At 69.7% G+C, this 57,671-nt stretch carries 46 protein-coding genes and 2 pseudogenes (1 of these 48 running past the window's edge); 24 read left to right on the forward strand and 24 right to left on the reverse strand.

Going from position 1 to position 57,671, the window contains the following annotated elements:
* From ABD901_RS46420 to ABD901_RS46430, 3 genes are all read right to left on the reverse strand, one after another.
* A partial coding sequence (locus ABD901_RS46420) for a condensation domain-containing protein (protein ID WP_345138166.1) occupies window positions 1-2,224 on the reverse strand: 2,224 nt, incomplete at its 3' end.
* A complete protein-coding gene (locus tag ABD901_RS46425) occupies window positions 2,221-5,292 on the reverse strand; it encodes an AMP-binding protein (RefSeq protein WP_345138168.1) in 3,072 nt (1,023 codons plus the stop codon). The genes ABD901_RS46420 and ABD901_RS46425, both read right to left, overlap by 4 nt.
* Window positions 5,285-7,171 carry an ABC transporter ATP-binding protein gene (locus tag ABD901_RS46430; protein WP_345138170.1) on the reverse strand — a complete coding sequence of 629 codons (1,887 nt, stop codon included), beginning with the start codon at window positions 7,169-7,171 and terminating at the stop codon, window positions 5,285-5,287. Before ABD901_RS46430 ends, ABD901_RS46425 begins: the two co-directional genes overlap by 8 nt.
* Before the next feature lie 469 nt (window positions 7,172-7,640).
* On the opposite strand from ABD901_RS46430, the gene ABD901_RS46435 reads away from it, so the two are divergent.
* The 8 genes from ABD901_RS46435 (at window position 7,641) to ABD901_RS46470 (ending at window position 16,492) form a co-directional block, all read left to right on the forward strand.
* The gene (locus ABD901_RS46435; protein ID WP_345138172.1) at window positions 7,641-9,191 is read left to right on the forward strand and encodes an MBL fold metallo-hydrolase; all 1,551 of its coding nucleotides are present in this window, start codon (window positions 7,641-7,643) and stop codon (window positions 9,189-9,191) included.
* Window positions 9,192-9,236: 45 nt separating this feature from the next.
* A complete protein-coding gene (locus tag ABD901_RS46440) occupies window positions 9,237-9,467 on the forward strand; it encodes an MbtH family protein (RefSeq protein WP_345138173.1) in 231 nt (76 codons plus the stop codon).
* A gap of 5 nt (window positions 9,468-9,472) precedes the next feature.
* Window positions 9,473-10,279 carry an alpha/beta fold hydrolase gene (locus ABD901_RS46445; protein WP_345138174.1) on the forward strand — a complete coding sequence of 269 codons (807 nt, stop codon included), beginning with the start codon at window positions 9,473-9,475 and terminating at the stop codon, window positions 10,277-10,279.
* Window positions 10,280-10,313: 34 nt separating this feature from the next.
* Window positions 10,314-11,339: a 3-oxoacyl-ACP synthase III family protein gene (locus ABD901_RS46450; RefSeq protein ID WP_345138175.1), complete on the forward strand. Its 1,026-nt coding sequence runs from the start codon at window positions 10,314-10,316 to the stop codon at window positions 11,337-11,339.
* 494 nt (window positions 11,340-11,833) lie between these two features.
* Complete coding sequence (locus ABD901_RS46455; protein ID WP_345138176.1) at window positions 11,834-12,547, forward strand: AfsR/SARP family transcriptional regulator; 714 nt, start codon at window positions 11,834-11,836, stop codon at window positions 12,545-12,547.
* Between the two features lie 204 nt (window positions 12,548-12,751).
* Entirely contained in the window at window positions 12,752-14,626 is a 1,875-nt protein-coding gene (locus tag ABD901_RS46460; RefSeq protein WP_345138178.1) for an HAD-IIIC family phosphatase, read from the forward strand.
* Window positions 14,613-14,897: an acyl carrier protein gene (locus ABD901_RS46465; RefSeq protein WP_345138180.1), complete on the forward strand. Its 285-nt coding sequence runs from the start codon at window positions 14,613-14,615 to the stop codon at window positions 14,895-14,897. Before ABD901_RS46460 ends, ABD901_RS46465 begins: the two co-directional genes overlap by 14 nt.
* Window positions 14,894-16,492, forward strand: coding sequence for a tryptophan halogenase family protein (locus tag ABD901_RS46470; RefSeq protein ID WP_345138182.1), 1,599 nt, complete (start codon window positions 14,894-14,896; stop codon window positions 16,490-16,492). Before ABD901_RS46465 ends, ABD901_RS46470 begins: the two co-directional genes overlap by 4 nt.
* Before the next feature lie 39 nt (window positions 16,493-16,531).
* Here ABD901_RS46470 and ABD901_RS46475 read toward each other — a convergent pair whose 3' ends face one another.
* From ABD901_RS46475 to ABD901_RS46495, 5 genes are all read right to left on the reverse strand, one after another.
* Window positions 16,532-17,182 carry a nitroreductase family protein gene (locus ABD901_RS46475; RefSeq protein ID WP_345138185.1) on the reverse strand — a complete coding sequence of 217 codons (651 nt, stop codon included), beginning with the start codon at window positions 17,180-17,182 and terminating at the stop codon, window positions 16,532-16,534.
* Window positions 17,183-17,344: 162 nt separating this feature from the next.
* The gene (locus ABD901_RS46480) at window positions 17,345-18,151 is read right to left on the reverse strand and encodes a COG4705 family protein (RefSeq protein ID WP_345138187.1); all 807 of its coding nucleotides are present in this window, start codon (window positions 18,149-18,151) and stop codon (window positions 17,345-17,347) included.
* A 243-nt stretch (window positions 18,152-18,394) separates the two neighbouring features.
* Window positions 18,395-19,177: a sulfurtransferase gene (locus tag ABD901_RS46485; RefSeq protein ID WP_345138189.1), complete on the reverse strand. Its 783-nt coding sequence runs from the start codon at window positions 19,175-19,177 to the stop codon at window positions 18,395-18,397.
* A gap of 19 nt (window positions 19,178-19,196) precedes the next feature.
* Window positions 19,197-20,756, reverse strand: coding sequence for a nickel ABC transporter ATP-binding protein NikE (nikE, locus tag ABD901_RS46490; RefSeq protein WP_345138191.1), 1,560 nt, complete (start codon window positions 20,754-20,756; stop codon window positions 19,197-19,199).
* Complete coding sequence (locus tag ABD901_RS46495) at window positions 20,743-21,519, reverse strand: ABC transporter permease (RefSeq protein WP_345138193.1); 777 nt, start codon at window positions 21,517-21,519, stop codon at window positions 20,743-20,745. Before ABD901_RS46495 ends, nikE begins: the two co-directional genes overlap by 14 nt.
* On the opposite strand from ABD901_RS46495, the gene ABD901_RS46500 reads away from it, so the two are divergent.
* Window positions 21,509-21,742 (forward strand): FCD domain-containing protein, encoded by a 234-nt coding sequence (locus ABD901_RS46500; protein ID WP_345138194.1) that lies wholly within the window; start codon window positions 21,509-21,511, stop codon window positions 21,740-21,742. The genes ABD901_RS46495 and ABD901_RS46500 overlap by 11 nt on opposite strands.
* A 158-nt stretch (window positions 21,743-21,900) precedes the next feature.
* On the opposite strand, the gene ABD901_RS46505 is transcribed toward ABD901_RS46500, so the two are convergent.
* The 4 genes from ABD901_RS46505 to ABD901_RS46520 all read right to left on the reverse strand — a co-directional run bounded on the left by ABD901_RS46505 (window position 21,901) and on the right by ABD901_RS46520 (window position 27,354).
* Window positions 21,901-22,116: a hypothetical protein gene (locus tag ABD901_RS46505; RefSeq protein ID WP_345138196.1), complete on the reverse strand. Its 216-nt coding sequence runs from the start codon at window positions 22,114-22,116 to the stop codon at window positions 21,901-21,903.
* A gap of 23 nt (window positions 22,117-22,139) precedes the next feature.
* Complete coding sequence (locus ABD901_RS46510) at window positions 22,140-23,174, reverse strand: extracellular catalytic domain type 2 short-chain-length polyhydroxyalkanoate depolymerase (protein WP_345138198.1); 1,035 nt, start codon at window positions 23,172-23,174, stop codon at window positions 22,140-22,142.
* Between the two features lie 286 nt (window positions 23,175-23,460).
* A complete protein-coding gene (locus ABD901_RS46515) occupies window positions 23,461-25,305 on the reverse strand; it encodes a glycosyl hydrolase 53 family protein (protein ID WP_345138200.1) in 1,845 nt (614 codons plus the stop codon).
* A gap of 657 nt (window positions 25,306-25,962) precedes the next feature.
* Entirely contained in the window at window positions 25,963-27,354 is a 1,392-nt protein-coding gene (locus tag ABD901_RS46520; RefSeq protein WP_345138202.1) for a TY-Chap domain-containing protein, read from the reverse strand.
* 295 nt (window positions 27,355-27,649) lie between these two features.
* On the opposite strand from ABD901_RS46520, the gene ABD901_RS46525 reads away from it, so the two are divergent.
* Together ABD901_RS46525 and ABD901_RS46530 are read left to right on the forward strand one after the other, a co-directional pair.
* A complete protein-coding gene (locus tag ABD901_RS46525) occupies window positions 27,650-28,585 on the forward strand; it encodes a DUF2332 domain-containing protein (RefSeq protein WP_345138325.1) in 936 nt (311 codons plus the stop codon).
* Window positions 28,573-28,782 (forward strand): alcohol dehydrogenase catalytic domain-containing protein, encoded by a 210-nt coding sequence (locus ABD901_RS46530; RefSeq protein ID WP_345138204.1) that lies wholly within the window; start codon window positions 28,573-28,575, stop codon window positions 28,780-28,782. Before ABD901_RS46525 ends, ABD901_RS46530 begins: the two co-directional genes overlap by 13 nt.
* 12 nt (window positions 28,783-28,794) lie before the next feature.
* On the opposite strand, the gene ABD901_RS46535 is transcribed toward ABD901_RS46530, so the two are convergent.
* The 4 genes from ABD901_RS46535 to ABD901_RS46550 form a co-directional block, all read right to left on the reverse strand.
* Entirely contained in the window at window positions 28,795-29,556 is a 762-nt protein-coding gene (locus tag ABD901_RS46535; RefSeq protein WP_345138206.1) for an alpha/beta hydrolase family protein, read from the reverse strand.
* Window positions 29,557-30,015: 459 nt separating this feature from the next.
* Entirely contained in the window at window positions 30,016-30,906 is an 891-nt protein-coding gene (locus ABD901_RS46540) for a hypothetical protein (RefSeq protein WP_345138209.1), read from the reverse strand.
* A gap of 278 nt (window positions 30,907-31,184) precedes the next feature.
* Window positions 31,185-32,006: a hypothetical protein gene (locus tag ABD901_RS46545; RefSeq protein ID WP_345138211.1), complete on the reverse strand. Its 822-nt coding sequence runs from the start codon at window positions 32,004-32,006 to the stop codon at window positions 31,185-31,187.
* Between the two features lie 583 nt (window positions 32,007-32,589).
* Entirely contained in the window at window positions 32,590-33,462 is an 873-nt protein-coding gene (locus tag ABD901_RS46550; protein WP_345138213.1) for a lipocalin-like domain-containing protein, read from the reverse strand.
* A gap of 550 nt (window positions 33,463-34,012) precedes the next feature.
* Between ABD901_RS46550 and ABD901_RS46555 the strand changes: the two genes are divergently transcribed.
* From ABD901_RS46555 to ABD901_RS46585, 6 genes and pseudogenes are all read left to right on the forward strand, one after another.
* On the forward strand, window positions 34,013-35,887 hold the full coding sequence (locus ABD901_RS46555) for an IS481 family transposase (protein WP_345138215.1): 1,875 nt from the start codon (window positions 34,013-34,015) through the stop codon (window positions 35,885-35,887).
* Window positions 35,863-36,345 carry a WapI family immunity protein gene (locus ABD901_RS46560; protein WP_345138218.1) on the forward strand — a complete coding sequence of 161 codons (483 nt, stop codon included), beginning with the start codon at window positions 35,863-35,865 and terminating at the stop codon, window positions 36,343-36,345. Before ABD901_RS46555 ends, ABD901_RS46560 begins: the two co-directional genes overlap by 25 nt.
* 810 nt (window positions 36,346-37,155) lie before the next feature.
* A pseudogene (locus ABD901_RS46570) lies at window positions 37,156-37,458 on the forward strand (acyl-CoA desaturase); the annotation flags it as partial.
* A 280-nt stretch (window positions 37,459-37,738) separates the two neighbouring features.
* Window positions 37,739-38,737 carry an Acg family FMN-binding oxidoreductase gene (locus ABD901_RS46575; RefSeq protein ID WP_345138220.1) on the forward strand — a complete coding sequence of 333 codons (999 nt, stop codon included), beginning with the start codon at window positions 37,739-37,741 and terminating at the stop codon, window positions 38,735-38,737.
* Between the two features lie 415 nt (window positions 38,738-39,152).
* Window positions 39,153-39,317 carry a hypothetical protein gene (locus tag ABD901_RS46580; RefSeq protein ID WP_345138222.1) on the forward strand — a complete coding sequence of 55 codons (165 nt, stop codon included), beginning with the start codon at window positions 39,153-39,155 and terminating at the stop codon, window positions 39,315-39,317.
* A gap of 83 nt (window positions 39,318-39,400) precedes the next feature.
* Complete coding sequence (locus ABD901_RS46585; protein ID WP_345138224.1) at window positions 39,401-39,583, forward strand: hypothetical protein; 183 nt, start codon at window positions 39,401-39,403, stop codon at window positions 39,581-39,583.
* A 576-nt stretch (window positions 39,584-40,159) separates the two neighbouring features.
* On the opposite strand, the gene ABD901_RS46590 is transcribed toward ABD901_RS46585, so the two are convergent.
* Window positions 40,160-40,510 carry a glycoside hydrolase family 130 protein gene (locus ABD901_RS46590; protein WP_345138226.1) on the reverse strand — a complete coding sequence of 117 codons (351 nt, stop codon included), beginning with the start codon at window positions 40,508-40,510 and terminating at the stop codon, window positions 40,160-40,162.
* A gap of 461 nt (window positions 40,511-40,971) precedes the next feature.
* Here ABD901_RS46590 and ABD901_RS46595 point away from each other — a divergent pair, with 461 nt between their 5' ends.
* The 3 genes from ABD901_RS46595 to ABD901_RS59270 all read left to right on the forward strand — a co-directional run bounded on the left by ABD901_RS46595 (window position 40,972) and on the right by ABD901_RS59270 (window position 42,574).
* On the forward strand, window positions 40,972-41,628 hold the full coding sequence (locus ABD901_RS46595) for a thiamine pyrophosphate-dependent enzyme (protein ID WP_345138230.1): 657 nt from the start codon (window positions 40,972-40,974) through the stop codon (window positions 41,626-41,628).
* Window positions 41,629-41,863: 235 nt separating this feature from the next.
* Window positions 41,864-42,151 carry a DM13 domain-containing protein gene (locus ABD901_RS59265; RefSeq protein ID WP_380131898.1) on the forward strand — a complete coding sequence of 96 codons (288 nt, stop codon included), beginning with the start codon at window positions 41,864-41,866 and terminating at the stop codon, window positions 42,149-42,151.
* Window positions 42,152-42,172: 21 nt separating this feature from the next.
* A complete protein-coding gene (locus ABD901_RS59270; protein ID WP_380131899.1) occupies window positions 42,173-42,574 on the forward strand; it encodes an RNA polymerase sigma factor in 402 nt (133 codons plus the stop codon).
* On the opposite strand, the gene ABD901_RS46610 is transcribed toward ABD901_RS59270, so the two are convergent.
* From ABD901_RS46610 to ABD901_RS46625, 4 genes are all read right to left on the reverse strand, one after another.
* Window positions 42,516-42,857: a fibronectin type III domain-containing protein gene (locus tag ABD901_RS46610; protein ID WP_345138232.1), complete on the reverse strand. Its 342-nt coding sequence runs from the start codon at window positions 42,855-42,857 to the stop codon at window positions 42,516-42,518. The two genes, ABD901_RS59270 and ABD901_RS46610, sit on opposite strands and share 59 nt — an antisense overlap.
* 298 nt (window positions 42,858-43,155) lie before the next feature.
* Window positions 43,156-44,310: an AI-2E family transporter gene (locus ABD901_RS46615; protein WP_345138234.1), complete on the reverse strand. Its 1,155-nt coding sequence runs from the start codon at window positions 44,308-44,310 to the stop codon at window positions 43,156-43,158.
* A 359-nt stretch (window positions 44,311-44,669) separates the two neighbouring features.
* The gene (locus ABD901_RS46620; RefSeq protein ID WP_345138236.1) at window positions 44,670-48,614 is read right to left on the reverse strand and encodes a family 43 glycosylhydrolase; all 3,945 of its coding nucleotides are present in this window, start codon (window positions 48,612-48,614) and stop codon (window positions 44,670-44,672) included.
* 739 nt (window positions 48,615-49,353) lie between these two features.
* Window positions 49,354-50,283, reverse strand: a complete 930-nt coding sequence (locus tag ABD901_RS46625; RefSeq protein ID WP_345138239.1) for a quinone oxidoreductase family protein — start codon at window positions 50,281-50,283, stop codon at window positions 49,354-49,356.
* A 211-nt stretch (window positions 50,284-50,494) separates the two neighbouring features.
* Here ABD901_RS46625 and ABD901_RS46630 point away from each other — a divergent pair, with 211 nt between their 5' ends.
* From ABD901_RS46630 to ABD901_RS46640, 3 genes are all read left to right on the forward strand, one after another.
* A complete protein-coding gene (locus tag ABD901_RS46630; protein ID WP_345138241.1) occupies window positions 50,495-51,157 on the forward strand; it encodes a GntR family transcriptional regulator in 663 nt (220 codons plus the stop codon).
* Between the two features lie 95 nt (window positions 51,158-51,252).
* Window positions 51,253-52,842 (forward strand): FAD-dependent oxidoreductase, encoded by a 1,590-nt coding sequence (locus ABD901_RS46635; protein ID WP_345138243.1) that lies wholly within the window; start codon window positions 51,253-51,255, stop codon window positions 52,840-52,842.
* 53 nt (window positions 52,843-52,895) lie between these two features.
* The gene (locus ABD901_RS46640) at window positions 52,896-54,167 is read left to right on the forward strand and encodes a cytochrome P450 (protein WP_345138246.1); all 1,272 of its coding nucleotides are present in this window, start codon (window positions 52,896-52,898) and stop codon (window positions 54,165-54,167) included.
* A 133-nt stretch (window positions 54,168-54,300) separates the two neighbouring features.
* Here the strand turns inward: ABD901_RS46640 and ABD901_RS46645 are convergent, their stop codons facing one another.
* From ABD901_RS46645 to ABD901_RS46655, 3 genes are all read right to left on the reverse strand, one after another.
* The gene (locus tag ABD901_RS46645) at window positions 54,301-55,947 is read right to left on the reverse strand and encodes a helix-turn-helix transcriptional regulator (RefSeq protein ID WP_345138248.1); all 1,647 of its coding nucleotides are present in this window, start codon (window positions 55,945-55,947) and stop codon (window positions 54,301-54,303) included.
* On the reverse strand, window positions 55,883-56,500 hold the full coding sequence (locus tag ABD901_RS46650) for a hypothetical protein (RefSeq protein WP_345138251.1): 618 nt from the start codon (window positions 56,498-56,500) through the stop codon (window positions 55,883-55,885). The genes ABD901_RS46645 and ABD901_RS46650 overlap by 65 nt, the downstream gene beginning before the upstream one ends.
* A 93-nt stretch (window positions 56,501-56,593) precedes the next feature.
* Complete coding sequence (locus ABD901_RS46655; protein WP_345138254.1) at window positions 56,594-57,142, reverse strand: TetR/AcrR family transcriptional regulator; 549 nt, start codon at window positions 57,140-57,142, stop codon at window positions 56,594-56,596.
* Window positions 57,143-57,492: 350 nt separating this feature from the next.
* On the opposite strand from ABD901_RS46655, the pseudogene ABD901_RS46660 reads away from it, so the two are divergent.
* A pseudogene (locus ABD901_RS46660) lies at window positions 57,493-57,671 on the forward strand (4-hydroxy-2-oxovalerate aldolase) (its annotated part continues 117 nt past the right edge of the window); the annotation flags it as partial.

Consider the following 57,671-nt stretch of genomic DNA (forward strand, 5'->3'; position numbering starts at 1 on the left):
GTCGGCCGATGGGGGGGGGGGTGGTGGTGGTGGGGATGGTGGCGGTGGTGGCGCAGACGGTGGTTTCGGTGGGGCCGTAGGCGTTGTGCAGGGTGTGGTGGGGGGTCCAGGTGGCGGCGAGGTCGGGGGGGAGGGTTTCGGATCCGACGATGATGTGGCTGTTGGTGGGGATGGTGGTGGGGTCGAGGGTGGTGAGGAGGGTGGGGGCGATGCTGAGGTGGCGGATGTGGTGGTGGTGGAGGAGTTGGGTCAGGGTGGTGGGGTCGGTGCGTTCGGTGGTGGTGGCGATGGCGAGGGTTGCGCCGGTGGTGAGGGTGAGGGCGAGGTCGGCGGCGGCGGCGTCGAAGCTGAATGATGCGAATTGCAGTGTGGTGTCGCCGGGGCCGGTGTTGTAGGTGGGGTGGAGTCCGATGGTCAGGTTGAGTAGTCCTCGGTGGGTGCCGAGGACGCCTTTCGGGATGCCGGTTGTTCCGCTGGTGTAGATCAGGTATGCGGCGCGGCCGGGGTCGAGTTTGTCGACGTCTGGTAGTTGTGTGTTGTTGGGGTGGTTGTTGTGTAGCCAGGTGTTGTCGATGATGTGGCGGGCGCCGCTGTCGGTGATCATGAAGGTCAGTCGTTGTTGTGGGTATGTGGGGTCGAGTGCGAGGTAGATCCCGCCGGCGCGCCAGATTCCGAGGATGGCGACGATGATGTCGACGCTGCGGTCGAGCTGGAATCCGATGATCTCGCCTGGCTGGGCGCCGGCTGTGACGAGTTGGGTTGCCAGCTGGTCTGCTGCTGTGGCCAGCTCCGCGTATGTCAGGGACTGTTCGCCGCAGACGACTGCTACCGCGTCGGGGGTTGCTGCTGCCCATTGCCGGAACAGGCTGTCCACGCCGCTGACCGCGGGCAACTCGACCACCGGTCCGTCCCAGCCGACCGACGACACCGGCGAGCCCGTCAGCAGCGCGGTCAGGTGGGCGGCGATCCGTTCGATCGCGGCATGCTCGAAGCGGGCCTGGTCGTAGTCGATGGCGATCGACAGTTCCGGCCCGGGCGTGACGGACAACGTGAACGGATAGTTGTTGTGGTACCGCGAACGGACCTCGCCGATCCGCAGTTCGCCGTCGCCGCCGGGCGCGATCCTCGGGTAGTTGCCGAAGACGAGGATCGCGGTGAACAGCGGCTGCCCGTTCGGTACCGCGGTCCAGCCCGCCAGCTGCGACAGCGGGGTGTGCTCGTACCGACGCGCCTCGATCTGCTCCCGCTGCAGCCGCTGCAGCCAGGCCACCTCCGGCTCGTCGCTGTCGACGTCGATCCGGGCGGGAATCGTGGTGATCAGCGATCCGACGATCGACTCGACGTCGTCGAGCTGCTCGCCGCGCCCGGAGCTGGTGACGCCGAACACCACGTCGTCCTCGCCGCTGTACGCCGACAGCAGCCGGGCGAACGCGCCCTGGACCACGGTGTTCAGCGTCAGCCGGTGCCGGCGGGCGAACGCCGTGAGCTCGGCGGTGGCGTCGGCGGACAGGCGCGTCTCGTACACGCGGTTGCCGCGCAGGTCGGTCCCAGGGCCGGCCCGCAGCGAGGTGGCGGCGCCGAAGCCGTGCAGCCGCTCGCGCCAGAACGCCTCGGCCGCGCCGGCATCCTGCTGCATCGACCATGCCACGTAGTCGCGGAACGGCCGGGCCGGCGGCGCGGTCGGCTCGGTGCCGCGGTGGTAGGCGAGGTAGGCGTCCAGCAGCCCGTTGAGCACGAGCGGGACGCTCCAGCCGTCCAGGACGATGTGGTGGAAGGACCACAGCAGCCGGTGCCGGTGCGGCGCGAGCCGGATCAGCGTCGCGCGGACCAGCGACGGCCGGTCGAACTCGACGCCCCGCCGCCAGTCGTCGGCGAGCAGCGCGGTGCGCGACTCCTCCTGCGCCGCCTCGTCCAGTGCAGACCAGTCCAGCACCTCCAGGGGTACGAGCACCCGCCGCGACACCACCCACAGGGGTTCGGCGACGTCGTCCCAGACCACCGTGCTGCGCAGCATCGCGTGCCGGTCGAAGGTCCAGGCGCAGGCCCGTTGGAACGCGTCGAGGTCGAGCTCGCCTTCCAGCAGCAGCTCGTACCGCGACCAGTACATCCCCGGGTCGGCGGCGAGCCTGGTGTGGAACAGCATGCCCTGCTGCACCGCCGTGAGCGGAAAGATGTCCTCGATGGCCTGGGCTGAGTCGTCGGCCGTAGGGCGGAACACCGTCATGACTGACCTCCGAAGATGCGACCGACGCGCCGTTGGACGAGATCGAGAGCCGACTGGTCGAGCCGGGCGAGCGGGAAGTCCGACGGTGTGTGGCCGCCGGCGCCCGGCCGGGAGCAGTGCTCGATCAGCTCCTCGAGGGCCGTGGCGTAGCGTTGCGCGAGCCGTTCGACCGTTGCCGGCCGGTGCACGTGGGTGCAGTACGTCCAGGCCATGTGCAGGACCCCGGCGGTCTCGCGGCAGGTGAGCTCGAGCAGATGCGCGCGCGGGCCGGCGGGGGCGGGATCGAGGTCGCCGGGCGCGGGCGCCGGCCGGAAGCGTGCCCCGGTGGGGTCCGGCCCGGGTTCGGAGTCGTACGTCAGGCACACCTCGGCCGGCGGCAGTTCGTCCAGCGCGCCGGTGTACTCGCGGAGGAGGCCGTACCCGAGGCCGTCGCGGGGCGTCTGGCGCACGCGCTCCTTCGTCCGCCGCAGCACCGCGCCCGGCTCGCTCGGCCCGTTGTACGGCACGGTCACCGGGAAGGCCGTGGTGAACCAGCCCAGCGTGCGGGAGACGTCGACGCCGGCGACACCGGCCCGGCCGGGGCCGCGCAGATCGACCGTGACAGCAGGGCCGCCGGCCCAGTCGCCGATGACCTGGATCAGCGGCGCCAGCAGCGCCTCGGCCGTTGTCGTGCGGTAGGCGGCGGGCACGGCGTGCCGCAGGCGGCCGGTCTGCTCGGCGGTGAGCCGCCGGTGCAGGGTCCGCGTCGCGGACAGGTCGTTGGCCGCGGCCGGATCGTCGCGGGGGATCGCGACGCTCCCGGCCGGCGAGCGCCAGAAGTCCGCCTCCGCCGAGATGTCGGCGGACCGCCCCAGGTCGCTCAGCGCCCGGGCCCACCGGCCGACCGTGGCCGTCGCGCCGGTCAACCGGATCGGCTCGCCGCGCTCGGCCTGCTCGTAGGCGGTCTCGAGGTCTTCGCACAGGATGGTCCAGGAGGCCGGGTCCACGGCGAAGCGGTGCGCCACCAGCAGCAGCCACCGGGTGTCGTCGGCGTCGAACAGCACGGCCCGCAGCCGGGGGCCGGTGGCGGTACCGACGTCGGCGTGCGCGGCCGTCGCCTCCGCGACCACCTGTAACCGCGGGGCGCCATCCAGGGTCACCAGGCAGCGCCAGCCGGGCGGGATCGGGGCGTAGCGCTGGCGGCCGGGCTGCGTGTCCGCGGCCAGGCGGAGCGCCGCATGTACCTGCACCAGCGCCGCCAGCGCGGCCTCCAGTACCTCCGCATCGACCGGCCGGCCGATCTTCAGCAGCAGCGACCGGCTGGCGGGCCGCGATCCGCCGCGGTCGAAGGCCAGCTGCAGCGGCGTGAGCGGGAACGCGGCCTCCTCGGCCGGATCGGGCCGGCGTGCGCAGGCCCTCGCCAGTTCGGCGACGCTCTGGTACTGCAACACCTGCGCCGCCCGGACGTCGAACCCGGCTCGGCGCGCCCGGGCGGCCACCTGGATGGCACGGATGGAGTCGCCGCCGAGATCGAGGTAGTTGTCGGTGACGCCGACGCGCGGCACGGCCAGGACCTCCGCCCAGATGCCGGCCAGCAGGGCCTCGTCGGGGGTCCGCGCGGCGACGTACGGCTCCGGCCGATTGGGCTGGCGGGATCCGCCGCCGGCGGCGACGAACGCCGACGGCAGCAGGTGGTCCGGCAGCGTCTGGCGCAGGTGGGCGCGCAGCACGCGGTCCGGCGGCAGCGGATCGTCCGCCGGGTCAGTGCTGATGTATGCGATCAGGCGGCCGGATCCGGGCTCGGCGTCGGCGGTCACCACGGCCGTGGCCACCGCGGGGTGCTCCGTCAACGCCCGTTCGATCTCCGCGAGGTCGATCCGGAACCCCTGGACGGTCGCGCGTTCGCGGATCGGGCCGAGGTACTCGAGGCCATCCGGCCGCCGCCGCACCCGGTCGCCGGTGCGGTAGAGCCGTCCGCCGTCCGCGGCGGCCGGGTCGGCGACGAACCGTTGCGCGGTCAGGGCGGCGGCGTCGCGGTAGCCGCGCGCCAGCAGGGGGCCCGCCACGTACAGCTCGCCCTCGGCGCCCTCGGGGACGGGCCGCAGCAACGGATCCAGGACGTGCCACCGGGTCTGACCGGCCGGCCGCGGGTATTCCTGGCCCCCGGGGCGTCGGTACCGCTGATACGCCATCGGCCCGGAGGTCTCCGCCGGCCCGAGCCCGGCGACGACGGCCGCAGTCGCATGCCGCGCGTGGAACCGGACGACGTCGTCGAGCGCCGGCGCGTCGCCGTGGCACACCACCAGGCGCAGGTGCCGCATGGGTACGACCCATTCGTGCCCGACGAACTGGTGGAACCAGGACGGCACGCATTGCGCGACGGTGACTCGCTGTTCCTCGATGAGGCTCGTCAACCGGTCGATGTCGGCGTGCCGGGCGGGCGCCGCGAGCACCACGCACGCGCCGAGCGCGAGCGGCCACACCAGCTCCCACAGTGCCGTTTCGAGCGCGGGGGAGCCGATCCGCAGTACCCGGTCGCCGGCGCCCGCGAGGCCGGCGGCCCGGACGGCGGCCAGCCGGTGCCGCAGCGCATCGTCGCTCACCTCCACGAGGACCGATCCAGAGACGGGTATCACGGCGGCGAGCTGCTCGCCCGGGCGGTGCGCGTCCACGGCGTGCTTCGGCGCGGCCGCCAGGGCCGGGTCGTCAGGGCTGATGATGCCGGGGCCGGGCGCGGCGCCGATCACGACGGACGCGTTCGCGGACCGGATCAGGGCCTGCCGCCGGCGGCCCGGATGGCCGGGGTCCAGCGGCAGGCAGGCGCCGCCGGCCTTCCACACCGCGAGGACCGCCACCACCAGGTCGACGCCGGTCGGCAGGCAGACCCCGACCACCGACTCGCCGCGAACGCCGCGGGCGCGCAGGAGGTGGGCGAGCTGGTTGGCGCGTTCGTCGAGGGTGCCGCGGTCGATCGTCGTGTCGCCGGCGACGACCGCGGCCGCGTCCGGTCGTTCGGCGGCCGCTGCGGCCAGCAGCTGGGTGACACCGGTGCCGGTCGACCGGCTGACCGGTCGGGTCCGGTCAGCCATCGGCGCCGCTGCCCGTGCTCAGCGCCACTTCGCCGTCGGGATCGGCCGGCGTCGGGCCGTCGAGGAACCCGCTCGCCTGCAGTGTGAACAGCTCCGCGTAGAGGCCCTGCTGGGCCATGAGCACGGTGTGCGTTCCCTGCTCGATGATCTTTCCCTGGTCGAGGACGATGATGCGGTCCGCGGACCGCACGGTGGAGAAGCGGTGGGAGATGAGCACGACGGTCCGGCCGGTGTACAGCTCGCGGACGCTGTCGAAGATGGCGCGTTCCGCGCGGGCGTCCAGGGATGCGCTCGGCTCGTCCAGGATGACCAGCGGCGCGTCGCGGAAGAACGCCCGCGCGAGGGCGACCCGCTGCCACTGCCCGAGCGACAGGTCCTGTCCCAGGTTGAACTGCGGCGACAGGGTCGTCTCGTAGCCGGACGGCAGCGCCTGCAGGAAGTCGTCGGCGCCGGCCGCGCGGGCGGCCGCGCGAATCTCGTCGAGCCCGACCTGCTTCTCGGTCGAGCCGAGCCGGATGTTCTCCTTGGCGCTCAGGGCGTACTTGAGGTAGTCCTGGAACAGCACGGCCACGTTCTCGCGCCAGTTCTTCGTGTCGATCTCGCGCAGGTCGACGCCGTCGACGCGGATACTGCCCTCGCGCGGCGTGTACAGCCCGGCGAGCAGCTTGGCCAGCGTGGTCTTGCCCGACCCGTTCTCGCCGACCAGGGCGACGACCTCGCCGGTGCGGATCGTCAGCGAGAGGTGCTCGACGGCAGGGCGTTCGGACCCGCGATACGTGAACGAGACGTCGTCGACGTCGATCGTCGAGAAGTCGCGCTGGACTCGCTCGCCCCGCCCGCGCTCGAGAAGGCTCGGTTCGAGCGCGAGGAAGTCCTGCAGATCCTCGACGAGCGGTGCCGACTCGAAGAACTGGTTCGCCGATCCGACGGAGTCGGACAGCCGCTGGCTGAACAGCAGCAGGGCGCCGGCGACGGTGGCCACCTCGGCGAGGCTCAGCACGCCCGCCCGGTTGAGCAGGATGAGGGCACCGGCGGCGGCCACCACGACGAGGTTGGTGCCGACCGAGGAGATCAGGGTCGCGCGCAGCTGCTTGCGGAGCATGGCCCGCATCCGGACGAGGCGGAACTCCATGATGGTCCGCCATTGCCGCGTCAGGTGCTCGGCCAGGTTGAAGGCCCGGACCTCCTTCGCCGGTTCGCGGCCGGTGAGCAGGTTGAAGATGTACCCGCGGCTGCGGTCGACCGGCGTGGTCTGGCGGACGAACCCGTAGTACTGCTCGCCGCCACGAGTGCCGCCGATCCAGACCGGAACGACGACGACGAGCACGCACACCGCGATCCAGGGCTGGATGGTCGCCAGGGCGATCCAGGTGGCGATGAGGGTGAACAGGCTCTGCCCCTGTTGGGCGAGGCTCTGCACCAGCTGCGCCGGCCGCATCAATGCGCTGCCGGCGGCCCGCTGCAGCCTGTCGTGGAACGTGGCGTCGTCGAAGTTGTCCAGCTCGGCGAGGCAGGAGACCTTCAGGATCTCGCTGCACACGTGGATGCCGGCCCGTTCCTGCAACAGGGTCCGGCGGTTCGTGACGACGGCCTGGGCGATGATGATCGCGACGTTCGTGGCGACGAAGACGACGACGTTGAGGGCCACGCCGGCCGACCTGGCGCCCGCCTCGGAGTCGATGAGCTTCGTCAGCAGGTCGCGGGCCTGGACGATGAGCACGAACGTGCCGATGCCCATGGCGATGTCGGCCGCGATGAGGATGAGGAACTCGCGCGGCCCGGCGCGCCAGACGAGCCGGATCGCCGCTGCGGCGGCGCGGAACCGACGCCGGCGACGGCCGCCGGCCGGTTCGGCCAGCAGCAGTCCAGGGTCGATCATCGGCACTCCCCCCGTTGGTCGTGCTGTGTGGTCGACGGGCCGGTCGCGCACCGCCATCCACCGGCGCCCACGTGCCCGCGGCACCCGACCGTTGCATCACCGTCGACCGACGTCTTGTCCGCGCGTTGTGCACCACCCCGGTCGTGGCGCCTCGGCGAACTCCGTGCTCGGTAAATGACGGACACCAATTGGAAAGGGTCTCGAATTGGATCAGTGCCCAGGATAGTACGGACCTCCGGGCGCGCGTTTCAACCGCCTGGCGGGGGTGCTGAGCGGCGCTTGTACGGCCCTGGCGCGATTCTCGACCGGCCTCTGGAATCTCGCTGGAGCCGTCCTGGAATGGCAGCTGCGGGCCTTGTTGGCGATGTGGAGTTCTGCAACGATCGCAGACTGTCCCGCCCGGAATGAAGATCGTGCGAGGTGGAGGAAAGTCGACGTGGAAGATGGAGCCTGTTTCATTCGGCCGAATTTGATCATCGAGCCACTCGTCGATCGTTTCTACGCCTGGCTGTACACGGTTTCGCCGATTCAGGCGGCGATGAACCTCGCCTTCCTGCAGGTGCCGTTGCTCGAGTCCTACCTGCAGTCGCCGGCCGTGCACGTGGCCGCCAGCACCAATCCGGAGCTGCGCGGCGGCTACTTCGTCGGCGTCGAGGAGGCGCGGCGGGACGAGATCCGCGCGCTGCTCGACACGATCAAGCGGGATCGCGCCGAGATGCTCCGGTTCGCCGCCGCCGTCGGCGAGTGCGAGGACGCCGTCCGGCAGGGCGCGACCGGCTTCGATCTGACGCCGCTGTATCCGGCGCTGCCGCGGGAGGCGGCCGGCCTGGTCGAGATCGCCTACGACACCAGCAACCAGGCGTCGGCGCGGTTCCTCGAGCCGCTGGCGTACAGCAGCAGCCTCTACACCGAGGACCGGCAGTCGGTCCAACTGTCACTGGAGACGGGCATCGAGCGGCCGTTCATTCTCAGCACGCCGCGCCTCGACTCGCCCGACGTCCTCGAACTGCAGCTGCCGTTCCGCCACCCCGGCCTGCAGGAGCTGTTCCTGGCCCGGGTCCGGCCCACCACCGCCGACCGGCTCAGCGAGGCGCTGAACCTCGACGAAGGGCAGGCCGCGCGGCTGGCCGGCCTGCTGACCGGCGAATGCGGCCTGGCGCCCGACCGGCACATCGAGTCCGGCGCCCGGGTGCGCTACTTCGGGCACGCCTGCCTGGTCCTGCAGACGCCGCAGGTGTCGATCCTGACCGACCCGTTCATCAGCGCGGACAGCTCCGCCGCCGGCCGGTACACGCTCGACGACCTGCCCGACCACCTCGACTTCGTCCTCATCACGCACGGCCACCAGGACCACATCGTGCTGGAGACCCTGCTGCAGCTGCGGGGCCGGGTCGGCACGGTGGTGGTGCCCCGATCCTCGCGCGGCAACCTGGCCGACCCGTCACTGAAGCTCTACGTCGAGCACCTCGGGCTGCCGGTCATCGACGTCGATGACTTCGACGAGATCCGCTTCGAAGGCGGGCGCATCGTGGCGACGCCGTTCCTCGGCGAGCACGCGGATCTCGACATCCGGGCCAAGTCGACGTACTGGGTGGAGCTGGGCGGCCGGTCCGTGTTCGTCGGCGCCGACTCCTCGGGCGTCGAGCCGCTGTTGTACCGCCATGTGCGCAACCACCTCGGGACGGTCGACATGGCGTTCCTCGGCATGGAATGCGACGGCGCCCCGCTGACCTGGCTGTACCAGGCGCTGCTGACGAAGCCGGTCACCAAGCGGATGAGCGACTCGCGCAAGCTGTCCGGCTCCAACGCGGCCCAGGCCGCCGAAATCGTCACCGAGCTCGGCGCCGCCGAGGCGTACATCTACGCCATGGGCGAGGAGAGCTGGCTCGGTCACGTCATGGCGACGAGCTACACCGAGAGCTCGTACCAGCTCAAGCAGGTGGAGGTGTTCCTGTCCTGGTGCGCGGACAACGGCGTCAAGGCCGGACACCTCCTCGGTCAGCAGGAGTGGCGCTGGTAGTGGGTCCGGCGCCGGTCACAGGGTCAGATTAGGAGAGTGAGCGCGGTGCGTACCACGTCATACGACTTCGAGAATCCCGATGCGCGGTTCAAGGTCGTCATCAACCACGAGGAGCAGTACTCGATCTGGCCCGCCGACCTGCCGGTCCCGGGCGGATGGAACGAGACGGGCGTCAACGCCTCCAAGGCGGAGTGCGACGCCTACATCGAGGAGCACTGGACCGACATGCGCCCGAAGAGTCTGCGCATGGCGCTCGACGGCGAGCACGCGGCATAACGTTCGTGGCCTTTGCCTTCACCAACGGCATCCGGCTGTGCTATCAGCGCCACGGGCGGGGCGAGATGGTGCTGCTCATCATGGGCTCCGGCGCCGGCGGGAGCGCGTGGACCCTGTATCAGACCCCGGCGCTGGTCCAGGCGGGGTTCCAGGCCGTCACGTTTGACAGCCGCGGCATCCCGCCGTCGGACACCCCGCCGGGACGGTACTCGCTGGCGGACATGGTGGCCGACACGAGAGGGCTCATCGAGGCCCTCGGCGCGGGGCCGTGCCGGCTGATCGGCGTCTCGATGGGGGCGCTGATCGCGCAGGAACTGGCGATCACCGCCCCGCACCTGGTCCGCTCCGCCGTGCTCATGGCGACGAAGGGGCGCTCGGATGCCACCCGGTCGGCGTACAGCAAGGCGTTTCAGGCGTTGGCCGACAGCGATGTCAAGCTGCCGGCCGACTACGCGGCGGTCGTCACGGCTCTGGTCATGCTGTCCCCGGCCACTCTCGACGACGACGCGGCGGCCTCGCTGTGGCTGGAGTCGTTCCGCCGGGCCGACCGGCAACAGACCGCCGCCGTCGCTCAGGAGTGGGCGGACCTCATCGACGACCGCCGCGAGGCGCTGCGCGGGGTGACCGCGCCGTGCCGGGTCATCGCGTTTGCCGATGATCTCGTGACGCCGCCGCACCTGGGCGCCGAGGTCGCCGATGCCATTCCCGACTGCGATCTCGTGCGGATCGCCTCGGCCGGGCACTTCGGCTACCTCGAACGCCCCGACGAGGTCAACGCGGCGATCCTCGACTTCCTGCAACGGACGGGCTGAGCGGGATGCGACGGTCCGCCGTGGCGCGCGGGGCATGAGCACGTTCGGCATCCTCGGCCTGGCCCACGAGCTCGGCCGGGCGATGAGCGTCGAGGAGCTGCTGGGGCCGGACGCCTCCGACGCGGCGCGCCGGGCCCTCGCGGCAAAGGGCTACCGCCGGCTGTACCGCGCCGACGACGGCGTCGGCCTCACCGACCTCGCGACCGCCGCCGCGTCGGCCGCGCTGGCCAATGCCGGGGTGGAACCCGGCCGCGTCGATCTGCTCGTGGTCGCGATCACCGATCTCGCCGAGTACCTCTACTGGGACGTCGCCGCCGCGGTGCAGGCCCGGCTGGGCGCGCACCGGGCCGAGGCGGTCCTGATGGGGCAGGCGTGCAGCGCCGGCGTCCTCGCCTTCGACACCGTCGCCGGCAAGTTCGCCACCCACCCGGACTACCGCACGGCGGTGATCGTGGCCGCTAACCGGGTGTGCGAGCCGTACTGGGACCGCGCCGGGACCGGCACGTCGATCAGCTCCGACGGCGCCGCCGCCGCGGTCCTCGTGCGGGATCACCCGGACCGCCGGTGGCTCGCGACCGAGGTCATCTCCGACGGCCGGTACGCCGGCTTCATGAAGATGGACGTCGGCGGTACCGCGCGGCCGTTCACCGCGGCCGAGCCGGACCGGCCCGCCGTGGCCGGGCTGGCGGATCGCCTGGAGGAGTTCTTCGGTGGCGACGGCCGGGCGGCATACCGGTTCGCGACGACGGTGCAGGCGCGCAACCGCACCGTGCTGGAGCGCGCCTGCGACCGGATCGGCACGACGATCGACGATGTTGCCAGGGTCGTGTACCTCAACGACAACCGCGCGACGTTCGCCGAGCTGGCCGCCGAGCTCGGGATCCCGCTGGAGCTGACGAACCAGGAGCTCGCGCTCGACCACGGCCACTTCGGCGCCGCGGACCAGATCTTCTGCCTGGAGCGGCATCTGGCGCGGGGCGACCTCGCCGCCGGCGACGTCGTCGCGCTCATGAGCACCGGCAGCGGGATGCACTGGGCCTGCTCGATGCTGAGCATCTGACATCGTTCGGCCGCCCACGGTTCATTCGTTCGGCCACCGACAACTTGTCTCCGATGAACCTCCGCGACTGGTGCACGGCGGCTGTGTGTCAACTGGAAAGTTGCTCGAAGCATCGAACATGGTCCTGGTGTGTTCCGTTTTCGAGCGCGACCAGCGTCAATGCTGCACTTTCGGTGTCATAAACGCCTTTTTCAAGATCCATCAATGTCCGATCTAGGACGATAAATGACAACGTGACCGGGCCGTCACCAACCGTGATTGATTCATGCCTATTCCGATTGACGCGGCCGTCTGGTAGTCTCATGGAGGATTAATGGACTGGTCGGCTGTTGCACGCCGTGCTTGTCCGGTCGGCGCGGTCGACACTTCGGTCCGAATCGGATTTTCTGTCCGAAAGATCGGAGCGGTAAGCTTTCTTGGCAATGCGGGGGTATGCCATGCACTTCTATATTCTGGGACCTTTCGAGATACGGGTGGCGGGCACCGTCGTCCCCGTGACCGCGCTCAAGCAGCGCGCGGTGCTGGCGACGCTGCTGCTGGACCCTAATCGCGAGGTGTCCGTCGAGCACCTGAATCGCTACGTCTGGGACGGCAAGCCACCGGCGGCCGCGCACTCGACGCTGCCGTCCTACATCTACCGGCTGCGCCAGATCATGCGGCCGATACCCGGCGTGAAGCTGACCACCGGCGTCCTGGGATACACCCTGCACCTCGACGAGTCGAGCACCGACCTCGGCGGCTTCCGGGCGCTGGTCATCGAGGCGCGCGCCGCGCTGGACGGCGGCGACGCCCCGGCCGCGGTCGCCTGCCTGCGCGCGGCGCTCTCGCTGTGGCGGGGCAACGCGTTGTCCGGCGTTCCCGGCAATCTGCTCCACCAGGAAGGGCGATTCCTGGAAAGCGAGCGCGTCGCCGCCTACGAGGAGTTGTTCGCCGCCGAGATGGCGCTCGGAAACACCCGGAAGATTATTCCTGAGCTTCTGAAGATAGTGTCATTGTATCCATTTCATGAGTCGTTCCGAGCGCAACTGATGCTCGGTTTGTACCGGTGTGGGCGGCAGGCCGAGGCACTGCAGAACTTCGCGTTCATCCGGCGCAAGCTCGCCGATGAGCTTGGCATTGAACCGGGCGTCGAGCTGCGCGAACTGCAGAAAGTCATCCTGGACCAGGTTCCCCCGGAAAGGGTTACGCTGCCCTCTCGGGCCGCATAATCGCGACGTCGTTCGGCGAGGCGCTGCCGCGCGGCCGGGAATCGATGGTCGGCATTCGTGCGCGTCGTCGTCGGCATGTCCGTTGAGGGACGTGCCGACGCGGTGCCGCGCGCTCACCGCGGGCCAGGTGTCCCTTGCTGCCGTGCCGGCGTAGAGCCTGCATTGCCGAGACGGGTTCGTTGCCATGACGGGGGATGCATGGACATGACCGGACTACTGGCACGGACCCGGCGGCTCCTCGCGCCGGATGCCCGGGCCGACCCGGATCTGCTGACCGAACTGGGGCGCACGAGCGACATCGCCGCCGCCCGGGAGGCCGGGCGCCTACTCGCCGGCATCCCCGGCCGCCGCGTCACCGGCCGCGAACTGCGCCCACTGCGGGTCGCCGTGGCCACGACGTTCACCTGCGACGCGGTACCGGCGTTCCTGACCATCGCGCTGCTCGCGTCGGGCATCGACGCGGAGGTACACCTGACGGCACCCGACCAGTTCCTCGTGGAACTCAACGATCCGTCGTCCGGCCTCGCCCGGTTCCGGCCCGACGTGACCCTCTGCCTGCTCGACGAGGCGATGTTCTGGCCGTCCGAATTGGACGGGACCGACCTGCCGGCCCTGCGCGAGGAGCTGCACCGGCGCCGGGACGCCCTCGCCGCCGCGCTGCGAGCCCTCCAGGCACGCTCCGCCGCGCAGGTCCTCGTGCACACCGTGCCGCTGCCCCAGATCCGGCTGCGCTCGATCGTCGCCTACCGGTCCCGGGCCGCGCTGGCCCGACTGTGGCGCGAGCTCAACATCGACCTGCTCGACCTCGCCGAGCATATCGACGGCGTCCACGTGCTGGAGTGGGAGGCCCTGCTCGTCGAGCACGCCGGACCGTTCCGGGACGCGCGGCGGCACCGGTTCGCGGCGATGTCGTGGTCGCCGTCCGCGCAGCGCCTCTACGCGACCGAGGCCGCGCGGTTCTGCCGGGCCGCCGCCGGCATGTCGGCCAAATGCCTGGTGCTCGACCTGGACAACACCCTGTGGGGCGGCGTGCTCGGCGACGACGGGCCGGAGCACCTCGACGTCGGGACGCTCTATCCGGGCAACGCCTACCTCGAGACCCAGCGCACCGCGCTGGCGCTGCGCCGGCAGGGCGTCCTCCTGGCGATCTCCAGCAAGAACGACCCCGACCTCGTCGAAAGGGTCTTCGCCGAACACCCCGGGCTCGCCCTGCGGACCGCGGACTTCAGCACAACCGCGGTGAACTGGCTGTCGAAGGACGGCAACGTCGCGGCAATCGCCGAGGAGCTCGGCATCGGGCTGGACAGCATCGTCTTCGCCGACGACAGCCGGTTCGAGTGCGAGCTCGTGGCCGGGTTCCTGCCGTCCGTCAACGTCGTGCACCTCGCCGGCGACCCCGCCGAGCATGCCGGGCGGCTGGTGACGGAAGGCCACTTCGATGTGCTGAGCACGACGGACACCGACCGGCAACGGCCCGAGCTGTACCGCGCCCGCGCCGAACGGCAGCGGCACCGGGCCGAGCACCCCGCCTCCGCCGCCGAGTACCTGCGCACGATCGGGCTGAGCGTGTCGGTGCGCACCGCCGATGCCTTCATGCTGCCGCGCATCCGGCAGCTGCGGTTGCGTACCAACCAGTTCACGCTGCTCGGACCGGGCGCGGGACCGCCGGACACCGAGGCGGCGGACGGAACCCGCGACCGCCGGGTGCTCGGTTTCGAGGCCACCGACCGGTTCGGGGACGAAGGACTGGTCGGCGCCGTCTGGCTCGCCGGCGACGGCCGTCGCTGGCTGATCGAGAACTTCGTCATGAGCTGCCGGGTCTTCTCCCGCGGCATAGAGTTCGCGGTCCTGCAGGATGTCATCGACCGGGCCGTCGCCGCGTCCGCCGTCCGGCTCGACGCCTCGTTCCGCTCCACCGGCCGGAACGGTGCCGCCAAGGCGTTCCTCGACGAGGCCGGCTTCGCCCCGACCGGTGCGGCCGAGGGTGTCGCGCGGTACACGCTGCCGCTCGTGCCGGCCCCGTCGCCGTGCCCGGACTGGATCACGCTGCGGAAAGTGGACGACTATGTCAGCCGTTGACCCCCGCCTCGCACTGCTCATCGCATCGGTCTGCGACCTGCCGGAGTCCGGTGTGACGGCGGACCTGCGGTTTGCCGACCTGGCCGGCTGGAGCAGCCTCGTCGCGCTCCGGCTGCTCGACGCTATCGAGGCGGACTACGGCGTCCACCTCGACCTGCGGCGGTACCTCGCGACCGAGACCGTCCGCGAGCTGTCGTACATGATCGGTGACGGCGCGCCGGGGATCCGGATGGAGCGTGTCGCCGCCACCTCGGAGGAGGAGAACGCATGACCATTGAGGACACTGCGGCCGATGCACCCGTCCGGCCGAGCAACATCGTCATCGTCGGCGGCGGTACCGCGGGCTGGATGACCGCCGCCTACCTGAAAGCGGCGTTCGCCGACCGGATCACGATCACCCTGGTCGAGTCCGCCGAGGTGCGGACCATCGGGGTCGGGGAGGCGACGTTCAGCGACATCCGGCACTTCTTCGAGTTCCTGCGCCTGGAGGAGCACGACTGGATGCCGGCGTGCAACGCCACCTACAAGCTCGCGGTCCGCTTTGAGGACTGGCGCGAACCGGGCCACCACTTCTACCACCCGTTCGAGCAGCTGAAGTCCGTGGACGGCTTCCAGCTCACCGACTGGTGGTTACGCAACCCGGGCTCGGACCGGTTCGACAAGGACTGTTTCGTCATGGCGTCCCTGTGCGACGCCAACCGCAGCCCGCGCTACCTGGACGGCTCGCTCATCGACCAGGACTTCGTCGAGAAGCCCCACCAGGGCGGCCCGTCCCGGTCGACGATCGTCGACTACCAGGGCGCGCAGTTCCCGTACGCCTACCACTTCGAGGCGCGGCTGCTCGCGCAGTTCCTGACGAAGTACGCGACCGACCGGGGCGTGCGGCACGTCGTCGACAACGTCGTCGACGTCGGGCTCGACGAGCGGGGTTGGGTCTCGCACGTGCGCACCGCCGAACACGGCGTGCTCGCCGGCGACCTGTTCGTCGACTGCACCGGCTTCCGCGGCCTGCTGCTGAACAAGGCGCTCGGCGAGCCGTTCGTGTCCTATCAGGACACCCTGCCGAACGACAGCGCGGTCGCGCTGCAGGTCCCGCTGGACATGGACCGCGAGCCGATGCGGCCGTGCACGACGGCGACCGCCCAGGCGGCCGGGTGGATCTGGACCATTCCGCTGATCAGCCGGATCGGCACCGGATATGTGTACGCCCGCGACTACTGCGAACCGGAGGAGGCCGAACGCGTCCTGCGCGAGTTCGTCGGCCCGACCGCCGCCGAGGTGGAGGCGAACCACATCCGGATGCGCATCGGGCGCAGCGAACGCTCCTGGGTCAACAACTGCGTCGCCATCGGGCTGTCCAGCGGCTTCGTCGAGCCGCTCGAGTCGACCGGCATCTTCTTCATCCATCACGCGGTGGAGCAGCTTGTGAAGTACTTCCCGGGCGGCGACTGGGACCCGAACCTGCGGACGCTGTACAACCGCTCGGTCGCCCACGTCACTGACGGGGTGCGCGAGTTCCTCTGCCTGCACTACCGCGGCGCCAAGCGCGCCGACAACCAGTACTGGCGCGATGCCCAGACCCGGACGGTCCCGGACGCGCTGGAGGAGCGCCTGGAGTTGTGGCGGACCAAGGTGCCCGACGCCATGACCGTGTACCCGTACTATCACGGCCTTCCCCCGTACTCGTACAACTGCATCCTGCTGGGCACGGGCGGCATCCCCGTGCGGCCCTCGCCGGGGCTGGAGCTGGCCGACGAACGGGCCGCGCTGAGCGAGTTCCAGCAGATCAAGGCCAAGGCGCAGAAGCTCGTCCAGGAGCTGCCCACGCAGAACGCGTTTTTCGCCCGGATGCGCGCCTCGCTGTAGCCCGTCGGGGAGCCGGGCCGGCGGGCCGCGCCCGACGCGTCAGCCGTCGGAGCCGTCCGTCCGCAGGAGGTCGGGGCGGCACCACGCGAACTCGGCGCCGCCGGCCTGGTACACGAGATCCTCGGCGGGCGCCCGCTCGCGCGCCGCGTCGTCGCGGGCGCGGATCGCCGCCGGCACCTCGTGCGGGCCGCCCAGCACGCCGAAGGCGGCGACGATGCACGGCTCGTAGCCGGGCCCGACGCCGAACGAGCAACGCAGCGCCTGCGCGTCGAAGCCGGCCATCTGCCGAGAGTGCAGCCCGTCGGCCCCCGCCTGGACCGTCATGTACGCGATCGCCTGGCCGAGGTCGTAGCGGGCCCAGGGCTGCTCGGCGCCGGTGTCGTCGTACAGCACGGCGAGCCCGCAGACCAGCGCGGACGCGGCGGCGGCCCACCGCTGGTTGCCCTTCGCCAGGCATTCGAGCAGCCCGCCGAAGACCGGATCGCCGCGCCGACCGACGATGAACCGCCACGGCTGGGAGTTGTTGTGCGAGGGGCTCCAGCGCGCGGCCTCGAGCAGGTTGCTCAGGTCAGCGTCGCTGCAGCGGTGCTGCAGGCTGAACCCACGTGGGCTCCAGCGACGCGCCAGAATGGGATGCAGGCCGGGACCAGGGTCGTCGAGATGACCGGACACGGCCTGCGTCGTGGTCATGGTCGCGCCGGACCGCGCGCGACGTGCGTGAACGGCATGTCGTTCACTCCCCGTGATGTGGCCGCCGACGTCGATCTTTGCCAAGGCTCGGCCAGTCGATACTAGCATCGGCGGGCACGGCAAGGACCGTCCATGATGGACGGTCCTTGCCGGCCACGGGGTTCAGCGCCCGGCGGGCTCGGCGTCAACGCGGGTAACCGCGAGGTAGCCGACCAGGACGACGATGAGCACCGTCCAGGCCACGGTCACCGACCCGGTTCCCAGGCCCAGCCCGCCGCGCTCGTGCGAGACGCCCATCCAGTCCGCGAACGAGGCGCCGAGTGGACGGGTGATGACGTACGCGGTCCAGAACGCGGCGACGGCGTTCAGGGTGCCGGTGCGAAACGCGAGCGCCGGCACCGCGATCGCGGCCGCGAAGATGACGCCCGACAACAGGTAGCCCCAGCCGAACGTCACGGCGGTCAGGTCGCCGGCCGCCGTGCCCAACGCGAACGTGGCCAGCACGGTGGCCCAGTAGAACAACTCCCGGCGCGGCGTGGTGATGCTGTGGATCGACAGGGTGCGCTCGCTGGCGTACCACAGCAGCAGGACGGCCGCGAGCGCGACCGCGAAGCCGATCGTGGAGACCAGGTACGGCACGCCCAGGCCGACGTGCAGGACGTCGGCCGCCATGGTGCCGAACACACTCACCATGATCACCGCGAACCAGTAGACGCCGGCCAGATAGCGCCGCACCCGGAACTGCAGGACCAGCGCGACGGCCAGCCCGAGGGCGCCGAGCCCGACCGCCACCGGCGGCGCGACCGTGTGCGCGAGGAAGTCCGATGCTGTTTCGCCCATGCCGGTGGTCAGCACCTTGATGATCCAGAAGATGGCGGTGACCTGCGGGACCTTGGCCAGCCGGGCCCGGGTGCCGGCGGCTGAGGTTGCATCGGTGAGTACGGCGCCTGGCTGCCGCGCTGAAGTCATGCGCGCCAGACTGGCGGCTCGACACTGAGAGATCGCTGAACCGGCACCATCGTCGCCAATCGGATGAACCGGCGGCGAGCCCGGCGAGGGGGAGTGTCAATTTCCTCCAAGATGTCGGAATGCTGTGGATTTCGCCGGTCGTGGCGGCGGGACGAGGCGATCGTCCCGTGTCACGTGAACGGCAGCCGGCACGGCCTTCGGTGGCGCTCGGCGAAGTTCCGGCGCGTGCCGCGACCCGGCCGATCAGGCCTGCTCGATCGGCCGGTCGGCATCGGCTGTCCACCCCGACCACGAGGCGACGTAGACCGGGACGGTGCGGCCGAGCGTGGCGTAGGCGAACGCGACGGTGGTGGCCGAGACACCCGCACCGCAGTACACGGCCGCCGGAATGGGGAGGGCGGACCGCAGAGTCTCCGCGCTCTTGAGTCTGCCGTTCTCGAACACGGGACTTGGTACGAGTCGCGCGCCGGGGATGTGACCGCCGTCGTAGGCCGTCTGGTCGCGGGCGTCGAGCAGGCCCCCCCGGGCGCCGAACTGCGCGGCGCGGTCGGCGTCGATCGTGGGCAGGTGACCGGGTGATGCGGCGAAGGTGCTCGGTGCTGCAGGCGCCGCCGTGGCGATGTCCTCGGTGCCGCCGCCCTCTGCCCGCCAGGCGTCGAGTCCGCCGTCGAGCAGCCGGACGTCGGGCAGCCCGGCCCAGCGCAGCACGAACCAGGCCCGGGTGGCCGCGGAGACGAGTTCGGGCCGAGCGGCGTAGACGATCACCGGTGTATCGCCGTCGATGCCCCAGCTTTGTACCCGATCGGTCAGGCTGCGGACGTCGGGTAACGGCAGCCTTCCACGCTCGCCGTATCCCGATGCCGCGAAGTCCTCCTCGAGTTCGGTCACGTGAGCGCCGGCGATTTTGGCCTGTGCCGCCGGAAGCGTCGCGGACCTTCTTCCGACGTGCAGCACGACGGGGTGCGGCACCGGATGGTCGATCAGCTCTCGGGCAGTGATCAGATGTTGTGTGCGGGGATCGGACACGGGCACTCCTCGGGATGGTCTACAGCACGGACTCGAGCAGGACGCGGGTGTACTCGTGGGCCGGTGACCGGAAAACGTCGGCGACGGGGCCGGACTCGACGGCGGTGCCGTTGCGCAGGATCGTGACCGTGTGGGCGAGGCCCGCCACCACGCGCAGGTCGTGGGAGATGAACAGGTAGGTCAGCGAACGTTCGCGCTGCAGCGTCTGCAGCAGTTGCAGCACCTGATCCTGTATCCGTACGTCGAGCGCAGAAGTCGGTTCGTCGAGCACGATGAGTTTCGGGTTGAGGGCAAGTGCGCGCGCGATCGCGACCCGCTGCCGCTGCCCGCCGGACAGTTCACGTGGTCGGCGCTGCAACACGTTGGTCGGCAGTCCCACGGCGTCGGCCAGCTCACGGATCCGTGCCTGTCGCTGTCGACGGTCCCCGGCCCGGTAGCGAACCAAGGGCTCGCCGACAATGCGTGACACCGTGTACCGCGGATCGAGTGAGCCGTACGGGTTCTGGTGCACGATCTGCAGGTCGCGCCGAACCTCGCGCAGGGCAACTCGATCCGTGGGGTCGACCGGCCGCCCGGCGAGCCGCACCGCACCGGAGTCGGCGCGCAGCAGGCCCAGCACAATCCGGGCGAGGGTGGTCTTGCCCGACCCCGACTCACCGACGAGCGCGTGTGTGGTGCCCGACGGGACGGCGAAGGAGACGGCGTCGACCGCCGTCAACCGGCCGAAGGTTTTCCTGACGCCGTCGACGGTGAGTGCCGGCCCCGGGGCTTCTCGGGTGGTGTTGTCGGCACGATTGGCGAGCGTGACGGCGACCGGCTTGGGGGCGCTGGCGAACAACGCTTCGGCGTACGACGACGGGGCCACCCGGCCCCGGTCGAGCGTGACGACCTGGTCGCTGTGCGCCGCGGCGAGGGCCAGATCGTGCGTGATGAGCAGGACCGCGAGGCCGAGCTCGGCGCGCAGTTGCTCGAGCGTGTCGAGAATGCCCTTCTGGATGGTCGCATCGAGCGCGGAGGTCGGCTCGTCGGCGATGAGCAGCCGCGGCCGTCCGGCGATCGCCGCGGCGATGAGCGCGCGCTGCAGCAGCCCGCCGGACAACTGGTGCGGATAGGAGTCCAGCACGCGGGCGGTGTCGGCGACCCCGGCCCGCCGCAGCAGAGCTTCTGCTTCTGCGGCCGGGCCGCGCTCGGGTTTGGTGAGGCGGATGATCTCGTGCAGCTGGCTGCGCACCGTACGCAGCGGGTTGAACGACATGGTCGGGTCCTGCGGCACGTAGCCGAGTTCGTGTGAGCGGATCTGCCGCAGCTGCCGTCGCGACGCCCGGCCGAGGTCGGCGCCGCCGAACAGGATCGTGCCGCCGGTGGTACGCGCGTTGGCCGGCAGGATCTGCAGCACGGCACCGGCGAGCGTGGTCTTGCCGGAGCCGGATTCTCCGATCAGCGCGACGGTCTCGCCGGCCCGCAGGTCGAAGGAGACGTCGTGCACCACAGGGTTCCACTGCCGGGCGGTCCGGTAGGCGATCGAGAGGTCTCGTACCCGCAGCAGCGGCGGATCGGCGGGTGCTTCAGAGCGACTCATCGAATGCCCTCGCGTCGAGGTAGGTGGACAGGCGGTTCACGGCGAGCACCACGATGACGACCACGGCGGCGGGGGCGTAGACGAGCCACGGTGCGGCGTAGAAGAAGTTCGCGCCCTCGGCGACGAGCTGCCCCCACTCCGGGCTGGGCGGCTGGGCGCCGAACCCGAGGAACGACAGCGTCGACAGCGCCAGGATCGCCGCGCCGAGCTCCAGGACCGCCAACGAGATGAGCGTCGTGGCGATGTTGGGCAGCAGGTGCGCGATCACGACTCCGACGCGGGTGGTGCCGGCGATCTCCGCGGCTTCGATGTACGGCGCCGAACGCACGCGCAGCGCTTCGATCCGGGCCACCCGGGCGAAACTGGCGATCATCGAAAGTCCCACCGCGACGGCGGCGTTGCCGCTGGAGAACCCGAAGGCGGCGACGAACACCATCGCCAGGAGCAGTGACGGGATTGCGAGCAGCACGTCGATGAGTCGCATCAGCGGCGTCTCCAGCCACCGTGGCGCGAGTGCCGCGGCGAGACCTGTGGCCGTGCCGAGGCCCAACGCCACGGCGACGGCGAGGATCGCGCTGAGCACCGAGGTACGGGCCCCGTGGACGATCCGCGAGTACATGTCGCGGCCGAGGGAGTCGGTGCCCAGCCAATGTTTCCCGCTCATCGACGCGAGCTTGTCGGACGGGACGCCGTTGATCGGGTCCTGCCCGGCGAGCCACTCCGGCACGACGGCAGCGACGATCACGACCACGATGACGAGCACGGACAACACGACGGTCGGCGGGATTCGGCGTCCCCGCAGGCGCCGGGCGGTGCCCGATGGCGCACCCGACGATCGGCAGACGATCCAGGACGACCACCGGCGGGTGTTCGACGCCGTCCACGACCGTGATCCGGCCCGCGCGCGCAGCGAACTGCAGGGCCACGTGCACCGGGCACGCGATCTGCGTATCGCCGCGCTCGCCCGAGAAGACCGCAGGATCTGATCCGCTCCCACACTCCGTGGTCGCGTCGCTGCCAGAGCACTGCGACGGGGGGCTTCGACCGGGTGGTCAGGGGCCACTACAAAAGCTCGACGTTCAGCCCGGACGGCAAGCGGCTCGTGGTCGAGTTTGAGGACAAGGGCTTCTGGTCGACCACCCGGTCATTGCGCGTCATCGACGCGCCGCATTGATGACGGCGGCGAAGGCCGCTGCGACGACGGCCGCGCCGCCGTGCACGGCAGCAGCGACGGGAGCGCGGCGAGCCCGAACGCGACCATGGTGGCGATCGGGGCTCGCCGCGGGCCGTGCAGCCCGGCCCCGGCCACGCCGGCGGCGACGAGCAGCGCGAAGTACAGCCAGATGAGGAAGGGGTCCACGCGACCATGTCGCGTGCCGGGGCTCAGCCGCCCAGTTGCCGCACCATGTTCATGATGGTCTCGATCTGGGCCCCACCCTTGATCGGGTAGTTCGTGGCGCCGAGGTACCCCCACCAGTCCCAGCACCCGTTGGGGTTGACGCCGGACGCGGCGGCCTGGGGGTACAACACGATGATCTTGTTTGTGTCGGCATATTGGTCGAGGTTGGCCCGGTCCACAAAGGACGTGCCGACCGCGCCGTAGCCCTGCACGCAGCCGTGCAGGGCCACCAGCAGGCGGCACGTCTGCCCGGCGGTGCAGGTGGCCGGGACGTATGCGAACCCGGACGCGTCCATGCTCAGCCCGGGCGCGTACCCGTTGACCGCGTACGTGCTCTGGCCGAACTTCACCAGCCGCCCGCCGAGCGGCCCGGTGTTGGGGCCGGCGACCCCGCCCAGCAGCTTGGTGAGCAGCTCGCGTTGCGGGTCGGTACCGCAGTCGTTGAGGTACGGCGACGCCGTCCCCGAACACGCGACGGTCCCGTAGGGCGTCACCCAGCTGTGTCCGGCGGCCGATCCGCTGTTGTACTGCACCGACGCCCCGAAATCGCGGAAGTAACTGACGAGGTCGTCGTTGACGGACTTCTTGACGCTGGTGTCGTTGCCGCCGTGGTAGACGTAGACCGGCTTGCCCGACAGGTTGCGCACCGGGTCGATCCAGCCGTACGTGGCCCAGAGGCGGGTGTAGTACTCGAGGTTGCTCAGGTAGGTCGGCGAGAGGTTGTTCCCGCACCCGTTGAGCGCCTGGGCGACGTTGTTCTGCGCACAGTAGTAGGGCCCGGCGGCGAAGACGGCGGTGCCGGCGATCCGGCTGGAGTACGCGACCTGCAGCTGCGTGGCCATGTACCCGCCGGACGAAACTCCGGCAACATAAACCCCGGAAACGTTGTACCGGCCGAGCGACCCGGACACCGGGGCGGCGGTGTACGGGTTCCCGGCCGCAGCCGCGGGCGGCGCGGCGGAAAGCGTGACGAGCAGCAGCGCGGCGGCGGCCACGAGAGCTCTGGCGAGGTGTCTCATGGCCGGACGCTAGTCAGCCCACCCACCGGATAGTTATCCATCCATGTCACATGATTCAGCGGTACGGCATGTGGGCGCCCGATCGCCTGGTACTGCATCGGCACCTGGGTTGACCGTGCATGGCTGATGTTCGCTGTGGTGGCGGACACCGAGGTGTGGTCGGCGGAGCTGGATCGAGTGCATGAGCGGATCGGTCGGCGGCACGGCGACGGGCGAACGTCGTCGGCAGGTGAATCCGGGACGCTCACCTGATCAACTCTTGGGGACGAGCACTACGACGTGCTGGTCAGGGGTGCTTGGGGCCCGGGGGTGGTGCGCTGAGGACAACAGCACCGGCAGAAGCCGCGGCGCCGGGGCCACCCAGCGGGCTGACGGCTCGGATCGACACGGTGTACCGCACGCCGTTGCGCAGGTTCTGCAGGGTCGCCGCGACCGTACCGTCGCCTTGTGTCGATACCGTTGGTGTCCGCCAGGTCATTCCACCGTCCGCGCTCACCTGGTATGTCAGCTGTGCGGGGTCCCCGGCGAGGGGTGGCCGGAACGTGACGGTCAGCTTGCCGTCGCCCGGTTTCAGCTTGACCGATGTCGGAGCAGACGGGGGAACGACGCCGTAGGCCTTGATCGACGCGTTCCACTGGAGCAACGGCCAGGCCGATGTTCCCCAATTGACCATCGACTGGAAGTGCGCCGGTTCCCAGACGAGTGCGCCCAGGCCGCGGTTGTCGGGCAGGTCGTTCACCATCCGGAAGACCCGCAGCAGCGCATCCGCCTGGCCCTGCACTGAGACGGGGTACGGCGAGTTCGGGATGGGGTCCGAGAAAGCGGACGGGTGCGAGGTCTCCGCGATGTCGATCTTGTAGCCGGGGTGCTGCGCGGCAATCGTCTGGAGTTCCGACTCGAAGACGTCCGGCGTGCCGTGCCACTCCGAGTAGTACGAGAAGCCCATGACGTCGATGTTCTGGCCCTTGGCGTTGAGGCGGCGCAGGAACTGGTTCCAGAACTCCTGGGTCCTCTCGAACTGGCCGTTGTCGATGATGACGTGCGTTTCGATGCCGATGTGCACGTGGTTGGCGGCGGCGACCTCATGGACGGCCCGGATGCCGGCCGCTTGCAGGGTGGTGAACCTGTCCCACGATGCCTCGTAGGCGGCTCGCTTCGCGGGGTCGGTGGACTTCCAGTCGTCCCAGTCGATGCCGCCGCCGGGCTTGGAGACGAACGTTGGGTCGTGGTTGAAGTAGCAGTCGTAGCACCAGTCGGCCGGGTCGGTGAACCACGGCTCTGCGCGCTCGGATCCCCACAGGAATCCCTTGATCAGCTCGTTGCCGACGGCGACCTTGTCAGGAACGGTGCCTTGCGCCACGAGCCGCTGGATGTAGTCGCGTGTGTAGTCGTGGACCGCCGTCACGAGCTGGTTGAACGGCAGCGACGCCCAGTCGGTCGGCTTGGCCTGCTTGCTCGGGTCGGCCCACGAATCTGAGTAGTGCAGGTCGATACCGAGGCCCATGCCCAGGTTCTTCACCTGCTTGGCGACGTCCAGCGTGCGATCGGGCCCCTGATAGGCCGGGTTGAGATAGTTGCCCGTCTTCTCGTCGCGGGGGGTGTTGAACACGCGCAGGCGCACGTAGCGCATGCCGGCGTTGCGCGCGGACGTAAGCACATCCGTCGCCGTGGCCGGGTCGTCGACGTAGTACGTCAGATGGTCCTGGTTATCGTCCTGGTCGGCATAGGAGATGTCCGCGCCGACGACGAGGTCCGGACGAAGGTAGTTGTAGACCTCGAACTCGGAGACGCCGATCTCCGCGCCCGCGGACGCACCTGTGATCTTCACTCGCAAGAAGCGAATCCCGGGGCGGGTGAACTGGTCCTCACCGGGGCCCGCCGTCGGGTTGCGCGAGTGGTCCGCGATCGTCGTCCACGCAGCGCCGTTGGCCGAGGCCTCCACGACGTACCGGTACGTCGCCTTCGGAGTCGGGAACACCACGCGAACCTTGCGGAGGTTGTCGTAAGCGCCGCCCAGATCGAGACGGAGCCACTGGTTGGATGGCCCGGTGGCCTTCCATGCCGTTGCCTCGTCCGAGTCTGCGGCGAGGGACGCAGTCTTCCTCCTGTACTGGCCGCATACGTTACCCACGGCTTTCCAGCGATGTTGCTCTCACCGGGCTGAGTCTGCGCCGTGTCGCTTGCGGAGGCTGACTGCGCCGAAGCCGAGGCGAGCGCCGTCGCGCTAACGGCGGCGGTGGCGCAGACGGCTATGATCCAGCGTCTTGGCTGACCACTCATTGTTTGTCCTTCTGTAGCACGAGGCACAGTCCGGGCTAGGTCTATGACCGATCACGGCCCCGTGGGCCATGATCGCCGCAGTCAAGCCGTTGGGACGAATGTGAGGGGATCCGGCCTGCTACGACGGGGACGGGAACCACAGCGGCTGATCGTGGTGTGGCGGAGTCAGCCCCTTGCGTTCGGGGGGAACTCGGGGAAATACAGGGGAACTCGTGGGAACGCGGCGGAACTCGGGCCATCATGCACGATGAATCGGGCCTCCGCCAGGGGTACAACCGTGCATTCAAGGCCCGTCGAGAATGAGCACCAGCAGCGTACTGGGAGCTTGCGAGCGTTTATGTTGACTGTTTCGAATTAGTGAGAGCATGCGTTTGATTATTGCGAATTGATGAGCGCTTACGCTGACCATCGTGAGCCGGTAGCGGTGAGTGCCACGGAGATGGGTTCGAGGTCGGTGATCGACTCGATCCGCTCTTTGGTCTTGCGGCCGGCGTGCCGCCGACGAAGGTCAGCCGTGCTGGAGAGTGAGGCGGATCGCGTCGAGGCGTTCGGCGGGGGTGTCGGACCAGGTGGCTGCTCGCAGCTGGTCCGGGGCGTTAATCTGCGCCTGGGACAGAGCCTGCCGGATGCGTTCGACGAGCGCGTCGGCGGCGCCGGCGCCCGGGCCGGTGGAGACCGGGGTGCCGTACTGGTCGGTCCAGCCGAACTTGGCGGTCATCCGGTGCGGCGTGAACCCGCCCTCGGCGATCATGTCGCCACCCGGTCGGCGCAGCCGCCAGCGGGTGCTGCTGGCATACGGGTGCAGAAGCAGCAACGCCTGACTCCAGGAGCGGAAGAGCGACCGCAGCTCGTCCAAAGTCTCCTCGAGGGTGGCCGACGGCGAGTGGGGGTAGAACATCATGCCGTCCAGGGCCTTCGCCGACGGGTCCTCGATGTCCGGCTGAGTGGTCCACAGCTCGTCTGGACTCCACTCGTCCGGGGTCATCATCCACTTCTGGCGGTTGTAGATGAGGTTCTCCCGCGGCTCGGTCGGCTCGACCTCGAGCTGTAGCCGGTCGCCGCGAGGGCTGAGGTGCGCGGCCAGGGTCACGGTGGTGCCGGTGCCGCGCCAGCGCGCGAACGGCCGGTCTCCCGTGTCGCCGACCAGTGGCGGGTGGCCGAGCGCGGCGACCGCGCCGGCGAGCGCCTGCCGGAAATCCATGACGGCGCCGGTGTTCGCGGCCGGCAGCGTCACGGTCAACGAGCTGATCTCGCCGTGGCCGTAGTACCCGGCGTCCCACGTGTGGCCGCTGACCGACTCGCCGCCGGTGGCGGTGAACGTGTGCGCCCGGCCCTGCGGCTGCCAGTCCTGCGCGGCGGCCAGCCGGTCCAGTGTCGCAGCGGACCAGTCGCCGAGACCGCTGGCGAGGATCTCGCACCACTGCTGCCACCGCGGTGCCGGCGGCGGCAGGACGGTGACCGGTTCGGGGGCGGGCTTCTCCTGGCCCTCTTCGGGCGCGACGGTGCGCAGCTGCGGCGCCCGCAACCCGTTGTTGTTGAACGAGCTGTATCGCAGTGCGGCCGGGTCCGCGACGCCGTGTACATCGCGCAGCGTCCGCACGATCAGGTCCGCGAGCCGCCGGGCCGTGGCCGCCTCCACCGGCGCCGGCACCTCCGGCTGGCCGACGGTCTGCTCGTCGTCGACGGGCGCCCAGCCCAGCTCGGCAAGGCCCGCCGCACCGGAGCTGGTGTGCACGTACACCGCCGGCCCGCTCAGCACAGTGCCACGTGTGAACCGGATGAACTGTACGAACACGTCGCCGGCCTGCAGCGAGACCGCGTCCTCGTTCCGCAGCCGCTCTAGCGTGCCTGCGAGCTCGTCGGTCACATCGGGCCAGCCCGGACCATCCGCAGTGGACATGCAGCGCCTCCCCAGCAGCGTCGCCGACACATTACGGCAACCCGCGAGCCGACGTGTGCCCTGAGCTTCCTGAGGCGGTGGCGGCGATGCGACCATCGCCGCCAGCGAGAGGATCATCGTCCTCGAGTTCAGGGAATTCGGCGGCCAGGTCGCCTGCGAGCGCCTCTCGGGACGCGGAGGCGCCTTCAGGTTGGTTGAGCTGTCTGCTGTGTCACGAACGGTGACGGGGCCCACCAGCGGGTTGGGCGCTCTGCTGCCGGGCATTGGCGTCTGCGCTCTGTGCGATCCTGACGCGGTGACGGTTGCATCGACGTATGTCGAGTTCGCCGAGCGGGAGACGCGTGGGGTGTCGCCGACCTACGAGCGCCTGTCGCTGGCCATCTCCACGGATGAGAAGATCTTGGCACTGCTGCACGCGGTTCCCCCGCCGAACCGGCAGCCGAACCTGCTGCTCGGCGTGGTGCGTCTGCTCGGCGGTCCGGTCGATGATCCGGCCGCGTTCCATGACTTCACGGTGGCGAACTGGCCGGTAGTCGAGGCGGAACTGCGCACGCGGGCCACGCAGACCAACGAGATCGGGCGGTGTGCGCTGCTGCTGCCGGTGCTCGCCTCGCTGCCTCAGCCGCTGGCGTTGCTGGAGGTCGGCACCGCCGCTGGGCTGTGTCTCTACCCCGATCGTTACACCTACCGATACGGCGATCATGAGATCGGCTCGAGCGGGCCAATCCTCGACTGTGACCTCACCGGAACTGCACCGCCGACGCGACTGCCCGAGGTGGTGTGGCGAGCCGGTCTGGACCTCAACCCGCTCGACGTGACCAACCCGGCCGACGTCGCGTGGCTGGAGGCGCTGATTTGGCCGGAGCACCAGCACCGTCGGGACCGGCTGCGGGCCGCGGCCGCGATAGCCGCCGCGGATCCACCGTCGCTGGTCCGCGGCGACCTTGTGGATGATCTGCGGAGCCTGGCCGCCCAGGCTCCCGCCGGCGCGACGCTGGTGGTGTTCCACACGTCTGTGCTGTATCAGGTCCCGGCCGCGCGCCGCGCGATGTTCGTGGAAAGGGTGCGCGGACTGCCCGGGCACTGGATCGCCGTCGAAGGCTCGGACGTCCTGCCTCATGAGGCGTTGCCGCCGGCGCCGGACCAGGCACTCTACAACGTGCTCGCGCTCGATGGCGCGCCGCTGGCCTGGACCCGCGGTCACGGGCAGGCGATGGCATGGTTCGGCTGAAGGCGTCCGCCCATCCGCGGATCCGGAAGGCCACATGGACCGACCGTGCAGGCCGCGACCGCACCCCGAGCGTGCCCGGACACGAGCTGTCGGGCTTGGTCACCGAGCCGGGCTACGGCACCACCGGCCTGACCGTTGGTCAGCGGGTGTTCGGACTGGCCGACTGGGCCCGCGACGGTTCGCTGGCCGAGTCCTGAGTCCGGCCGGGATCATCGCGCAGGGGCGTGTTCCCGCAGGAAGGCCTCGATCAGCTCGTTCACCTTCTTCGCCTCGCCGCCGCCGAGCAGGCCCGTGCCGTGCTCGGCGCCGATCGAGAGGTACACCTGGTGCGGCACGCTCTTGGGCGCCGACGCGTCGAACTGCTGCGCGGCCTCGGCGAACGGATGATCGTTCTCAGCGGCCAGGAACAGTGCCGGTGACTTCAGGAGAGGCACGGCGTCCGCCGCCGAGATGCCGGCGAACAGGCCCGGGGCCGACAGTGAGACGACCGCCGCGGGGGCGGGGCGCAGCGCGGCGGCGGCGGAGAGCGACGCTGTGCCGCCCTTGGACGCGCCCATCAGCACCACGTCGGTGACACCGTTCGCGCGCAAGTGAGTGGCCGCCGCGACCACGTCGTCGTCGAGCCGATCGTCGCCGCGGTGCGGGCCGGAGTCGCCGTCGCCGCCGAAGTCGAAGGCGAGGACGCGGTAGCCGAGCCCGGCCAGGCGCTGGCCGAACGGCAGCCACTCGCACAGGTTCGAGCCGTTCTGGTGGGCCAGGACGACGCCTTTCGCGCCGGTGCCGAGTTCGACGCCGACCAACTGCGTGCCCGCGGGCGTGGCGAACCGGGCCTGCCGGCCGAGATCCCCGAGCCCCGTGCAGCGGGATCCGGCCCGCTGGGCCTCGGGCGACGGCGCCGCGGCGGGCGCCGGGGCACCGGCCGAGCAGGCCGCGAGCAGCAACAAGGGCAGAAGCCCTGCGATCGGACGCACGAAAACCTCCATGGGAGCGCTCCCGGGAGCATACTGCCGGCGGCCCGGTGCCGCTGCCCCGCGGGGCTCATCAGCGCGGTGAGCGACGCCATCCTCTCGGCCGCCGTCCTTCTCGGTGTCAGCCGGATCTCGGCCCACCACTGCCACAGCCAATGGGCGCCGAGCGCCACCACCGGATGCCGCCACCGCGAATGCGCTGGTCGGGCTTCTCTGCCGGAACAGCAGTGGACGGCGCGGCGACCCCACACCCGCGATTGAGCATCGTGTATTCCTCCGCAACAGGCGCGAGGCCCAACGGATTGTGGAGCTCAACAATCATGCCGGCCCAAATGGTCCAGTTCGATCTGCCGAGCGACGAACAGATGCTGTTGCTCGACCTCTGACTGCATCAGCTCAGCGCATACCTGCATGCATAGCGACGCCTCGAGATCCGATCGCGACAGGCGCGCGGCTATCGGCTCAGTCCTGGATGATCGGGCCGACGGTGCGCCGCCACTCTCCGGCGGCGACGCGGCAGGACTCGGCGTTGCGCTCGAGGTTGTCGCGGCGCAACTTGTCGGCGTGGCGGCGGTAGGTGTCCAGCCCGTCCGCCGTCCAGCAGGCGGTGACCGGGACCTCGTCAGCGCCGGGCGGGATGAACTTCAGCGCCTCCTCGGCCGCGGCGGCCGCGCGCTGCAGGTACCTCAGCACGTCGTGATAAGCCCACGCCGCGTACGGTGGCTGGTGCTCCTCGAGCAGCATCTTCACCTGCAGGCCGGCGGTCTGGGAGATCATGAACCAGTTGGCGGCGTCGAAGATCGTCGACGGCGGGTCGTCCGGGTAGGAGTAGTTCGCGGAGCCCAGCGGCGCCATACCGGGCGGGATGCGCTCCGGCGGTACCCACAGCTCGATGTCGCCGTAGCGCATCACGCGGTCCGGGCCGACCTGCGAGGTCACGACCGCCTCAAGCACCTCGTCGTCGCTGCCCTGGTCGCTCGGGGTCCGCAGCAGGATGTACAGCCGCGCCTCGCTCATCGAGCGGGCCCACATCCGGTCGTCCTCGCGGGGACCCAGCGCGGTCCAGGTGACCGTGTCGTGGGTGATGCCGGTGTCGTACAGCAGCTCGGTGAGCACGTCGCGGGGCCGGCGCTCGCCGAACTGCACGACGTCGACGCCGCGCTCCGGCCCGTGGTCGAGGTGCGCGAAGCCGACCAGGGTCCCGCCGGTCATCCGGCCCAGGGCGAGCGTCGCCGGCGCGAGGTCGTTCGCGACGGCGACGAACTCGAGCCCCAGGAGGGCCTCGACGTCGATGGGCCGCATGTCCAGGCGGGCCACCGGCGTGGGCGCCTCCCGTGGCGTGTCAATGCTCACCGGCTCCACGAACCCGGACCTCCTCGCTGGTTCATCTGGGACGATTGCATCTGGTTCGCCACCGCCTCCGGCGCTGCCCGCGGCGTGCCGTATCCACCGGCTTCTCGAATCGAGGTGCGCGGCGGCTGAGAACTGGCCGAGCGACTGGGCCGCTCGACGGCGCCCACGCCGTCGAGCGCGCGGCGCTGCGCACCGGCGTCATGCAGCTCACCGATGACGTCGAGCCAGGGCTCGATTGCTCGACGTGCTCAGCCGTCGACACGGGCAGACGACGAACCTCACGAGTTGACGGAAGCTGAGGTTCCGCGTTGCCGCACGACGACGGCGAGCAGGTCCCGAACCTCGCGGTCGTTGCCGCCGGCGTGCAGCACGCGCTCCGCGTCTGCGTACCGTTTCGCGCGCGACAGCGCCCGGGCTGTGCGCAGCAGCGCCTCGACGGACGGCTTGCCCGGATCGTGCCCGGCCCGCTTCCGCACCGCGTTGGCATGCGCGGCCATCGCCTCGTCGAACGCCCCGGTGTCGGCCAGCAGCGCGGCGTGCACCTCGTGATCCAGCTCGTCGTCCGAGTGGGCGGCCACACCGCCCTGCAGCGGGGCGGCGATCGCCGGCTCGTCGCGGAACCGGTGCACCGCCCACCACAGCTGCTGGGGCGTGCCCGTCGCCGCAAGGTCGGCCAGGAGAGCATTGAGGTCGCCGGCGCGATCCTGGCGACGCAACAGCCGCATCAGGTCCACGCACTGCGGTACGCCGCCGCCCGCGATGCCCAGGCGGAGCATCCGCTCGGCCCGGCCGGGATCGCGGCGGGCGATGTGGTTGGCCAGCCCCGCGTGGTGATACTCGCGGCCTTCGTCCGTGGCGATCTCGTAGCGCCAGGCCACCCCGGCCGGCAGCCAGCCCGGCGAGTCGGCCGCGACGACGAGCGCTGCCCACACCAGGCCGGCGGCGGGCACCGCCGCGCCGATCACGTCGACCCAGCTGCTGGTCGATAGCCAGGTGATCCAGACGCCCGCGACCGCGAACGCCACGACGGCGAGCCGGACCACCCAGACGAGCAGGACCGCCGGCCACAGCCGCGCGCCCCAGAAGCTTCGCATCCGCATGGTTCGATGATGCCCGGCTGCGTCCACGGCTGACGCAGTGATGGACGAGTGGGACCAGGGATGGTCGTTCACCAGCCAGTACATCTGTACCGGCTGCGTGGACGAGCCCGCCCTACGGGCTGCGCTTGAGGCGGACGCCGACTCCGAGCAGGAGTGCGACTTCTGTGGCTCTCGGCCAGCGGCGCCCCTCGACACTCTCCTTGAACACTTTGTCGGCCCCGAGGCCGCCCCCGCCACGCTCGCCGCCATGTTCGACGCCCTGCCCGAGCGGCCCGCGCTCATCGCGCAGGACCCGGCGGCGGCCGCGACGCTGGTGCACATCGCGAAGCGCTCCGGCGATCCGGCCCGGGCCGGCGGTCAGCGCCTCCCGCGGGCTCGGCGAGCGCAACCCGGGCGTTCTCTCGCTCGCCGCCGCGGCCGACCACACCGAGGGAGTGCTCACCGGCGACCTACAGATGCTGCGTGGCGCGGTCGAATGGTACCGGCGCACCCCGCGCCGGCTCGCCCTGGCCGCCGCGCTCGAGGACGCCGCGGACGGTGGGGGTCCGGCCTGGTCGGGATCAGCGGTATGGGGCGGTGGTACTCACCGGCGCGGCGAGGTGGGCTGAGGACTCCAGTTGCCGACCATCTGCACGTGGCTCCTGCCGGTGACCTCCCTGCCCTCGTAGGCGCCGGTGAAGGCGGCCGTGACCTCCATGTGGGGGCTCAGGCCGCCGGTGAATTCCCGGGCCTCGGTGCTGGTGCTGTGCATGGTGAGATGGGTCTTCAGCGACGGGATGTCGACGCGCCAGCGGGTGGGGTAGGCCTTGCCGGTCGCGGGGCTGGCCCAGAGCTTGTCCGCGCCGTCTGCGAGGGGCTTGACCGCCGCCAGTCCGTAGGAGCCGTCCGGGTGCAGGACCGTCACCCAGCAGTTCTCGGTCTCGCCGCTGACGATGTCCCAGATGGCGGCCTTGTCGCCGCAGGGGAGGCTGAGGATCATCCAGGTCCAGCGCATCCAGGGGTCGTCCATGGGCATCCGGCCCCACTGGCGGGCCATCCAGCTTTCCCCGGAGACGTTGTGGGTCTGGCCCTGGATGGTCAGGCTGCCGGTGGTCCGCATGGAGGGGAAGTCATACTGCCAGGTCGGGCTGCTCCGTACGCCGTGCGATGGGAAGGTACCGGTACCGGCGTACTTCAAGTCCGGGCCCGTGGCCTCAAGATGGACGTCGAGGCAGCCCCACGGCGTGGTCGCCTTCACCGACATCTTCTGAGCGTTGCCCGTCCAGGTCAGGCCGGGCATCTTGATGTTGAGCCCGCTCGCGCCCCAGGTGTAGTCGCTCTCGGCGATGTCGGTCTCGTGGTCCTTGTACCAGCCGGTGGTCTCGTCGGTGACGGCGAAGCTCAGTATCCGCCTGTCGAGATTGGGGAAGTTGCCCGTCCACACCAGGACTCCGAAGTCGTGGCCGGCGGCCGTCACCTCGCTGGTGAGGAAGATCGCATCGCCCCACGTTCGTTCGGCGCCGGGGGCGTGGCCAGCAAGGTCGGTGACGGGGTCGACTGCCGCCGGGATCCCGTGTCAACGATCGCGTCAATGCCCGGGCCAGTCCTCTTCATAGGGGCCTTCCCTAACCCGATACGGGCTCTGCTTAACCTGTGAGGCCACAGTTTCTGGCAAGGTTCTGTCGATCTTGGACGCTGTGCTAGGGGGGCTCCGTTCGAGCGGACTCCCTAGGCCCCGGGCCGCAGGTTCGTCACGCTCGTACCTCCTGCCGCCTGATCAGCGTGGTGGCCATCGAGCGTGTAGCCCCGGTCGTCCTCGGCGAGAATGGTCGGGGCATCGGCGTGTCCGCTGGCCTGGCCGCGCCGCCGTGCCCCGAGCTGTGCGAGCGGCCCGCTAGGGCCGCCTTGAAGACGTATGGGAACTGCGCGCTCAGGTTTGGACGGAGACGTGTCCGGTCTCGGGACCTGCGTGACACATCGGTATCAGGACGTGCGTGACACTCCGCCGAGTGTTGGTGGAGTGGACCATGACAGAACAGCGGTACCGGGCTGTGCTGGAAGTCGATGCCGGGGTGCCGGTGACTGAGGTGGCGGAGCGGTTCGGGGTGTCGCGTCAGGCGGTGCATCGCTGGATCGGTTGGTATCGCGAGGAAGGCTTGGACGGGCTGGCGAACCGGTCCAGCCGTCCGCAGACCTCGCCGGCGCAGACCCCGCCGGAGGTGGAGGCGGCGATCTGTGAGCTGCGCCGGACGCATCCGCGGTGGGGTGCTCGGCGGATCGAGTTCGAGTTGGGCCGCAATGGCTGTCCTGGCCCGGTTCCGTCGCGGATCACGATCCATCGGGTTCTGGTGCGGCACGGCCTGGTCGACGTCATGCCTCGCCGTCGTCGCCGGCAGGACTATCGGCGGTGGCAGCGGGAGGTGCCGATGGAACTGTGGCAACTGGACATTGTTGACGGGATTCGGCTGGCCGACGGATCCGAAACCAAGATCGTGACTGGGGTGGACGACCATTCTCGGTTCTGTGTGATCGCCGCCGTGGTGCGCAGGGCGACTGGCCGAGCGGTCTGTCTCGCGTTTGTCGAGGCGCTGCGAGGCTTCGGGGTCCCGGACGAGGTGCTCACCGATAACGGCAAGCAGTTCACCGGACGGTTCACCAAGCCCCGTCCGGCCGAGGTCATGTTCGAGCGGATCTGCCGGGAGAACGGCATCGTCGCCCGCAACACCAAACCTCGCACGCCGACCACGACCGGGAAAGTGGAGCGGTTTCATCAGACCCTGCAACGGGAACTGCTCGACCAGATCGAGGTCTGGCCCGACCTGCAGACCGCGCAAGCGGCGATCGACGCGTTCCGCAACGAGTACAACACCGACCGGCCGCACCAGTCCCTGGACATGGCGTTCCCGGCTGACCGGTTTGCCGCACGACCTACTGATGAGCGGCTGCCGTTGCGGCTGCCAGCAGCTCTCGCCGCCGCAACGCCCGAACCTGGCCCGGTACCCGCCCCAGCGGCCGTCCCGGTCACCAGCACGGTGACGCCCACCTCGGTGATGCTCTCGGCGAACGGGGTCGACCCGCTCGACTTGGCCGTGGAGTTCACCCGCGCGGTGCCGTTGTCCGGGAACCTGGCCGTCTGCGGCCAGCAGTTCTGGCTCGGTCCTGACCGGGCTGGTGCGATGGTCACGTTCTGGGCTGACACGACCGTGGTGCACCTGCTCACCAACGGCGTGCGGCTCAAGACCGTCCCGTCCCGGCTGACCGTCGCCCACCTGCAACGGCTCCTCGACGAAGGCGGACGGCTCGCCGGCCCGCCACCCATCCCCACCGGTCAGCCCGGCGACCCGATCGAGGTCGACCGCACCGTCAACGCCACCGGCCTGATCGGCCTGGCCGGCCGGCAACACCCCATCGGCTACCACTTCGCCGGCCGGCGCCTGACCGTGCGTCTCGACGGCGGCCTGCTGCACCTGATCGACAACGGCGTTCTGCTGCGCAGTCTGCCCAACCCGCTGACCCCCGCTGAACACGCCCGCATCCGCGATGCCCGCCCCGCAGGACCATCACCGACTCCGGCACCGGAACCCGTCCGCGTCCAGCGGCGGATCAGCTGCCGCGGTTCCCTTACCGTTGCCCGGCAACGCATCCACGTCGGAATGGTCCACGCCGGCCGCACGGTCACGGTCGAGTCCGCTGACCACACGTTCCGGGTCTACGACGGCGACGAACTGCTCACCGAGGCCGCCCGCACCACCACCCTGCCGATCGCCCGATTCAAGGTCCGCAAACCCGAACCGCCGCGACGCTCGCCGCTGCCGCCTGACCCACGGAACGCGACCGAATCGCATCCGCCCGCAGCAGCCAGTCCAAAATCTCCAACGTGCGCTCGGAACCCGATGGCATGATCGCCCGCGTGACGGAACCACCCGAGCTGCTTGTCGGACGTCCTGATGCCGACCACCTGAAAATCCGCGTGCTGGGAAGGATGCACGCCGGCAGTAGCGACTACTGGGACGGCAACTGGCTGTTGAGCCCTATCTCCGCCGCACTGGGCTGCTTCACCGCGCAAATCGACGCCGGGCTGCGCGTCGACGAGCTGCAGACCTTCAGACGCAGACTCGAGCAGATCAACCATCAGCTGCAGGGCGAAGCAACGCTCACCTCGATCGAGCACTGGATCTCGCTATCCGTGGCGTGCCTGCCGAACGGCTCGCTGTGCGTAACAGGACAGCTTGACGACGATCTCGGCTCGGGAAACGTCCTGTCGTTCACCATCAACGACCTCGACCAGACCGACCTCCCGACAATGCTGAGCACGCTGTCGATTATCGAGCAGACCTACCCATTCCTCGGAACACCCTGAACCGCAGCACTGGGTCTACCCTGTCAACGACATGATCGTCTAGCCGGACGTGTCACCCACGTCCTGAGACTGATCTGTCACCCGTGTCCTGAGACCCGACAGTTTGGACGGAGACGGCCGGCGGTCAGGCGCGACCTTTGACTGTGGTCCCAAAGTGGTCCCCGGCCGGAAGTCGTCTAGATCAACCAGAGTGATCTCCGAGCGGAAGACGAAAGGCCGTTGACCAGGGCTTACGCCCTACCGTCAACGGCCCTTGCGGTATGTCGGGACAGCGGGATTTGAACCCACGACCCCTTGTTCTGGGTCGCACCCGCTTTGGTCGTTTCACTGCTTGTCGCTACTTGACGCTGACCTGCCAAAACGCTCATGGCGACGGCTCTGGCCTTGTCGCAGATTGTCGTCCGTTCGGCGGGTTTTCGGGGGGTAATTGAGGGGTGCGATCTCGACCGTCGGCACGGGCTTGGTGATGTGGGGTTCGTGACGGAGGGGGACTTGAACCCCCACCCATAGCAGCCCTGCATGAAACAGGGATGCATGCGCTGATTTACGGAGTTCGCGGCTGGCGTTCAACCAGCTGGTGCGGTTGGTCCCGCAGGCGGGCGTGGTTGTGCAGGTAAGCATTGGCTGCGCCGCAGCGGCGGCCGCATGGGCATCTGCTACAGCTGCGTGGCCCGGCTGCGTGTAGGCCAGGTACGTGACCTGCGCACCGGTCGCGAACACGGCGGCGAGGGAGTGGGATTCAAACCTGTGTGTCAGCGGCCGCAGGGCCCGTCGAGATCGACCTGTAAGCGAGCAGTAGGAGACCGTTCAATGACAGCTACCGCACCTGTGCCCGCCGGCGCGACCGCCCATCTGTCCGAGGTCGACATCAAGGAGATCGGCCGCGAACTGGACCGGATCCGCGATGCGGTGATCGCCGGCCTGGGCGACGGCGACGCCCGCTACATCCGCCGTGTCATCACGCTACAGCGGGGCCTTGGAGTCGGCGGCCGGGCATTGCTGATGGCCTCGATCCTGCCGCCGGCCTGGCTGGCCGGCACCGCCTGTCTGGCCGTCGCGAAGATCCTGGAGAACATGGAGATCGGCCACAACGTCCTGCACGGGCAGTGGGAGCCACGCCCCGGTCGCGATCACCACCGTCGACGGCGACCGGGACAACGGGGCTCGTGGACCTGCCGGCGCCGGTAGCCGAATTGACGAGGCCCCCGAACGACCAGCCGGTCAATACGCCCCCGCTGACCGTAAAGGCGTCGAGGAGATCGCTCGACGGCGTACCGTTGAGGCTGTTCGGTCTGCGCCGCAACCTCGTCGCGCTGCGTCGGATGGTGCTGCCCATGCCGGAAGTTCTCAACACCCCGCAACGCGAGGGCCTGGAGACACAACCATGGGTGAGATGCAGCAACCCGCGTCATTGTCGGCCGAGGATGTGTTGTACGAGGCGGCCCGCGTGGCGTGTCTGGCCCCGTCGATCGAGAACTCCCAGCCGTGGCGCTGGCGCATCCGCGGCAACACCCTCGAACTGCACGCGGACCGCTCCAGCCAGTTGACCGCCACCGACCCGCAGGGCCGGTTGATGATCGTCAGCTGCGGTGCCGTCCTGCACCATGCCACCGTCGTGCTCGCCGTCCTCGGGGCCGCGGCCACCGTCGAACGGATCGACGATCCAGCCGACCCGGACCTGCTCGCCAGACTGACGCTCACCGGCCCGCACCGAGTGACAGTCGAAGACATGCGCCTGCATCACGCGTTGCGCACCCGTTGCACCGATCGGCGCCCGTTCCTGGGCATCCGGCCGCTCCCGGACGAGGTGATAGACCTGCTGCGCCAAACCACCGAACCGTTCGAGGTCAGCACGCACGTGTTCGACCCGTTGCAGGTGGGCTTCCGCGCATTCGCCGCACGGTCAGCGGCGACATTCGAGCGACGCGACCTCGGCTACCAGGACGAGATCGCCACCTGGCCGACCCACCGTGCCCCACCGACCCGCGACGGTGTGCCGGCGACGGCGGCCGTCCCGAAGGTGACACGGACCGGGCCGGCACACGACGTCGCTCCCGGCGCGATGCCGGGGCTGGCTCCCGGCCCCGGCGACGACCGGTACACCACCTACCTGGCGTTCGCGACCGCACAAGACACCAGGACGGACTGGCTGCGCACCGGGGAGGCGCTCAGCGCGGTCCTGCTCACCGCCACAACCATCGGGCTGGCGTCGTCGGCGATGAGCGATGTGGTCGAGGTCCCCGGCGCGCGGACGGTGCTGCGCGGGGCGGTCGCACCAGCCGGGTATCCGCAACTGACCGTCCGGCTCGGCGTCAACGAGAGCGCGCCCGCGGTACCGGCGGCACTGCGCCGCTCGTGTGACGAGGTCATCGAGGTTGTCCCGACGAGTTGACCCGTGTCGGATCCCCTCGCCGCTGCCCTCGCTACGGCCGTTCGATGAGCCCGGTCGGCCGGCAGCCACGGTGCGTGGGGCTCGCGCCTTTCGGTCGCATCGATCGACCAGAGCCGCAGGGCAGGTAGGGCGGCCAGGGCTGGCGCGTAGTGGCCGTGTGCCAATCGGCTGTGACATCGCGATTCGCGTGGTGATCTCGGCCTGGGTCAGGTTGTCGGAGAAGATCGACCTGACAACCGACCGCTCGGTGGGCGTCTGCCATCTGTGCGCGTGTCGGTCGTTTCCGGGACGTGTGTGATCGAGTGAACAGGCGTAGGGTGAAGGCGCTGCTCCGGACCCCGGTGGCTGACAGTCCGTCGCTGATGGACGCATCCACTGATCGAGGTCGTCTCGTGCCGATGATGGCCCACCCCGTATGGAGATCCAACACTTCTTCGAGATCTACCAGGATCTCGAACCGGGCAAGACCATCGACGCCGAGCACGGCGTCTGGGCCGACCGCGCCGACGCCGAGGCGGAGGTCGGCCGCTCACGTCGCCGCGCAGTCCGCGCCGCGGCGGTCGTCGACGAGCGGGCGTAGGGTGACGAACGGGCGTAGGGTAAGGGCGTGTCGCCCGGTCCCGGGCGGCTCCCAGGACAAAATCAGCACCCTCGGGAGCAGCCATGACCGTTTCGAAGTCCAGCGTCCTTGCCGTCCTTCGCAGCCGGGGTCAGCATGACCGCGCGGGCTGGGTGGATCGGGTGTTGCCGGAGCACATCGACACGGCCCGCAATGCGAGCCTGCTCGACCTTCTCGCGCTCGACGTGGCCGACCTGACCGACGAGCCGACCTCCGAACCACGGTAGGCGCCTCCCGGCACCTCGCCACCCAGGCGCCACTGCGGCCGGACCCGACCGGCCGGTGGCGACCCTGCGCGCAGACGGCCGCCCACAACGGGTCCATGCCACCGTCAGATCGGCTGCCGTGCGCGCTGCCCGCGTTGCGGCGCCGGAGCGCCCAGGACGTTGTCGGGCTGCGGCGCGGGCCCCACCGTCGCGCGGGATCCGGCTGGGGTGAGCATGTGGGCAAGATCGGGCGTTCAGTTCCATAGTGGACGGATGAAGTCCTCCGATCTGTCGGGAGGGTCGTGGTGGTATCCCGGGCAAGCTACTGCCCGGGATACCACCTACCCCCTTCGAGCAAAGCATTCGATGCAGTCGCAGGGTGCGCACCGGTTGGGGCGCAGCCGGACAGGCCACGATCAATCAAGGCGGAGTCCCGGTCATGTTGATCCTCAGGTGGACGGCGAGCCCGCAACGCCTGCAGGACTCCGCCACCGGGGACCGGGGTGACATGGACACCGTACGCCCCCACGTCACGGATGCATACCGCGCGGACGATGAACACGTGAAGCCGCCGGCGCCGCGGCCGGCAGTCGGTGGTCAAGTCCTGGTGGGCGTTCGAGTCGCTGTCATCGCCGCGATGAGTGTGGCGAGGGTGACGGTGGCGAAGCCGACACGAACGTCGCCGGCGCCGTAGGGCAACCACAGTATGCCGTCGTGGATAAGGCCGCCGCAGGAGTAGACGACGTTGGACGTAGCCGTCGCGTTCGGTCTCGTCGGGGCCAGGAGCGGGCCGGCGAGCTCGGCGATGACGCGCTCGGGGTGGTGCAGGTCGAGCAGCAGCGCCCCGATGGCGTACTGCCGCATCGGGCCGACGCCGTGGGTGAGCACGAGCCAGCCTGCGTCGGTCTCGATCGCCACCCAACGCCCGATCGCCTTCAGCGCAGGCAACGAACCATCTGCTACGCCAGCCTGGGAGACGATCCCATCCTGGTACCTCGTCGGTACCCAGGACAAGATCATCACGCCCGGCGCAGCAACGATGCATGGCCCACCGCGCCGGCTCCCACGTCGTAGAGGTGCGAGCCGGGCACCGGTCCCTCATCTCCAACTCCGGACGCGGTCACCAAGCTCACCATCACCGCAGCACACACGACGGCTGAACCACGTCGCCCGATCGCGTGCCGGTCGCCGTGCGCGGCCGACACGCGACCGGCGATGCCCGCAGTGCTGGTTCTACGAGGCCGCGTGATGGATCTACAGCTGTTGGGCAAGGTCGCGGTCGTCACCGAGGCGGGGTGCGCAGCCCGATCTGCGGCCGCCTTCCCGACCTTCACGGCCGCGTCGCCGTCGTTGGCGTGGCGACCATGTAGGGGGCCGTCCTCGGCGACGCCGGGCTCACCCTGGATGCGTTGCTGGCGGCGCTGGACCGCGACGATCCGCTGAAGGCCGAGGACCAGCGCGTCGACGTCGCGGCCCGGTGGGCGATCTGGCGGGCGGAGAAGGCGCGCCGGGCGGCCGACGATCGTGGCGCGGGCGTGTCGGCGGCGGCGGTGTTCGAGGCACTGTCGCGGCACCTGCCGGCGGACGCCGTGGTGACCGTGGACGTCGGCAACCACGCGTACTCCCTCGGCCGGTACCTCGAGTCGGCCGGCCAGCCGGTGCTCATGTCCGGCTACCTGGGCTCGATCGGGTTCGGCTACCCGGCCGCGCTGGGCGCCTGGGCCGCGACCGGCGGTGCGCGCCCGGTCGTGACGGTGACCGGCGACGGCGGCTTCGGGCAGTACGCCACCGAACTGACCACCGCGGTCAAGTACGGCACCCCGATCAAGCACGTGCTGCTCGACAACCATGCCCTCGGCAAGATCGCCAAGGAGCAGCGGGCCGGGGACTTCCCGGTCTGGCACACCGACCTGGTCAATCCGGACTGGGCGGCGTACGCCCGGCTGTGCGGCGCGACCGGCATCCGGGTGGAGCGCCGAGACCAGCTCGACGCCGCGATGACCGAGCTGTTCGCCGCGGACGGCCCGGCGCTGCTGTGCGTCGAGCAGGACCCGGAGCTGTTGTGATGCGCCGGCGTCGCCGGGTGTGGGCGGCGGTGGTCGCGGTGGCCGTCGTCGCGGTCGGGGTGGCGCTCGCGCTGTTCGAGCCGTGGAAGCTCTGGGTCGACGAGACGGTGGACGAGGCCCCGCCCGTGGCCGTCGCGTCGACGGCGGCGGCCGCATCGCCATCGGTGGGACCGGCGCTGCTGGCGCGGGGCGTGTTCGTCGGCCACGAGCACTCCACGTCCGCTCGGCTCAACTGGTGCAGGCGTCGGACGGGTCGCGGTACCTGCGGCTGGAAGATCTCGACACGAGCAACGGGCCGCAGTTGCAGGTGTGGCTCACCGACGCGCCGGTCCAGCCGGGCAAGGACAGCTGGTTCGTGTTCGACGACGGCCGGCACGTGGACCTCGGGCCGCTGAAGGGCAACAAGGGCAGCCAGAACTACGCGGTGCCGGCCGAGGCCGACCTCACGCAGTACCGCAGCGTCACCATCTGGTGTGCCCGCTTCCACGTGTCGTTCGGCGCGGCCGAGCTGAACCCGCCGTGACGGGCGCTACAAGTGCTGGTCGTGTCCGTCGCCGATGAGGCCCTGCCGGCCGACGCGGTGATCGTGGCCCGGCTGCGGCAGCGCGACGAGGCGATGTTCGCCGCGCTGATCGACGCGTGGTCGCCCGGTCTGCTGCGCGCGGCGCGGGCGTTCGTCGCCGACGAGCACGCCGCGCAGGACGTCGTGCAAGAAACCTGGCTGGGTGTACTGCGGGGGATCGCGACGTTCGAGGGCCGTTCCTCGGTGCGCACGTGGGTGTACCGCATCCTGGCGGCCGTCGCGTGGCCGAGCCGCCCGCGGCCAACCGGCGGGAGGCCGCCAAGCGGCTCGCGCGAGAAACAGACGGGCGGGCGGCCCGCGTCGGTCACCGCGTGGTTCTGGTGGTCGCGGTGTTGGAGTACGCCGAGGTGCCGGTGGTGTTGAACGCCCGCACCCGGTAGGTGTAGGCGGTGTTGCGGGTGAGGCCGCCGTCGAGGAGCGTGGTGGTGCCGGCGCCGACGGTGGCGATTTCGGTGAAGGTCGTGCAGCCCGTGCCCTGGCAGCGTTCGATGCGGTCGCCGGTCTCGTCGTCGACGTTGTCGGTCCAGGTGAGCCGGGCCTGGGTGCGGGACGCTGCGGTGGCGGTGAGCCCGCTGGGCGCGGCCGGTGCCGTGGCGCCGCCGCCCGTTACGGCGGGGTCGTCGCGGGGTCCCTGGAGCGGGGCCACCGCCCTCCGTCGAGGACGGCTCGTGTGGCGCGCACATCGGTGAGCGACAACGGTGGCCGGGTCGGTGGTTCCGGCGGAACGACGGTGGCGCGCTGTGCGGCGGTGAACATGACCGGGCCCCTCTCCCGACCTGCGGCTGCCACCGGATGACCGGCACGGGAGCCTGCAGCTTGCGTCGGCGCGAATCGAACCTTGCCGAGCGGGCTGTCGTCCGTCAAACGGCTGCGGGCGTGCATGTGCCCGCAGCCGTTGATGACAGCCGGATCAGGATGCGATGTGCAGTTCGTTCGTACGCTGGTCACGTCGGCGGCGCTCGAGGCGGATCGTTTGGCCTCGCGCCGGGCTCGTCGTCGTCGGGCGCGGCGGTGGTGGTGGGCCTCTGTTGCGCTCCGACGGCCGGCTCGTTGTTGAGCCGGCCGTTGCGGGTGTTCCAGATGTCCCGGGCCACGATTTGGATGATGCCCGCCACCGGGATGGCGAGCAGCGCGCCGAGGATGCCGGCGAGTTCGACCGCGATCAGGATCGCGACCAGCACGGTGAGCGGGTTCAGCTGGACGGTGCGCGAGAAGACGACCGGCTGCAACAGATGATTCTCGACCTGCTGGTAGATGATGAAGAAGACGATGATGACGATCCCCGCGATCACCGACTGCGTGAAGCCCGCGATGACGCCGACAACGGCGCCGAGCGTCGCGCCGACGAGCGGGATCAGGTCGGTCAAGCCGACGAAGAGGGCGATTAGGCCGGCATAGGGGACGCCAAGGACGGCGAGGACCACGTAGGTGAGCAGCCCGCAGATCACGCTGATGAGCAGGTTGCCGGTGATGTACCCGGTGACCGTCTTCGCGCAGTCGCCGCCGACCCGGCGGATGCGCTGGCCGTGCCGCTCGTCGAACAGGGCCAGGACGCCGTTGGTGACCTTCGGCCCCTTGAGCACCATGAGGTAGGACAGCACGAAGATGGTGACGACTCCGGCGACCCCGGTCACCGCTCCGCGCAGCAAGGCGAGGGTCGGCGCCCCGAGACGGGAGAGGTACCCGCGAAGCTGTTCGCTGTGGGTCTGGACGTAGTTCAGCACGTGGAGGCGCCTGGCCAGGTGACCGATTGGGCCGCGGCCCGCCCGTACGTCGGCGATCGTCTTCGGTAGGTTGTCGGCGAGGTGGGCAGCCTCGCGGGCCAGCGGTAGGACGAGGGCCGCGACCAGGCCGGCGATGAGCGCGAACGCGAGTATGAAAACGATGAGCGTAGCGAGCCAACGCCGCAGCCACCGTGCCCTGCGCTCCACCCAGCTCACCGCGGGGCGCAGCGCCACGGCGAAGAACGTCGCGATCACGATCCACGTGATGGCCTGGCGTGCCTGGTACACGAGCGCCAGCAGCAACCCGGTCGCCAGGACCAGTCCGATGACGACCAGGGTGTACCGTGCGACCGTCTTGTTGTCCAGAACAGCCACCTCTGCGAGTTACCCGGCGGTCCTGCTCGCAAACAGCGGTCCGGAGAGCCCGCCGCGGCTCGCCGGCTCTTCCGGCGGACGTCGGAGTCGGGCAGCGGCGGCCTGCGGGGAGGGCCAAGCAGGCATTGGCGCGTCGTTAGCCCCGCGCTGGCCGTGACCAGGGTGGGACGTCATTGTCGGCACGCGCAAGGTGCTGGCCGCGATCGACACACCATGCGCTGACAGGACACGGCAGATCGGCTCGACCCCGCCGAAGCGTTGCGGTACTCGTCGAGCCGCCCTGCCGTACGCCTGCCCGGGGCTGCGGTGACCCTGGGAGGGCGGACGTCACCGGGGGAGTGTGACGTCCGCCCTCGGACTCAGTGCGTCAGCGGCGGGATGCTCTCAAGGGTCGGTACGACCTTGGCGATGGTTCCGTCGGCGTTGAAGCGCAGGCGATCGATGGTCACCTCGCGGTGGGTGCCGTCGCCGCCCGGAATGGCGAAGCGGTGGTATGCGATGTACCAGTCATCGGTGCCTGGCACCTGGATCATGCTGTGGTGCCCGGTGCCGAGGATGCCGAGCGTGACGTCCTTGGTGAGGATCTCGCCGCGGTTGACGAGCCCGTCCGCCATGGGGCTCGTCGCGGTCGCATAGCCGACGCGGTAGTTCTCGCTGCCGGTGTCGTCAATGGACCAACTGAGGTAGTACGTGCTGCCACGCTTGGCCATGAAGAGGCCTTCGCGGAACCCGGTGAGACCCGTGATGCGCTTGACCTTTCTGGAGTCGAAGGACGTCATGTCGGGGTTGAGCGGCACGACGTAGGCGTTGCCGTTGCCCCAGTACAGGTAGGTCTGGCCGTTGTCATCGGTGAAGATCGCGGGGTCGATCGCCTGGCCGCCATCGGGGTTGGTGGCGATGAGCGGCCTGCCGAGCGCGTCGGTGAACGGGCCGGTCGGGGAGTCGGCGACAGCGACGCCGATCTTGGCATCGGCGCAGAAGTAGAAGTAGTACTTGCCGTTCTTTTCAATCGCGGCCGGCGCCCAGGCTCGCCCGTCGGCCCACGACACGTCCGGGCCGAGGTCGAGGATGGTCGGGTGCTCGGTCCAATGGACGAGGTCCTTGCTCGACCAGGTCTTGAAGGTGGTGCTGGACCAGCCTGGGTATCCGTCCGTGGTGGCGTAGATGTAGTAGGTGTCGCCGAAGCGCACGATGTTGGGGTCGGCGTTGTATCCGGGCAGGAGGGGGCTGTTCATGGCCAATGCCTTGACGGTCCACGCGCGGCTGGTGCCGTCCTCGCTGGTGACCGTGTAGGTGACGGGGTTGGTGAAGTCATGCGTCGAGCCGTTGGCTGGAGTGAGGCGCGCCTCGTCGCTGACGCGGAAGTTGGGTGCGAGCGCGGTCATGTCCGTTCCGGGCTTGACGGGCAGGGTGACGGTGTTCGTGTCGCTGTTGATGATGGCCGGGACCTTGAGGGCGTCGAGCTTGACCGAGCCGATGGCGGTCTCGTTTCCGGCGACGGAGAGCACCTCGCCGGCCGACAGGCCGCGGTTCCATAGCGTGAAGCTGCGTATCTTGCCCTTGAAGTAGTTGTCGGCGGCGTAGAGGGAGCGGCCCAGGTAGTTCGCCGTGGTGATGCCGCCGCCGAGATCGCCCGGTTTGATCGTGACCCCCGTGTTTTCGGCTACCTCGACGCCGTTGTCGTAGAGGCGGGCCACACCGCCGGACAGGGTGTAGGTGATGGTGTGCCAGCTGCCGCGGCCGAGGTCCCGACCTGTGCCGGTGTTTTGCTCGGTCGACCAGTTTCCCGTCGCGATGGCGGTGCGGTACGAATTGCCGGACGTGAAGAGGTAGCCGTTGCCCACACCGTTGGTGGTGTTGCCAAGACCCCAGATGAAGTACGGGGTGGATTGTGCGGGGTCGACCCAGACCTGGGCGGAGACGCTTACGTCGGAGAGACCGGTCAGCAGGTTGTCGGGCAGGTCGACGTGCCCGCTGTTACCGTCGAACGTCATCGCGTCGCTGCCACGGGTGACGCCGCCGCGGATGGTGGCGCTGCGGCCGTTGCCGGAGCTGTCGACGACCGTCGCGCCGCTGCCGCCCGCGAGCCGGTAGTCCGCGATGATGCCCTTCTTGGTGGCCGGCGCTGGTGACGGGCCATGATGAAGACGGTCGAGTTCGGCCTTGCTAACGGGCAGGACGGTGCCGTGTCGTGGGTGGGCCGGCAGGTCGTTGCCGGTCGACATGGTGAACTGCCCGCTCGCGAGGTCGGTGGTCTCGAACGGCACGTAGCCGCGCCCTCCGAACTCGTCGATGAATAGGTACCACTTGTTCTCGGTGTTGCTCTTGAAGATCGTCGGACCCTCACCGCTGGAGATGCCACCGGACGTGGCCGTCGCCTTGCCGATACAGTCCCGGACGAAGTCCCAGTTCGTGCTGCGCAGCTGGGTTGACTTCTCTTCCAGGATGAACTTGCTGCACGGGGTGCTGGAGGTGTTGTTTCGTTCGTCCTTGGTGAAGCGGTAGTAGGCGCCGCCCTGTTTGATGACCGTCGAGTCGATCACCGAGTAGCCGGGGTCGACCCACACCTGGGGCTCGCTGAAGGTGCGAAAGTCGCGGGTCGTCGCGTACATCATGCGGTTGTACGTGTTGCCGGCGTGGGCGGTGTCGGTCGGTGCGTAGAGCTTGGAGGCCCAGAACACGACGTAGGCGCCGATGGTGTCGTCGTAGTAGGCCTCGGGGGCCCAGGTGTTGCCCGCAGTGTCGGGGGAGACCCGCACGTGCCGCTGCTGCGACCAGTTCACCAGGTCGGTCGACTCCCAGACCTCGATGTACTTGCTGCCGGTGCGCTGGCTCGCGTCCCAGTCGCCGTTGCCGTAGATCTTCAGGTCGGTGGCGATGAGGTAGAACTTGTCGCCCTCGGGGCTGCGGATGATGAACGGGTCGCGTACGCCCTGGTCGCCCTCGGTCGAGGTGAGGACCGGGCGGCCACCGTTGAGCTCGTCGTACTTGAGCGGATCGTTGCCGCGGCTTGCCGCGAAGTGGATTTGCTCGCCGTCGGCGGTGCCCTCGCCGGTGAAGTAGGTAAAGGCGTAGCCCTCCAGTAGCTCCTGCTTGGGCAGCGGGAGCACGGTCAGGGTGAAGTTGCGCACGGCGGTGGCCGCACCTTTGGTCGCGCGTACGCTGAGCCGGGCCTTGGCGGCGCTCGATCCGTACGGCGGGCGGGTCACCTCGCCGGTATTGGTGACGATGTCGGGATCCTTGGCGGTCCATGCCAGCGTCACGTCGCGGGCTCCCCGGCTGGGCAGCGTGATGTTGCCGCGGATCGCCTGCTGGTCGTAGATGACGACGGCCGCGAGGGCATTGTCGACCTTCTGCTGGTCGGTGATGTCCTTGACGACGGTGACGGCGAACTCGCGGGTGGCGGTGTAGCCGGCGTAGGACACTGTTGCGGTCAGCGTTACGGTCGCGTTGCCCGATCCCGGGGCGGGACGCGTGACCACACCCGTGTCCGACACCACGGCAGGATTGCTCGACGACCAGGTGATGGTGGAACCGCCGGCACCCGTGGTCGGGAGGCTCAGGTTGTCCGTCACTGCGGACGTGTCACCCACGGTGAGAGCCGCCGCGTCCGCCGCGGCCCGTCCGGTGGCGGTCTGCTCGCCGAGTGCGTGGGCTTCGTCGGTGGTCACGGCGCGGTTGTAGATGCGGAAGTCCCGGACCTGCCCCTTGAGGTACCTGTCGGCGGTGTAGACGGAGCGCCCCAGGTAGTTGGCGGTGGTGGTGCCGCCTCCGATCGAACCAGGGGTGAGGGTGATGCCGGTACTGCGGGCGACCTCGACGCCGTCCTCGTAGAGGACCGCAGTACCGCCGCCAAGGGCGTAGGTGATGGTGCGCCAACTGCCGCGGCCGAGGTTGCGACCCGCCGATACGGTCTGCTCCGTGGACCAGTTACCGCTGGCGATGGAGGCGCGGAAGGCGTTGCCCGTCGTGAACAGGTAGCCGTTGCCGACGCCGTCGGAGCCGGTGTTGCCGAGGCCCCAGATGAAGTAGGGCGTGCTCTGGTCGGTCGCGATGTTGACCTGTACCGAGACGGTGACGTCCGTGAGGCCCCGGAGGACATTGTCAGGCAGGCGGACGTGACCGTCGGTGCCGCCAAGGCGCAGGCCGTCGGTGCCTTGCCAGGTGGCGTCGCCGCTGAGGGTGCCGTTGCCACCGCGGCCCGAGCTGTCGTTGACGGTTGTGCCACTGGTCTGGGTGAGGTCGTAGTGCAGGATCAGGCCCTCGTCGAGCGTGGCAGCCTCACCGGGTGAGGCAAGCGTCACGACCCCGACCAGGGCGGTGGTCAGAGCTGTCAGGCAGGCAAGCACGGGGCGGACCCGACGTCGCGATGGACGCGTCGCCGGTACAGAAAAGGAGAGTGACATCGTCGGACTTTCTCGTGTCGGCCACGGCCGAGGCCGGGCGCCAGCGGCGGGTCATGGAGGGAGGGGTGTTGCCAGAGGTAAATGCGCCCGTTGGGGTGATTGGCGGAGGGCGGGGTGGCGGCGCCGGTGAGCACGCTCGCGCTATTTACGTCGACAGTCCGTATGTGAGCGCTAACATAGGCGGGCTACCCGATGATGTCAATCTCCCTGAAGTTATTTCAGTTCCCGCATAGCGAATGTTTCGTCGTGGATCCACCGTCCGTGTTAGCGGTCCCACTATGATCGATGTAGCGGCACGATGCCCGCCAGGCGTATCCGCTTGTGCATCTTGCCGCCCGGGCCCCCAGACAAGCGGCGTCGGGCCGGACTTGCGCGAGAAGGATGCCCAGCCCGCGAACGTTAGCGTCGAAATTTGAATCGAACCGCCGCAGGATTTCGTCCGGCAGAGGAACCCTCAGCCATCGAATCACGTCCATCGACGGCGGCTGCAATACCGACTACGCCACGTTCTGGTGCTGCCAGGGAGCGGGCTGGGAAACCTAGACCAAGCCCGGTCCCGGTGTCAGGCGCTCTGATCGCGGACGGCGGCGCTGTTCGCTTGGGACGTGCCGGTTCTAGAGATCGCCGGGCGGTTGCATCACGGTTCGTACACCAGGCGGGCGGGACGGTTCCAGGTCCGCTCGATGTCGCGCAGGGGGACGGTCTCGACGTCGATGGTGAGCCGGCTGTCGGCCGCCGCCCGCAGCACCTCCGTGATCGCCGTGGGCCAGGCCGCCGGGTCGCCGCTGCCGACGCCGTGCCCGCTGAGCCGGAGGTTACGGCTGCGCACCAGGGCCGCATCGAACTGGATCGACCCGCTGGCGACCGATCCGATCTGCAGCCATCGCGTCTCGTGCCACGACGGTGTGGCGAGCTTGTCGAGGGCGGCGATCGCGGCGAGCGCGGCCGGACCCCACAGATAGTCCAGCACCAGGTCGACGCCGTCGGGTGCGGCCCGCCGCAGACCGTCGGCAAACCCCTCGCCGAGTTCGGCGGTCGCGTCGGCGCCGAGTGCCTGGCAGCGCTCCAGCCCCGCGACGTTCCGGCCGGCGGCGATGACCCGCCCGGCGCCCTTGAGGCGCGCCGCCTGCACCGCAAGCGACCCGGCGATGCCCGTGGCGCCGAGTACGAGCACCGTGGCGCCGGGCACGAGGTTGGCGGTGAGCGGCAGCCAGGACGACTGCGCCGGGTTCACGATCGCCGCAGCGACGGCGGAGCTCAGCCCGTCGGGGACCGCGATGCCCGGCGGCCGGACGGCGGCGAACTCAGCGAGCATGCCGTACGGCGGCCTCAATCCGCCGGCGTAGACACGCTGACCCTCGGGCAACCGCACGACGCCGTCGATGCCAGGCACGAACGGCGGCCGTGCCGCGCTGCTGTAGTGCCGGCCGGACGCGATCGACCGGACGATCTGGTGCACGGCGCTCGCCTCCACGCGGGCGAGCACCGTGCCATCGGCGACCGCCGGATCGGGGAACTCCTCGTAGCGCGGCGGTGAGGCGAAATCGTGGACGACGGCCGCGTACATGGTGGTGCTCCGTTCGATCGTCAGTGAAGGGAATGGGTCAAAAGACGGCGACGGGTAGACCGTCTGCTGTGGCGGGTTCGTTCGGCCGGACGCGGTCGATGCCTCCGGCGGTGAGGTGTACCTGCATCTCATCAACCTTATTGTCGACAAGTCAATAGAATGTCGAAATTTTGGCGAGCAGAATTTCGAAATTTCGACTAGAGTGGCGCTGGTGTCTGTTGTGGGGAGCACCCGCGCCGGGTCCGTGTACGACCAGCTGCGCGCCGACCTGTTGACCAGCCGGATCCTGCCGGGTACGAAGCTGAAGCTCGTCGCGCTGGCCGAGCGGCACGAGGTGAGCATGTCGGTGATCCGCGAGGCGCTCAGCCGGCTGTCCGCCGAGGGCCTCGTCGTAGCAACGCCGCAGCGCGGCTTCCGAGTCATCTCGCTCAGCGACGGTGACCTGATCGACCTGACCAACACCCGCGTCGACATCGAGTGCCTCGCCGCGCGCCGCGCCGTCGAGCACGGCGATCTGGCCTGGGAAACCGGCTTGGTGGCTGCCCATCACGCGCTCGACCGCACGCCGACGCTCCTGCCTGACGGCGGGGTCAACGAGAACTGGATCGACTGCCACCGCGACTTCCACTCCGCGCTGCTCGCCGGCTGCGGCAGCCCCCGGCTGCAGGGCATCGCGGCGGCGCTGCGGGACGCGGCGGAGCTGTACCGAGTGTGGTCGCAGACGCTCGCCCACGACGACACCCGTGACATCGCCGCCGAACACCGGCAGCTGACCAACCTGGCGGTCGCGCGGGACGCCGACGGGCTGACCGCGGCGCTGGCCGCGCACATCCAGCGCACCACCGACGCCCTGCTGCGCCACACCCAGCAGTGAGCAGGCACGGCAATGCGCTGGAGCGTGGGCCGGCCGCTCGGCTTCGTCCACGTCGGGTGAGGTGGTGGTACGAGATATGGCCCTAGCCTTTGGCTATGAGGCTGGTGGTCGATCTGACCCGGTGCCAGGGGTACGGGCAGTGTGCCTTCGCTGCGCCGGAGGTGTTCCGGATGCCCGGCGATGAAGCGCTGGTGTACGAGCCGAACCCTGGCGAGGAGCAGCGGGAGAAGGTGCTGCGTGCGGCGGCGTCGTGCCCTGTGCGAGCCATCGTGCTCGATTATCAGACGCGCGAGACCGTGGCCGCGGCCAAGACCCGGGCGAGAGAGGTTGCCACCGGAGTCGAGCGGATCGTCATCGTCGGTGCTTCATTGGCGGGGCTGCGGGCCGCGGACACGCTGCGCCGGGAAGGTTTCACCGGTTCGCTGACGTTGATCGGTGACGAGCCGTACGAGCCTTACGATCGGATCGCGCTGTCCAAACAGGTATTGACCGGATGGGTGCCGGCGCAGCATACGGCGTTGCCCCGCAGCGGCTCGCTGGATGCGCAGTGGCGGCTGGGGCAGCCGGCGGTCGGGCTGGATCGGCGCAACAAGCGGGTGCTGCTCGCCGACGGCGAGCAGGTGGCCTTCGATCGGCTGTTGATCGCGACCGGCGTGCGTGCCCGGCCGTGGCCGAACGCCGATGAGGCGGCGCTGGACGGCGTGCACACGGTCCGCAGCCGCGACGACGCCGCCGGACTGCGGCAGCGGCTGGCCGCCGACCCGGGGCACGTGTTGGTGATCGGGGCCGGGTTCATCGGCTGCGAGGTTGCCTCCGACTGCCGGGAGTTGGGCCTGCCCGTCACGGTGGCAGACCGGGGACCAGCACCCTTGGCCGGCGCGTTGGGCGCCGCGATCGGCCGGGTCGCGGCGCAGATGCAGCGCGACGCCGGCGTGGATCTTCGGTGCGGGGTGTCGGTGCACGCGTTGGAAGGCGACGCGGACGGTCGGCTTCGCCGGGCGCGGCTGTCGGATGGCAGCACGCTGGACGTCAACGTCGCGGTCGCGGCGCTGGGTGCGAAGCGCAATGTCGAATGGCTCTACGGTTCCGGTTTGGCTGCCGGTCAGTGGGGTGTGGCCTGCGACGCGGGGTGTCGCGCGTTCGACGTCAACGGACTGGTCACCGACGACATCTTCGTCGCCGGGGACGTGGCGCGCTTTCCGCAGCCGGTCTACGACTACCAGTTCATGGCCCTGGAGCACTGGGGCAACGCCATAGACCAGGCCGAGATCGCGGCGCACAACATGATCAGCGCCGGTCCGGATCAGTGGCCGCACATCGCCTTGCCGGTGTTCTGGTCCACGCAGTTCGGCACCGAGATCAAGTCGATCGGGGTGCCCACCTACGCCGACGAGGTTGTCGTTGCGCAGGGATCGACGGACGACCGCCGGTTCGTGGCTGCTTACGGCCGCCGGGGGCGGATTACCGCCGCGGTCACCTTCGACCATGGGATGTGGCTGGAGTTCTACGGCCGGCTGATCGAGCAGGCCGCGCCCTTCCCGCCGCGGTTGCGCACCGTCGACCAGCCCTCGACCCGGCAGCCGGTGCCCGCCGAGGTACGGCCGGAGCCGTCCCCCCAAGCCACGGTGGTGCTCACCGGCCACCAGCCCAGCGAGCGCCGCGCCGTGCTCGTGCACGGCGGCTGAGTGTCGGGCTGAGTGTCGCAAGACCCGTGGAGCAACCGTGGAAGGAAGCCGTCATGGCAACGGCCAGCGTCTTCGAGCAAGTTCTGGACTACACCAACCGGGCCGATCCCTACCCGCTCTACCGGCAGTTGCGGACGACACCGGTCGTACGCGAGGCCGACGGCAACTACGTCGTCAGCCGGTACCGCGACATCGTCGCCCTGCTGCATGACCCCCGGACCAGCTCGCGGGACGTGGTGAAGCTGGGCGGCTTCATCTCGACCGACCCGCCGGAGCACGACCACATGCGGCGGCTCATGAATCGACACTACGGCCCGCCCGAGACACCCGACCGGATCGATCGCATGGGGCCTGACCTCATGAATATCGTCACCGGATTGATCGACAGCTTCACCGGCAGGACCGAGGTCGATCTGGTGGACGACTTCGCGTACCCGCTCCCGGTGACGGCGATCTGCCGGCTGCTCGGCGTGCCGGTGGAGGACGAGCCCCGGTTCCACGTCTGGGCCGACGCCATTGTCGAGGGCCTCGGCCCGCAAGCCCAGGGGTTCGAGGAGGCGCGTCGGCACGCCGATGACGCCTTTGCCGAGATGGGTCAGTACTTCGCCACATTGATCGACGCCCACCACCAGCTACCGGGCGAGGATCTGCTGTCGGCGATGGTCACCGACGACCGTACATGGGAGGGGATGTCGCGTGCCGCGTTGCTGTCCAACGCCTCCCTGCTGCTGATCGCCGGCCACGAGACCACGGTCAACCTCATCACCAACGGCATGCTGACCCTGCTGCGCCACCCGGACATGCTCGATCGGATCCGCCAGGAACCCGACTTCGTCATCCGCACGGTCGAGGAACTGCTGCGCTACGAACCGCCCGTGCACATGCTGATTCGGAAGGCACTGGACGACATCGAGGTCGCCGGCACCACGATCCCGGCCGGCGCCACGATGCAGCTGGTCCTTGCCTCCGGCAGCCGAGATCCCGACCACGTGCGTGATCCGGACCGGTTCGACCCCGACCGGCACGACCTGGAGCGCATGGACTTCAGCCCGGAAGAAAGCCAGCACCTGGGCTTCGGCGGCGGCGTCCACCACTGCTTCGGCGCACCGCTTGCCCGGCTGGAGACCCAGATCGCGCTCACCGAGCTGGCCCGGCGGCTGGAGAATCCCCGCCTGCTCGCCGACCCGCCGCCATACCGACCCAATCCCGTCCTGCGCGGCCCACGGCACCTACCCGTCGGGTTCGACCATGTCCGCTCAGCCCAGGAACTCGGCATCCTCGGGGGTCGGGCGCCCACGAAAGTGGCAACCAGGCAACACGGGTAGGGCGAGCACCCGTGCGACGCGTCATCCGATTGCGGCGGGCGGTCCAGCTCGCCGCGACGCACGGTCCAGGCAACCGTCATGCTGGATCAAGGCACCATGCACGAATCGAGTTATGGGTTGAGCAATGTCCAGCCTATAGAGCCTGGTCGTTCTCGTCCGGCGTGATCGTCTCCAGCGCGGCGCGTAGGGCTGCGCGGGAGGTGATGCCCAGTTTGGGGAAGATCCGGTGCAGGTGGGCGCCGACCGTGCGGTGGGACAGGAACAGCCGTTCGCCGATCTGTTTGTTGGTCAGGCCCGTGGCCGCCAGCGTGGCGATCTGCCATTCCTGCGCGGTGAGGCTGGCTGACCGGGTGCCGGGCGAGGTGTCGGGCCGGCTGGTGGCCACGCCAGTTGCGCGTAGCTCGTTACGGGCCCGCTGCGCCCACGGCAGCGCGCCGAGCTGGTCGAAGGTGTCGATGGCGGCGCGCAGGTGCAGGCGGGCTCGGGTGGTGACGCGAGTGCGGCGCAGCCGTTGTCCATAGGCGAGGTGGATGCGAGCACGCTCGAACGGGCACCGATCGGCTGCGGGCAGCGACAGGGCGGCCTCGAACAGCGGGCCGGCTTCATCGTCGTCGGCGGCCACGGCGGCGGCACCGGCCGTGATCAGCGCTGTGCGAGGGGAGATGCGGGCCATGTCGGCCTGTTGGGCGGCGGCGGCGTGAGCGCGGGCCTGGTCGATGTGTCCGGCGCGGACCGCCGCCTCGACCAAATCCATGATCGCCCAGCGGCCCGGGATGCCGGGAGCGAGGGCACCGGGCGGGTCGACCTGGATCGCCTGCACATAGGCTTCCTCGTAGTCGCCCTCGCCCAGGGCGGCGATGGCGCGCGCGTGCCGGGCGCACGACTGCGTTATCCCGATGCCGCGCGGCGCCGCCCAGGTGGAGATCTCGTCGGTCAGGGCCCGGGTCAGGTCCACGTTGCCGCGGGCGGCCGCGACAAATGCCAATTGGAACCGGAGCTGCTCCCCGAGAAGCCGGTAGCCGTTGGCTGCGGCCAGGTCCAGCCCCTCACGTGCCAGGTTGTCGGCCTCGTCCCACTGCCCGCGCTCATAGGAGTCGATGGAAAGCATCAGCAACCCGGCAATGGCCACGCCGATCGCGCCGTCGTCGCGTTCCCGTTCGATCATGCGCTGAATCAGGTACCGGTAGCCGTACAAGTCGTCAACGCCGACGGCCGCGTAGGCCAAGGGCACGACCTGCCAGAGTGCCGCATGGGCGGGCAGGGCCGCGAAGGCGCGGGCGAGACCCTCCCGCACCGTATCGGAGGTGCGGACGGGGTCGGTGTACGCGTCGTAGCACAGTCGGAACGGGGCGACCGTCTCCGGGTCGAACCTGTCCAGCTCCGACTTGAGAAGCTCCCAGGGCTCCGGTCGGGCGGCGTAGATGCTGACAACCAGCAGTGCGTACAGGACCGCGTAGGAGTCCAAGCCGGTGGTGTCGGCGGTGTCGGCGACGTCGTCGAGCGCCCGGTCCAGCAGCCGGTAGGCGGCATCGACGTCACCCTCATTGTTGGTGAGCAGGTGGGCCGTGGCGGCGAACACCAACCCGGTCGGAGTGTCCGGTGCCTGACCGGCGTCGGCCAGCAACTGGGGCACCTCGTCGAGTTGACCGGTGATGCTGGCGAGCAAGGCGGCGTCGACCAGTCGGCGGGATCGGTCGGCCGGGTCCGGGCTGAGTTCACCGGCGCGCACGAGCGCGGCCACCGCGGTGGACGCGGCGACGCGTGGAGAAGGCCGCCTCATCTGACCCTCGGGCGCCGGCGGTTGACGGGTTACAGCGCCGCCAGGTGGAGGTGGCCACCTCCACCAACGCCCGGGCCACCTCCTCATCCGGTCCGGTCGCGGCCTCGGCCAGGTGCCATACCCGGTGCTCCGGGTTGCCCGCGAGGGCGGCGGCCAGCGCTTGGTGGGCTGATCGGCGCTCGTCGGGCGACGATGTCTGCACGATCGCCGAACGCATCAGCGGATGGCGAAACACCATGCGGCCGGTGACCGTGTCCACTTGCAGGACGTCCGCCTGCTGCGCTGAGGCGAGGTCGTCGACGTCCGCATGGCCCTGTGCGGCAGTCCGGACGGTGGTCAGGCTGGCATCCGCCTCCAGCGCGGCGAGCAGCAGCAATCGTCGGGTGGGTGCGGGCAGCGCCCGGATGTCGGTGGCAAACGTAGCCTTCAGCCGCGTGCTCAGCGGGAGGACTCCGGGTAGCGGCTCCTGCCCGCGGCGCTGCCGCTCGGTCAGTGCTGCGGGCAGGTCGCACAGCGCGAGCGGGGTCTCAGCCAGCTGTTCGTTGTAGATCAATACCCGGTCGGTGCACTCCGCTCTGACGCTGCACACGAAGCGTTCCGCGAAAGCGTCCGCCCGAGGCGGGTGTCCTCCGACGTGGTTGGATGGTCAGTCGGCGGGCTCGATCGCTCGGCGTAGCAGCGCCAGCAGCGCCTCGCGTAGTTCGTCGTCGGGTACGTCGTCGGAGTCGCCGGACGTTTCGGCGATCCCGGCGAGCATCACCCGCGCGGCGATCCGGGCGGCCGGGCGTTCGGGATGCCCGGCTACCGCGTCGACGAGTCGGTCGGCGAACCGTTCCAGGTGCGCGAACTCGGGGCTCTCGAGCAACTCCCGGAACTCGCCTCGCAGCAGGGCCATCTCCCGCCGGAACCGGACCGCGAGGTCGACGAAGCCCTCCATGGCGACCCGCTGCGCGGCGGCCGGACCGGCCGTGGCGACGATGCTGTCCTCCAGCGCCCGGATTACCGCGAGCGCCGGGGCCATCAGCTCAATGAGGAGGGATTCCTTGCCGGGGAAGTGGTAGAGCACCGCCGCCTTGGAGCAGCCCACGTCGCGGGCGATGTCCCGCAACGAGGTGCCCTTGTAACCAGCGAACGCGAAGCGCCGCGCCGCAGCCGCGAGGATCTCGTGGCGCATCTCCGGTGCCACCCGTGCCATGCCGCTCCACCCCCAGAACCAGCATGCCTGACCGGTCGGTCAAGGGCTGACCGACCGGTCAGAACGATTCGGTGGTATCGGTCACCAGCGCGCTCATCCAAGCCAGCATGCCCGCCACCAGTGAGTACGTCCGCGAAGGGCACAAGACGGCCGAGGCCATGATCCGATGTAGGGTCGCCGACCGCGAGGCAATCGCGGCTTCGAGTTGGCGATCCAGACGCTCATCGGGGGTCGTGGGTCTCGAGGCGCAGCTCACCCGGAGCCGCTAGCCTACTTCGGGCTCCGGATCACGTGAACCTGCCGCCGTTGGTGTCGATGAGGTGGCGCTCCGCCCGCAGAGTGCTCCCGCCCCGAGTGGGCTGTCCACCCAGGCGCAGGCCAGGTTGATGGAGTCCTACGGCGCCCACTGTGTTTACGTCACCGACTCCGGCGGACGGCTCACCCTGGATGGCGTCCGAGACCGGGTCCGCGCCTACCAGGACGTCCTCGACCCTGGCACCGAAATCGGCATCCAGGCTCACGAGAACTT

The sequence above is a fragment of the Dactylosporangium darangshiense genome (assembly GCF_039537565.1).
Classification (GTDB): Bacteria; Actinomycetota; Actinomycetes; order Mycobacteriales; family Micromonosporaceae; genus Dactylosporangium; species Dactylosporangium darangshiense.

Bases quoted from the DNA above. Each gene is read 5' to 3' on its own strand.
- ABD901_RS46465 (WP_345138180.1), top strand. From the start codon at position 14,613: ATGTCAGCCGTTGACCCCCGCCTCGCACTGCTCATCGCATCGGTCTGC.
- ABD901_RS46580 (WP_345138222.1), top strand. From the start codon at position 39,153: ATGGAGATCCAACACTTCTTCGAGATCTACCAGGATCTCGAACCGGGC.
- ABD901_RS46475 (WP_345138185.1), bottom strand. From the start codon at position 17,182: ATGACCACGACGCAGGCCGTGTCCGGTCATCTCGACGACCCTGGTCCC.
- ABD901_RS46500 (WP_345138194.1), top strand. From the start codon at position 21,509: ATGACGAGCACGGACAACACGACGGTCGGCGGGATTCGGCGTCCCCGC.
- ABD901_RS46510 (WP_345138198.1), bottom strand. From the start codon at position 23,174: ATGAGACACCTCGCCAGAGCTCTCGTGGCCGCCGCCGCGCTGCTGCTC.
- ABD901_RS46520 (WP_345138202.1), bottom strand. From the start codon at position 27,354: ATGTCCACTGCGGATGGTCCGGGCTGGCCCGATGTGACCGACGAGCTC.
- ABD901_RS46425 (WP_345138168.1), bottom strand. From the start codon at position 5,292: ATGGCTGACCGGACCCGACCGGTCAGCCGGTCGACCGGCACCGGTGTC.
- ABD901_RS46430 (WP_345138170.1), bottom strand. From the start codon at position 7,171: ATGATCGACCCTGGACTGCTGCTGGCCGAACCGGCCGGCGGCCGTCGC.
- nikE (WP_345138191.1), bottom strand. From the start codon at position 20,756: ATGAGTCGCTCTGAAGCACCCGCCGATCCGCCGCTGCTGCGGGTACGA.
- ABD901_RS46470 (WP_345138182.1), top strand. From the start codon at position 14,894: ATGACCATTGAGGACACTGCGGCCGATGCACCCGTCCGGCCGAGCAAC.
- ABD901_RS46635 (WP_345138243.1), top strand. From the start codon at position 51,253: ATGAGGCTGGTGGTCGATCTGACCCGGTGCCAGGGGTACGGGCAGTGT.
- ABD901_RS46530 (WP_345138204.1), top strand. From the start codon at position 28,573: ATGGTTCGGCTGAAGGCGTCCGCCCATCCGCGGATCCGGAAGGCCACA.
- ABD901_RS46450 (WP_345138175.1), top strand. From the start codon at position 10,314: ATGAGCACGTTCGGCATCCTCGGCCTGGCCCACGAGCTCGGCCGGGCG.
- ABD901_RS46585 (WP_345138224.1), top strand. From the start codon at position 39,401: ATGACCGTTTCGAAGTCCAGCGTCCTTGCCGTCCTTCGCAGCCGGGGT.
- ABD901_RS46555 (WP_345138215.1), top strand. From the start codon at position 34,013: ATGACAGAACAGCGGTACCGGGCTGTGCTGGAAGTCGATGCCGGGGTG.
- ABD901_RS46645 (WP_345138248.1), bottom strand. From the start codon at position 55,947: ATGAGGCGGCCTTCTCCACGCGTCGCCGCGTCCACCGCGGTGGCCGCG.
- ABD901_RS46460 (WP_345138178.1), top strand. From the start codon at position 12,752: ATGACCGGACTACTGGCACGGACCCGGCGGCTCCTCGCGCCGGATGCC.
- ABD901_RS46575 (WP_345138220.1), top strand. From the start codon at position 37,739: ATGCAGCAACCCGCGTCATTGTCGGCCGAGGATGTGTTGTACGAGGCG.
- ABD901_RS46545 (WP_345138211.1), bottom strand. From the start codon at position 32,006: ATGCGGATGCGAAGCTTCTGGGGCGCGCGGCTGTGGCCGGCGGTCCTG.
- ABD901_RS46640 (WP_345138246.1), top strand. From the start codon at position 52,896: ATGGCAACGGCCAGCGTCTTCGAGCAAGTTCTGGACTACACCAACCGG.
- ABD901_RS46655 (WP_345138254.1), bottom strand. From the start codon at position 57,142: ATGGCACGGGTGGCACCGGAGATGCGCCACGAGATCCTCGCGGCTGCG.
- ABD901_RS46480 (WP_345138187.1), bottom strand. From the start codon at position 18,151: ATGACTTCAGCGCGGCAGCCAGGCGCCGTACTCACCGATGCAACCTCA.
- ABD901_RS46625 (WP_345138239.1), bottom strand. From the start codon at position 50,283: ATGTACGCGGCCGTCGTCCACGATTTCGCCTCACCGCCGCGCTACGAG.